Annotated in this window: 53 protein-coding genes, 1 pseudogene and 1 riboswitch (2 of these 55 cut by a window edge); of the genes and pseudogenes, 40 read left to right on the forward strand and 14 right to left on the reverse strand. The window is 72.7% G+C overall.

Annotated elements, in window-relative coordinates; genetic code table 11:
- On the forward strand, positions 1-969 hold the 3' portion of the coding sequence (gene ftsY, locus ITX44_RS05025) for a signal recognition particle-docking protein FtsY (RefSeq protein ID WP_205355744.1). 243 nt of this gene lie to the left of the window's left edge; the window shows 969 of its 1,212 coding nt (coding positions 244-1,212); its start codon lies off the left edge, out of view; its stop codon occupies positions 967-969.
- A gap of 376 nt (positions 970-1,345) precedes the next feature.
- Here ftsY and ITX44_RS05030 read toward each other — a convergent pair whose 3' ends face one another.
- Positions 1,346-2,071 (reverse strand): bifunctional DNA primase/polymerase, encoded by a 726-nt coding sequence (locus ITX44_RS05030; protein WP_205355745.1) that lies wholly within the window; start codon positions 2,069-2,071, stop codon positions 1,346-1,348.
- 350 nt (positions 2,072-2,421) lie between these two features.
- Between ITX44_RS05030 and nsdA the strand changes: the two genes are divergently transcribed.
- The 6 genes and pseudogenes from nsdA to ITX44_RS05060 all read left to right on the forward strand — a co-directional run bounded on the left by nsdA (position 2,422) and on the right by ITX44_RS05060 (position 10,537).
- Positions 2,422-3,879: a transcriptional repressor NsdA gene (gene nsdA / locus ITX44_RS05035; protein WP_205355746.1), complete on the forward strand. Its 1,458-nt coding sequence runs from the start codon at positions 2,422-2,424 to the stop codon at positions 3,877-3,879.
- A gap of 209 nt (positions 3,880-4,088) precedes the next feature.
- Positions 4,089-5,432: an ammonium transporter gene (locus tag ITX44_RS05040; protein WP_205355747.1), complete on the forward strand. Its 1,344-nt coding sequence runs from the start codon at positions 4,089-4,091 to the stop codon at positions 5,430-5,432.
- A complete protein-coding gene (locus tag ITX44_RS05045; protein ID WP_167985535.1) occupies positions 5,429-5,767 on the forward strand; it encodes a P-II family nitrogen regulator in 339 nt (112 codons plus the stop codon). The genes ITX44_RS05040 and ITX44_RS05045 overlap by 4 nt, the downstream gene beginning before the upstream one ends.
- A 9-nt stretch (positions 5,768-5,776) precedes the next feature.
- A pseudogene (locus ITX44_RS05050) lies at positions 5,777-8,275 on the forward strand ([protein-PII] uridylyltransferase); the annotation flags it as partial.
- Between the two features lie 150 nt (positions 8,276-8,425).
- Positions 8,426-9,967, forward strand: a complete 1,542-nt coding sequence (ffh, locus tag ITX44_RS05055; protein ID WP_205355748.1) for a signal recognition particle protein — start codon at positions 8,426-8,428, stop codon at positions 9,965-9,967.
- A gap of 48 nt (positions 9,968-10,015) precedes the next feature.
- Positions 10,016-10,537 carry a GNAT family N-acetyltransferase gene (locus tag ITX44_RS05060; protein WP_205355749.1) on the forward strand — a complete coding sequence of 174 codons (522 nt, stop codon included), beginning with the start codon at positions 10,016-10,018 and terminating at the stop codon, positions 10,535-10,537.
- Between the two features lie 52 nt (positions 10,538-10,589).
- On the opposite strand, the gene ITX44_RS05065 is transcribed toward ITX44_RS05060, so the two are convergent.
- On the reverse strand, positions 10,590-11,420 hold the full coding sequence (locus tag ITX44_RS05065) for a class I SAM-dependent methyltransferase (protein ID WP_205355750.1): 831 nt from the start codon (positions 11,418-11,420) through the stop codon (positions 10,590-10,592).
- 255 nt (positions 11,421-11,675) lie between these two features.
- Here ITX44_RS05065 and proS point away from each other — a divergent pair, with 255 nt between their 5' ends.
- The 18 genes from proS (at position 11,676) to ITX44_RS05155 (ending at position 27,396) form a co-directional block, all read left to right on the forward strand.
- Positions 11,676-13,088, forward strand: coding sequence for a proline--tRNA ligase (gene proS, locus ITX44_RS05070; protein WP_205355751.1), 1,413 nt, complete (start codon positions 11,676-11,678; stop codon positions 13,086-13,088).
- Positions 13,089-13,340: 252 nt separating this feature from the next.
- Complete coding sequence (locus ITX44_RS05075; RefSeq protein ID WP_205355752.1) at positions 13,341-13,931, forward strand: hypothetical protein; 591 nt, start codon at positions 13,341-13,343, stop codon at positions 13,929-13,931.
- 205 nt (positions 13,932-14,136) lie between these two features.
- Positions 14,137-14,577, forward strand: coding sequence for a 30S ribosomal protein S16 (rpsP, locus tag ITX44_RS05080; RefSeq protein ID WP_205355753.1), 441 nt, complete (start codon positions 14,137-14,139; stop codon positions 14,575-14,577).
- A 2-nt stretch (positions 14,578-14,579) separates the two neighbouring features.
- Entirely contained in the window at positions 14,580-14,819 is a 240-nt protein-coding gene (locus tag ITX44_RS05085; RefSeq protein ID WP_093716568.1) for an RNA-binding protein, read from the forward strand.
- 184 nt (positions 14,820-15,003) lie between these two features.
- Positions 15,004-15,600: a ribosome maturation factor RimM gene (gene rimM / locus ITX44_RS05090; protein ID WP_205355754.1), complete on the forward strand. Its 597-nt coding sequence runs from the start codon at positions 15,004-15,006 to the stop codon at positions 15,598-15,600.
- A gap of 1 nt (position 15,601) precedes the next feature.
- Positions 15,602-16,423 (forward strand): tRNA (guanosine(37)-N1)-methyltransferase TrmD, encoded by an 822-nt coding sequence (gene trmD / locus ITX44_RS05095; protein ID WP_205355755.1) that lies wholly within the window; start codon positions 15,602-15,604, stop codon positions 16,421-16,423.
- A 124-nt stretch (positions 16,424-16,547) separates the two neighbouring features.
- Positions 16,548-16,898: a 50S ribosomal protein L19 gene (rplS, locus tag ITX44_RS05100; protein ID WP_205355756.1), complete on the forward strand. Its 351-nt coding sequence runs from the start codon at positions 16,548-16,550 to the stop codon at positions 16,896-16,898.
- Positions 16,899-16,967: 69 nt separating this feature from the next.
- Positions 16,968-17,831 (forward strand): signal peptidase I, encoded by an 864-nt coding sequence (gene lepB, locus ITX44_RS05105; protein WP_205355757.1) that lies wholly within the window; start codon positions 16,968-16,970, stop codon positions 17,829-17,831.
- A 115-nt stretch (positions 17,832-17,946) separates the two neighbouring features.
- Positions 17,947-19,059: a signal peptidase I gene (gene lepB, locus ITX44_RS05110; protein ID WP_205355896.1), complete on the forward strand. Its 1,113-nt coding sequence runs from the start codon at positions 17,947-17,949 to the stop codon at positions 19,057-19,059.
- On the forward strand, positions 18,992-20,332 hold the full coding sequence (gene lepB, locus ITX44_RS05115; RefSeq protein ID WP_443609198.1) for a signal peptidase I: 1,341 nt from the start codon (positions 18,992-18,994) through the stop codon (positions 20,330-20,332). The genes lepB (ITX44_RS05110) and lepB (ITX44_RS05115) overlap by 68 nt, the downstream gene beginning before the upstream one ends.
- A 33-nt stretch (positions 20,333-20,365) precedes the next feature.
- Positions 20,366-21,130: a signal peptidase I gene (gene lepB / locus ITX44_RS05120; RefSeq protein WP_205355758.1), complete on the forward strand. Its 765-nt coding sequence runs from the start codon at positions 20,366-20,368 to the stop codon at positions 21,128-21,130.
- Between the two features lie 77 nt (positions 21,131-21,207).
- A complete protein-coding gene (locus ITX44_RS05125; RefSeq protein WP_205355759.1) occupies positions 21,208-21,708 on the forward strand; it encodes an NUDIX hydrolase in 501 nt (166 codons plus the stop codon).
- A 41-nt stretch (positions 21,709-21,749) separates the two neighbouring features.
- The gene (locus tag ITX44_RS05130; protein WP_205355760.1) at positions 21,750-22,076 is read left to right on the forward strand and encodes a DUF2469 domain-containing protein; all 327 of its coding nucleotides are present in this window, start codon (positions 21,750-21,752) and stop codon (positions 22,074-22,076) included.
- A gap of 187 nt (positions 22,077-22,263) precedes the next feature.
- Positions 22,264-22,626 (forward strand): YraN family protein, encoded by a 363-nt coding sequence (locus tag ITX44_RS05135; RefSeq protein ID WP_205355761.1) that lies wholly within the window; start codon positions 22,264-22,266, stop codon positions 22,624-22,626.
- A complete protein-coding gene (locus tag ITX44_RS05140) occupies positions 22,626-24,272 on the forward strand; it encodes a YifB family Mg chelatase-like AAA ATPase (RefSeq protein WP_205355762.1) in 1,647 nt (548 codons plus the stop codon). Before ITX44_RS05135 ends, ITX44_RS05140 begins: the two co-directional genes overlap by 1 nt.
- 164 nt (positions 24,273-24,436) lie before the next feature.
- A complete protein-coding gene (locus ITX44_RS05145) occupies positions 24,437-25,669 on the forward strand; it encodes a DNA-processing protein DprA (RefSeq protein ID WP_372440831.1) in 1,233 nt (410 codons plus the stop codon).
- Positions 25,670-25,947: 278 nt separating this feature from the next.
- The gene (gene whiG / locus ITX44_RS05150) at positions 25,948-26,784 is read left to right on the forward strand and encodes an RNA polymerase sigma factor WhiG (RefSeq protein WP_205355764.1); all 837 of its coding nucleotides are present in this window, start codon (positions 25,948-25,950) and stop codon (positions 26,782-26,784) included.
- Positions 26,785-26,814: 30 nt separating this feature from the next.
- On the forward strand, positions 26,815-27,396 hold the full coding sequence (locus ITX44_RS05155) for a TetR/AcrR family transcriptional regulator (RefSeq protein WP_205355765.1): 582 nt from the start codon (positions 26,815-26,817) through the stop codon (positions 27,394-27,396).
- Here ITX44_RS05155 and ITX44_RS40790 read toward each other — a convergent pair.
- Entirely contained in the window at positions 27,386-28,150 is a 765-nt protein-coding gene (locus ITX44_RS40790; RefSeq protein ID WP_236060021.1) for a peptidoglycan DD-metalloendopeptidase family protein, read from the reverse strand. The two genes, ITX44_RS05155 and ITX44_RS40790, sit on opposite strands and share 11 nt — an antisense overlap.
- A gap of 266 nt (positions 28,151-28,416) precedes the next feature.
- Here ITX44_RS40790 and rpsB point away from each other — a divergent pair, with 266 nt between their 5' ends.
- The 9 genes from rpsB (at position 28,417) to ITX44_RS05205 (ending at position 38,398) form a co-directional block, all read left to right on the forward strand.
- Complete coding sequence (gene rpsB / locus ITX44_RS05165) at positions 28,417-29,361, forward strand: 30S ribosomal protein S2 (RefSeq protein ID WP_205355766.1); 945 nt, start codon at positions 28,417-28,419, stop codon at positions 29,359-29,361.
- Between the two features lie 182 nt (positions 29,362-29,543).
- Positions 29,544-30,380: a translation elongation factor Ts gene (gene tsf / locus ITX44_RS05170; protein WP_205355767.1), complete on the forward strand. Its 837-nt coding sequence runs from the start codon at positions 29,544-29,546 to the stop codon at positions 30,378-30,380.
- Between the two features lie 148 nt (positions 30,381-30,528).
- Positions 30,529-31,308 carry a UMP kinase gene (pyrH, locus tag ITX44_RS05175; protein WP_236060022.1) on the forward strand — a complete coding sequence of 260 codons (780 nt, stop codon included), beginning with the start codon at positions 30,529-30,531 and terminating at the stop codon, positions 31,306-31,308.
- A 51-nt stretch (positions 31,309-31,359) separates the two neighbouring features.
- Positions 31,360-31,917: a ribosome recycling factor gene (frr, locus tag ITX44_RS05180; protein WP_205355898.1), complete on the forward strand. Its 558-nt coding sequence runs from the start codon at positions 31,360-31,362 to the stop codon at positions 31,915-31,917.
- 64 nt (positions 31,918-31,981) lie between these two features.
- The gene (locus ITX44_RS05185; protein WP_307795100.1) at positions 31,982-32,989 is read left to right on the forward strand and encodes a phosphatidate cytidylyltransferase; all 1,008 of its coding nucleotides are present in this window, start codon (positions 31,982-31,984) and stop codon (positions 32,987-32,989) included.
- A gap of 61 nt (positions 32,990-33,050) precedes the next feature.
- Positions 33,051-34,157 (forward strand): dual-specificity RNA methyltransferase RlmN, encoded by a 1,107-nt coding sequence (gene rlmN / locus ITX44_RS05190; protein ID WP_205355769.1) that lies wholly within the window; start codon positions 33,051-33,053, stop codon positions 34,155-34,157.
- Between the two features lie 85 nt (positions 34,158-34,242).
- Positions 34,243-34,386: riboswitch (TPP riboswitch) on the forward strand.
- Positions 34,378-35,499, forward strand: a complete 1,122-nt coding sequence (locus ITX44_RS05195) for a thiamine ABC transporter substrate-binding protein (protein ID WP_205355770.1) — start codon at positions 34,378-34,380, stop codon at positions 35,497-35,499. Its footprint overlaps the riboswitch before it by 9 nt.
- A 173-nt stretch (positions 35,500-35,672) precedes the next feature.
- Complete coding sequence (locus ITX44_RS05200; RefSeq protein ID WP_205355899.1) at positions 35,673-37,304, forward strand: ABC transporter permease; 1,632 nt, start codon at positions 35,673-35,675, stop codon at positions 37,302-37,304.
- A 20-nt stretch (positions 37,305-37,324) separates the two neighbouring features.
- Positions 37,325-38,398 (forward strand): ABC transporter ATP-binding protein, encoded by a 1,074-nt coding sequence (locus ITX44_RS05205; RefSeq protein WP_205355900.1) that lies wholly within the window; start codon positions 37,325-37,327, stop codon positions 38,396-38,398.
- Between the two features lie 333 nt (positions 38,399-38,731).
- Here the strand turns inward: ITX44_RS05205 and ITX44_RS05210 are convergent, their stop codons facing one another.
- The 5 genes from ITX44_RS05210 to ITX44_RS05230 all read right to left on the reverse strand — a co-directional run bounded on the left by ITX44_RS05210 (position 38,732) and on the right by ITX44_RS05230 (position 44,000).
- Positions 38,732-39,841 carry an LOG family protein gene (locus tag ITX44_RS05210; protein WP_205355901.1) on the reverse strand — a complete coding sequence of 370 codons (1,110 nt, stop codon included), beginning with the start codon at positions 39,839-39,841 and terminating at the stop codon, positions 38,732-38,734.
- A gap of 153 nt (positions 39,842-39,994) precedes the next feature.
- Complete coding sequence (locus ITX44_RS05215) at positions 39,995-41,110, reverse strand: hypothetical protein (RefSeq protein WP_205355771.1); 1,116 nt, start codon at positions 41,108-41,110, stop codon at positions 39,995-39,997.
- Complete coding sequence (locus ITX44_RS05220) at positions 41,107-41,835, reverse strand: ABC transporter ATP-binding protein (RefSeq protein ID WP_205355772.1); 729 nt, start codon at positions 41,833-41,835, stop codon at positions 41,107-41,109. Before ITX44_RS05220 ends, ITX44_RS05215 begins: the two co-directional genes overlap by 4 nt.
- Before the next feature lie 351 nt (positions 41,836-42,186).
- Positions 42,187-43,557 carry an aspartate aminotransferase family protein gene (locus ITX44_RS05225; protein WP_236060024.1) on the reverse strand — a complete coding sequence of 457 codons (1,371 nt, stop codon included), beginning with the start codon at positions 43,555-43,557 and terminating at the stop codon, positions 42,187-42,189.
- A gap of 2 nt (positions 43,558-43,559) precedes the next feature.
- Positions 43,560-44,000, reverse strand: coding sequence for an Lrp/AsnC family transcriptional regulator (locus ITX44_RS05230; RefSeq protein WP_236060127.1), 441 nt, complete (start codon positions 43,998-44,000; stop codon positions 43,560-43,562).
- A 237-nt stretch (positions 44,001-44,237) separates the two neighbouring features.
- Between ITX44_RS05230 and ITX44_RS05235 the strand changes: the two genes are divergently transcribed.
- Positions 44,238-45,674 (forward strand): gamma-aminobutyraldehyde dehydrogenase, encoded by a 1,437-nt coding sequence (locus tag ITX44_RS05235; RefSeq protein ID WP_205355774.1) that lies wholly within the window; start codon positions 44,238-44,240, stop codon positions 45,672-45,674.
- Between the two features lie 28 nt (positions 45,675-45,702).
- Here the strand turns inward: ITX44_RS05235 and ITX44_RS05240 are convergent, their stop codons facing one another.
- Both ITX44_RS05240 and ITX44_RS05245 read right to left on the reverse strand, forming a co-directional pair.
- Positions 45,703-46,539 (reverse strand): glycerophosphodiester phosphodiesterase, encoded by an 837-nt coding sequence (locus tag ITX44_RS05240; RefSeq protein WP_307795101.1) that lies wholly within the window; start codon positions 46,537-46,539, stop codon positions 45,703-45,705.
- Between the two features lie 94 nt (positions 46,540-46,633).
- A complete protein-coding gene (locus tag ITX44_RS05245; RefSeq protein ID WP_205355775.1) occupies positions 46,634-47,692 on the reverse strand; it encodes an adenosine deaminase in 1,059 nt (352 codons plus the stop codon).
- 204 nt (positions 47,693-47,896) lie between these two features.
- On the opposite strand from ITX44_RS05245, the gene ITX44_RS05250 reads away from it, so the two are divergent.
- Positions 47,897-48,595 (forward strand): hypothetical protein, encoded by a 699-nt coding sequence (locus ITX44_RS05250; protein ID WP_205355776.1) that lies wholly within the window; start codon positions 47,897-47,899, stop codon positions 48,593-48,595.
- 36 nt (positions 48,596-48,631) lie between these two features.
- Here ITX44_RS05250 and ITX44_RS05255 read toward each other — a convergent pair whose 3' ends face one another.
- The 4 genes from ITX44_RS05255 to ITX44_RS05270 form a co-directional block, all read right to left on the reverse strand.
- Positions 48,632-49,294, reverse strand: coding sequence for a hypothetical protein (locus tag ITX44_RS05255; RefSeq protein WP_205355777.1), 663 nt, complete (start codon positions 49,292-49,294; stop codon positions 48,632-48,634).
- Positions 49,295-49,427: 133 nt separating this feature from the next.
- Entirely contained in the window at positions 49,428-50,126 is a 699-nt protein-coding gene (locus ITX44_RS05260; protein ID WP_205355778.1) for a hypothetical protein, read from the reverse strand.
- Positions 50,116-50,481, reverse strand: coding sequence for a hypothetical protein (locus ITX44_RS05265; RefSeq protein ID WP_205355779.1), 366 nt, complete (start codon positions 50,479-50,481; stop codon positions 50,116-50,118). The genes ITX44_RS05260 and ITX44_RS05265 overlap by 11 nt, the downstream gene beginning before the upstream one ends.
- Before the next feature lie 21 nt (positions 50,482-50,502).
- Complete coding sequence (locus tag ITX44_RS05270) at positions 50,503-51,780, reverse strand: hypothetical protein (protein ID WP_205355780.1); 1,278 nt, start codon at positions 51,778-51,780, stop codon at positions 50,503-50,505.
- Positions 51,781-52,136: 356 nt separating this feature from the next.
- On the opposite strand from ITX44_RS05270, the gene ITX44_RS05275 reads away from it, so the two are divergent.
- From ITX44_RS05275 to ITX44_RS05290, 4 genes are all read left to right on the forward strand, one after another.
- Positions 52,137-53,642: a gamma-aminobutyraldehyde dehydrogenase gene (locus ITX44_RS05275; RefSeq protein WP_205355781.1), complete on the forward strand. Its 1,506-nt coding sequence runs from the start codon at positions 52,137-52,139 to the stop codon at positions 53,640-53,642.
- Positions 53,643-53,814: 172 nt separating this feature from the next.
- Positions 53,815-55,044, forward strand: a complete 1,230-nt coding sequence (locus ITX44_RS05280; protein ID WP_205355782.1) for a polyamine ABC transporter substrate-binding protein — start codon at positions 53,815-53,817, stop codon at positions 55,042-55,044.
- 59 nt (positions 55,045-55,103) lie between these two features.
- Positions 55,104-56,387 (forward strand): ABC transporter ATP-binding protein, encoded by a 1,284-nt coding sequence (locus ITX44_RS05285; RefSeq protein ID WP_205355783.1) that lies wholly within the window; start codon positions 55,104-55,106, stop codon positions 56,385-56,387.
- Between the two features lie 83 nt (positions 56,388-56,470).
- Positions 56,471-56,979: the 5' portion of an ABC transporter permease gene (locus ITX44_RS05290; protein WP_236060129.1), read on the forward strand. The gene runs 382 nt beyond the window's last position; only the first 509 of its 891 coding nucleotides appear in the window; its start codon is at positions 56,471-56,473; the stop codon falls past the right edge of the window.

The following is a 56,979-nucleotide window of genomic DNA, read 5'->3' on the forward strand; positions in this document are numbered from 1 at the left end:
GCGGTGGAGGAGGTGCAGGCGCCGCCCGTCGAGATCGAGCGGCCCGAGCCCACCGCCGGGCGCCTGATCCGGCTGCGCTCCCGGCTCTCGCGCTCGCAGAACTCCCTGGGCAAGGGCCTGCTCACGCTGCTCTCCCGGGAGCGGCTGGACGAGGAGACGTGGGAGGAGATCGAGGACACCCTCATCACCGCCGACGTCGGCGTCGTCCCCACCCAGGAACTGGTCGAGCGGCTGCGCACCCGGGTCCGCGTGCTCGGCACCCGCACCCCGGTGGAGCTGCGCGCCCTGCTGCGCGAAGAACTGGTCGCCCTGGTGGACCCCACCCTCGACCGCACGCTGAGCACCGACAGCCACGAGGACTCGCCGGCCGTCGTGCTCGTCGTCGGCGTCAACGGCACGGGCAAGACCACCACCACCGGCAAGCTCGCCCGGGTCCTGGTCGCCGACGGCCACAGCGTGGTCCTCGGCGCCGCCGACACCTTCCGCGCCGCCGCCGCCGACCAGCTCCAGACCTGGGGCGAACGGGTGGGCGCGCGCACCGTCCGCGGCCCCGAGGGCGGCGACCCCGCCTCGATCGCCTTCGACGCGGTCAAGGAGGGCGTCGCCGAAGGCGCCGACGCCGTCCTCATCGACACCGCCGGCCGGCTGCACACCAAGACCGGCCTCATGGACGAGCTCGGCAAGGTCAAGCGCGTCGTCGAGAAGCACGGCCCGGTCGACGAGGTGCTGCTCGTCCTCGACGCCACCACCGGCCAGAACGGCCTGGTCCAGGCCCGCGTCTTCGCCGAGGTGGTCGACATCACCGGCATCGTCCTCACCAAGCTCGACGGCACCGCCAAGGGCGGCATCGTCGTCGCCGTCCAGCGCGAGCTCGGCGTCCCCGTCAAGCTCATCGGCCTGGGCGAGGGCGCGGACGACCTCGCCCCCTTCGAACCCGGAGCATTCGTGGACGCGCTCATCGGGGAGTAGCCGTACGTCGTATGCCCCCACTTCCGGGGCGCGGGTCGTCACCGACCCGAAGGGGCGGTTGCTGCCGCCTCCGGACCACCGGTGTGTGGGTGGTTGCTCGCGCACACGGGGCGCCAGCCGCATATCAGCTACAGCCCCGCGCCCCTTGACGTGCGGGCACTCCGCATCCGTATACGAAAGGCCGGCCGGGCCCGCGGGCCCGGCCGGCCTTTCGCAGGCCCGCCCGGTGGTGGGCGGTTCGCCGGGAAAACCAAGGGGCGCGGGGTCCCCCAGAGCTTCGCCTGGGAGGTACCCCCAGCGCGACCAGCCACGACGGTCCGCACCCGGGAACGTACGGAACCCCCCCGAGCCGGAGGCCGAGGTGGCGTCCACCACCTCAGACGTGAACCCTCGCGCGATGCGAAACGTAAGCCAGCGTGCCCAGGAGCAGCCGCGCCTCCGGAGGCTGCGGCACGCCCTCGCGGGGCTCGCGCAGCCAGCGGACCGGGCCGAGGCCGGCGAGGTCGGACGGGGGAGCGGTGACGTGATCGCCCGGGCCGAGGCAGGCCAGGTCCAGGGAGGCGTCGTCCCAGCCCATCCGGTAGAGCAGGTGCGGCAGCTCGGCGGCGGCGCCGGGGGCCACGAAGAACTGGGCCCGCCCGGTGGGGGTGAGCAGCACCGGCCCGAGGCGCAGCCCCATGCGCTCCAGGCGGACCAGGGCCCGCCGGCCCGGGGCCTCGGCGACCTCCAGCACGTCGAAGGACCGCCCGGCGGGCAGGAGCACCGAGGCGCCGGGCATCCGGGCCCACGCCTCGACCGCCTGCTCGGCGCCCGCGCCGGCCGGCACCTCGTCGGCGAAGGGCAGCGGATGGGCCCCCGGCGCCGTACAGGCCGCGTCGCCGCACGAGCAGGCGCCGCCACGGGCCGCGCGGGCACCGGGCACGACCGCCCACCCGTACCGCCCGGTGTAGCGGGCGATGCTGCCGCACACCGCGGCCCACTCCTTGCGGCGCCCGGCGGTCCGTACCCCGGGCAGCGCCGCCACCCGGGCGGCGTTCAGCACCCCGGTCCGCTGCTGCCGCATCTCCCGCATGCCGCCGCTCGTGAAGACCGTGAAAACCATGACCCCTCCAACGCCGTGCCGTCGCCGATGGTTACGCACTCGCACGGCCTGCCCCTGCCGGCCTGTGTCAAGTGAATCGCCTGTGGGCCGGGCGGGGTTCATCCGAAGGGGTGGCGAATGGTGGCGTTTCCGTAACATCAGTCGCCGCATGGGTGACCACGGGACTACTTTCGGTGCGTGAGTCCACAGCGGTGTCCGGCCTGCCCTCCAGAGGCGCCGCGGGCGATTCCCCGCCGCGGGCGCCCGGCTGTCGCCGATCCCGTGCCCGGGCCGCCGCCGCGCTCGACGCGACGACGCCCGGCGATCCCTGATGCCCGAGCAGCCGGACCGAGCGGGACGGGGGCCCGACCGTGAGCGCCACAGCGGAGAAGCAGCCCAACGAGCAGCTCGGTTCGTGGTTCGTGCGCAGCGGCTGGTCCAAGGGCGAGCTGGCCCGCCAGGTCAACCGCCGCGCCCGCCAGATGGGCGCCCACCACATCAGCACCGACACCTCCCGGGTGCGCCGCTGGCTGGACGGCGAACAGCCCCGCGAGCCGATCCCGCGCATCCTGTCCGAGCTGTTCTCCGAGCGCTTCGGCTGCGTGGTGCCCGTGGAGGACCTGGGCCTGCGCCCGGCCCACCAGCCCCCGGCCGGCGCCGGCGTCGACCTGCCCTGGGCCGGCCCGCAGACCGTCCAGCTCATCAACGAGTTCTCCCGCAGCGACCTGATGCTCGGCCGCCGCGGCTTCCTCGGCACCTCCCTGGCGCTGTCGGCCGGCCCCGCCCTGGTCGAGCCCATGCAGCGCTGGCTGGTGCCCACCGCCTCCGCCGCGATCCCGGCGCAGCCCGGCCCGGAACGCGACCTGCCGGCCCGCCCCTCCCGGCTGTCCGAACAGGAACTCGCGCTCCTGGAGGAGACCGCGGCGATGTTCCGCGTGTGGGACAACCAGTGCGGCGGGGGCCTGCGGCGCAAAGCCGTCGTCGGCCAGCTCCACGAGGTCACCGACCTGCTCCAGGACTCCCACCCGGAGCGCGTCGCCCGGCGGCTGTACCGGATCACCGCGGACCTGGCCGCGCTCGCCGGCTGGATGAGCTACGACGTGGGCATGCAGCCCATCGCCCAGAAGTACCTGGTCCTGGCCCTGCACGCGGCAAAGGAGGCCGGCGACCGGCCGCTGGGCGCCTTCGTGCTGTCCTCCATGAGCCGCCAGATGATCCACCTCGACCGGCCCGACGACGCCCTGGAACTGATCCACCTGGCCCAGTACGGCAGCCGCGATTCCGCCGGCGCCACCCTTCAGGCCATGCTCCACGGGCTGGAGGCCCGCGCGTACGCCGGCATGGGCCAGGTCAACAAGTGCCACCGCGCGGTCCGAATGGCCGAGGACGCCTTCGCCGAGTCCCGCCCCGCCGAGGACCCGCCCTGGATCAGCTTCTTCACCGAGGCCGAGCTGCACGCCGAGAACGCCCACTCCTACCGCGACCTCGCCTATGTGGCCGGCCGCAGCCGCAACTACGCCTCCCTCGCCCGGCCCGAGATGGAAGCCGCCGTCGACGGCTTCGCCGGCGACGAAATCCACCAGCGCGCCTACGCGCTGAATCTGGTCGGCCTGGGCACTGTCCACCTGCTGATGCGGGAGCCGGAACAGGCCGCCGAAGCGACCGCACGGGCGATCACCGCCGCCAAACGGCTCCGGTCCGAGCGCGTCAACACCCGAATTCGTACAACCACCCACGCGGCCTTACGCGACTTCGCCGATGTGCCCGAAGTCGCGGCCCTGGCCGAGCGCCTGTCCCAACAGCTCCCGGAGGCCGCCGCCTCCGCTTGATACCCGGGAAATCGACCCTCACCCCACCCGTATACAGCCTTCACCGAACGAGGGGGGAGTTCATCCCGGTGTAACATCCGCGACTTCTTCGTCACGCCCGCGAAACACCGTGCGGCATCGACCGAAACCAGGCTGAGCCAACCTCGTGGCGAAAACCGGCCCACAGCTATCCGCCCGCACGGGCCGTCCGGATGACAGAGGAGACGCCGATGGCACCAGCCATCATCACGCTGGCCGCGGATGCGCCCAAGCTCGACAGTGGAAATACGGCGTTCTTGCTGCTCAGTGCCGCCCTGGTGATGGTGATGACCCCTGGTCTCGCCTTCTTCTACGGCGGCATGGTGCGCGTCAAGAGCGCTTTGAACATGCTGATGATGAGTTTCATCAGCCTGGGCATCATCACCATCCTGTGGACGCTCTACGGATTCAGCTTCGCCTTCCACAGCGGCAATGGATTCATGGGCAGCGGAGGCTGGGCCGGGCTGCGCAACATAGGGATGGGCGAGCCCTGGCTCAGCACCGGAGTTCCCATCCTCGCGTTCGCGATGTTCCAGCTGATGTTCGCGGTGATCACCCCCGCGCTGATCAGCGGCGCACTCGCCGACCGCGTCAAGTTCACCGCGTGGACGCTGTTCATCGCGCTGTGGGCCACGATCGTGTACTTCCCGGTGGCGCACTGGGTGTGGGCCCCCGACGGCTGGCTGGCCAAGAGGCACGTCCTCGACTTCGCCGGCGGTACCGCGGTCCACATCAACGCCGGTGCCGCGGCCCTGGGCGTGATCCTCGTCATCGGCAAGCGCAAGGGCTTCAAGAAGGACCCGATGCGCCCGCACAGCCTGCCGCTGGTCATGCTCGGCGCCGGCCTGCTGTGGTTCGGCTGGTTCGGCTTCAACGCCGGCTCCGAGCTCACCGCCGACAAGGTCGCCTCGGTCGCCTTCACCAACACCCAGGTCGCCACGGCCGCCGCGATGCTCGGCTGGCTGATCTACGAGCGCCTGCGGCACGGCTCCTTCACCACCCTGGGCGCCGCCTCCGGCGCGGTGGCCGGCCTGGTCGCCATCACCCCCGCCTGTGGCTCGATCTCCCCGCTCGGCTCCATCCTGCTCGGCCTGGTCGCCGGCGTCGGCTGCGCCGCCGCGGTGGGCCTGAAGTACCGCTTCAACTACGACGACTCCCTCGACGTCGTCGGCGTCCACATGGTCGGCGGCATCATCGGCTCCCTCGCCATCGGCTTCCTGTCCACCGGCACCGTCTACCCGGGCCAGGCGGGCGTCTTCTACGGCGGCGGCTGGACCCAGTTCGGCCGCCAGTGCCTCGGCGTCGGCGCGGTGCTCGGCTACTCCCTGGTCTGCGCGGCGATCCTCGCCAAGCTGATCGACCTGGTGATGGGCTTCCGGGTCACCGAGGACGAGGAGGTCACCGGCATCGACCAGGTCCTGCACGCCGAGACCGCCTACGACTTCACCGGCGTCGGCGGCCGCAGCGCGGCCCTGGCCGGCGACGGCAGCATCAGCGAGGCGGACGCCTCCTCCAGCAAGAAGGTGGACGCGTGAAGCTCATCACCGCCGTCGTCAAGCCGCACCGGCTCGACGAGATCAAGGAAGCCCTCCAGGCGTTCGGCGTGCACGGCCTGACCGTCACCGAGGCCAGCGGCTACGGCCGGCAGCGCGGCCACACCGAGGTCTACCGGGGCGCGGAGTACACCGTCGACCTGGTGCCGAAGATCCGCATCGAGGTGCTGGTCGAGGACGCGGACGCGGACCAGCTCATCGAGGTCGTCGTGAAGGCCGCCCGAACAGGCAAGATCGGTGACGGAAAGGTGTGGAGCCTGCCGGTCGACACGGCCGTGCGGGTGCGCACCGGAGAGCGCGGACCGGACGCGCTCTGACCTCCGCCAGGTCCGGCCCCGACGTCCCACAACCGCTGGAGAACGAGTGACCGACAGCGTCGAAGCGCCGGACGGCGGTTACGCGGCGCACTGGCCGGCCTCACCGACCGGTGGCTGGCCTCCCTCGCCGAGCACGCCGCCGAAGCCACCGGCACCGGGGGCACTTCCCACGCCGCAGGCCGTGGTGGGGGTACCTCCCACGCCGCAGGCCGTGGGGGAGGCTTCGCCCTGATCGCCGTCGGCGGCTACGGCCGCGGCGAACTGTCCCCCCGCAGCGACCTCGACCTGCTGCTGCTGCACGAGCCCGGCGGCTCGGTCGCCGCCCTGGCCGACCGCATCTGGTACCCCGTGTGGGACCTCGGGGTCGCCCTGGACCACTCGGTACGCACCCCCGCCGAGGCCCGCCGGACCGCCGCCGAGGACCTGAAGGTCCAGCTCGGCCTCCTCGACGCCCGGCACATCGCCGGCGACCCCGCCCTCACCTCCGGCCTGCGCAGCGCGATCCTGGCCGACTGGCGCAACCAGGCCCCCCAGCGGCTGCCCGCCCTGCACGAGATGTGCGCCGAGCGCGCCGAACGCCAGGGCGAGCTGTCCTACCTGCTCGAACCCGACCTCAAGGAGGCCCGCGGCGGACTGCGCGACGCCACCGCGCTGCGAGCGGTCGCCGCCTCCTGGCTGGCCGACGCCCCCCGCGAAGGGCTCGACGAGGCCCGCGGCCGCCTGCTGGACGCCCGCGACGCCCTCCACCTGGTCACCGGCCGCGCCACCGACCGCCTTGCCCTCCAGGAACAGGACCAGGTCGCCGACCGGCTCGGCCTGCTCGACGCCGACGCCCTGCTGCGCCAGGTGTACGAGGCCGCCCGCCGGATCGCCTACGCCTCCGACGTCACCTGGCGCGAGGTCTTCCGGGTGCTGCGCGCCCGCGAGGCCCGGCCCCGACGCCGCGGCCTGCTGGGCCTGGGCCGCACCTCCTCCAGGGCCGCCGGTCCGTCCGGCGCCCCCGCCCAGACCCCGGAACGCGTCCCGCTCGCCGAGGGCGTCGTCGAGCAGGAGGGCGAGGCCGTACTGGCGCTGGCCGCCAAGCCCGAGCGCGACCCGGTGCTGCCGCTGCGGGCCGCCGCTGCCGCCGCCCAGGCCGGCCTGCCGCTGTCCATCCACGCCGTGCGCCGGCTGGCCGCCGCCGCCCGCCCGCTGCCCGTGCCCTGGCCCGCCGAGGCCCGCGAACAACTGCTCACCCTGCTCGGCGCGGGCGAGCCGACCGTGGCGGTCTGGGAGGCACTGGAGGCCGAGGGGCTGATCACCCGGCTGATCCCGGACTGGGAACGGGTCCGCTGCCGGCCGCAGCGCAACGCCGTGCACCGCTTCACCGTCGACCGCCATCTGGTGGAGACCGCCGTACGCGCCGCCGGCCTCACCCGCCGGGTCGGCCGCCCCGACCTGCTGCTGACCGCCGCCCTGCTGCACGACATGGGCAAGGGCTGGCCCGGCGACCACAGCGAGGCCGGCGAGGTCATCGCCCGCGACCTGGCCGCCCGGCTCGGCTTCGGCCCCGCCGACGTCGACACCCTCGCCCTGCTGGTCCGCCACCACCTGCTGCTGATCGACACCGCCACCCGGCGCGACCTGGACGACCCGGAGACCGTACGGACGGTCGCCGAGACCGTACGCGACACCTCCACGCTGGAACTGCTGGCCGCCCTCACCGAGGCCGACGCCCTGGCCACCGGGCCCGCCGCGTGGAGCACCTGGCGCGCCTCCCTCCTGGCCGACCTGGTCGAACGCGTCACCGGCGCGCTGGACACCGGCGCGGTGCCGGCCACCGCCGACCGCGAGCCCACCGCCGAGGAGGAACGGCTGGCCATCGAGGCGGCCCGGACCGGCGGCCCGGTGCTGGCCCTGCACGCCCGCGCCGAACCGGAGGCCGAGGGCGAGGCACAGGACGAGGCGGTGGGCGTGGAACTGCTGGTCGCGGTGCCCGACCGGCCCGGCCTGGTGGCCCAGGCGGCCGGCGTCCTCGCGCTGCACCGGCTCACCGTGCGCGCCGCCGACCTGCGCTCCGTCGACCCCGTCGGCGAAGGCCAGGTCGCCCTGCTGAGCTGGCGGGTCTCCGCGGAGTACGGCGCGCTGCCCGAGGCCGCCCGGCTGCGCTCCGACCTCGCCCGCGCGTTCGAGGGCACCCTCGACATCGAGACCCGGCTCGCCGAGCGCGAGGCCGCCTACCCCCGGCGGCGCGGCATCACCCCGGCGCCGCCCCGCGTCACCGTGGCCCCCAGCGGCACCTCCCAGACCGCCACCGTCCTGGAGGTCCGCGCCCACGACGCCCCTGGCCTGCTGCACCGCATCGGCCTGGCCCTGGCCGCGACCTCCGTCACGGTCCGCTCGGCCCGCATCTCCACCCTGGGCGGCAACGCCGTCGACGCCTTCTACGTCGTCGGCAAGGACGGCAAGCCGCTGCCCGAGCCCCGCGCCCGCGAGGTGGCCGGTCAGGTGGAGACGGCGCTGAGGTAGCCCGCGACCGCGCCCGTACCACCGGATCTGCGCCCGGCAAGGGGTACCGGACCGGATACGGCGCCGACATCCGGGGACGGTTCGGCGGCGGGTCCGGATACCCTGGAAGGCGATTGTCTCCGCCCCCGACCACAAGGATCTGCGACCGACGTGTTCGACACCCTCTCCGACCGCCTCGCGAACACCTTCAAGAACCTCCGGGGCAAAGGGCGCCTCAGCGAAGCGGACATCGACGCCACCGCACGCGAGATCCGTATCGCCCTGCTCGAAGCGGATGTCGCGCTCCCCGTGGTGCGGGCCTTCATCGCCAACGTCAAGCAGCGTTCGCTGGGCGCGGAGGTCTCCAAGGCGCTGAATCCTGCGCAAATGGTGATCAAAATCGTCAACCAGGAGCTGGTGGGGATCCTGGGCGGCGAGACCCGCCGCCTGCGCTTCGCCAAGCAGCCCCCGACCGTGATCATGCTGGCCGGTCTGCAGGGCGCGGGCAAGACGACGCTGGCGGGCAAGCTGGGGCACTGGCTGAAGCAGCAGGGTCACACTCCGCTGCTGGTCGCGGCCGACCTCCAGCGGCCGAACGCGGTCAACCAGCTCAGCGTGGTCGCCGAGCGGGCCGGTGTGGCGGTGTTCGCGCCCGAGCCGGGCAACGGGGTGGGCGACCCGGTGAAGGTGGCGCAGGACTCGATCACGTACGCCAAGACGCAGCAGTACGACGTGGTGGTGATCGACACCGCGGGCCGGCTGGGTGTCGACCAGGAGATGATGCAGCAGGCCGCGGACATCCGGGACGTGACGCACCCGGACGAGATCCTGTTCGTGGTCGACGCGATGATCGGCCAGGACGCGGTGAACACCGCGGAGGCGTTCCGGGACGGCGTGGGCTTCGACGGCGTGGTGCTGTCCAAGCTGGACGGCGACGCCCGCGGTGGCGCGGCGCTGTCGATCGCGCACGTGACCGGCAAGCAGATCATGTTCGCGTCGAACGGCGAGAAGCTGGACGACTTCGACGCGTTCCACCCGGACCGGATGGCGTCCCGGATCCTCGGGATGGGCGACATGCTGTCGCTCATCGAGCGGGCCGAGCAGACCTTCACGCAGGCCGAGGCCGAGAAGATGGCGGCCAAGCTCGCCAAGGGCCCCAAGGAGTTCACGCTCGACGACTTCCTGGCGCAGATGGAGCAGGTCCGCAAGATGGGCTCGCTGTCCAAGCTGCTGGGGATGCTGCCGGGCATGGGCCAGATCAAGGACCAGATCAACAACCTCGACGAGCGGGACGTGGACCGTACCGCGGCGATCATCAAGTCGATGACGCCGGCCGAGCGGACCGACCCGCACATCATCAACGGCTCGCGCCGGGCCCGTATCGCCCGCGGTTCCGGGGTCGAGGTCAGCGCGGTGAAGTCGCTGGTGGAGCGGTTCTTCGAGGCCCGCAAGATGATGTCGCGGATGGCGCAGGGCGGAATGCCGGGAGTGCCGGGCATCCCGGGGATGGGCGGCGGGCCCGGCCGGCAGAAGAAGCAGCAGAAGAAGGGCAAGGGCTCGCGCCGTTCGGGCAACCCGATGAAGCGGCTCCAGGAGGAGCAGGAGGCCGCGGCGCGTCGCGAGGCGCGGGCGGGCAGTGCCTTCGGGGCGGACGCGCCGCCGGAGGACTTCGAGCTGCCCGCGGAGTTCAAGGACTTCCTGCCGCCGAAGTAGGCCGGGACCGGCGGGAACTGGTGCCGGGTGCTGAACGACAATGGGGCCATGCGAGTTACGATCCGGGAACCCCGACCCAGTGACGCCGAAGCCCACCGGGCCGCGGTGCTCAGGTCCGTCGCACTCCTCAGCCCGTGGAATCCGGTGGACCCCGACGGTTTCCACGAGCTGCTGCGCCAGCAGGGACCGTCGCTGCGCACGTACTTGATCATCAATGACGAGGACGGCGGCATCGTCGGCAAGTGCAACGTCGCCAACATCGTCCGGGCCCGGTTCCGCAACGCGACGCTGGGCTACGACAGTTACCTGCCCTACACGGGGACCGGGCGGATGAGCGAGGGCATGCGGCTGATCGTGGACCGCTGCTTCGCGCCGTACCCGGACGGTCTGGGGCTGCACCGGCTGGAGATCAACGTCCAGCCGGACAACAGCCGTTCGATCGCGATGGCCAAGCGGCTGGGGTTCCGCCACGAGGGTTTCTCGCCGCGCATGCTCTGGATCAACGACGCCTGGCGCGACCACGAGCGGTTCGCGCTGACCGCGGAGGAGTGGCCGGGCCTGGAGTCGTGAGGGTTGGGGGGCATGGAGCCGTGAGCATACGGCGCCGGGTCCGCGGGGGGTGTCAGGCGCGGGCGATCATGTAGCGGAACACGTTGTCCATGCGGACCGTGCCGTCGGGGCGGCGGTAGGGGTGCAGGGCCTCGGTGATCTCCTTCTCGACCTGCTGCTGGTCGGTGGCCTCCACGGCGGCGTCGAACAGGCCGGTGGAGAGCAGGCCGCGCACGGCGCTGGGCGCGTCGGCGTAGCCGAAGGGGCAGGAGACCCGGCCCGAGCCGTCCGGGCGCAGGCCGGCGTGGCGGGCCAGGTCCTCCAGGTCGTCGCGGCCGCTGAGGCGCGGTGCGCGGGTGGCGGCGGCGCGGGGTTCGGCGAGCCGGGTGGCGACGGCCAGCAGGCGGGAGGTCGCGCAGCGCTCGGGCGGGCCCCAGCCGGCCAGTACCACCGCGCTGCCGCGCGGCGCCGAGCGGGCCACCGCGGCCAGGGCGGGGCGCAGCCGGGACGCGGGCGCCGCGGGGTCGAAGGCGGTGATCAGGTCGTAGTCGCCGAACCTGATGTGGTCCTCCAGGACGTCGGCGGTGCCGGTGAGCAGCCGGGTGCGGGCCAGCCCTGCGGGTCCGATGCCCCAGGTGGGCTCGGGCATCAGCCGCTGCCGGGCCAGGTCGAGCAGGGATTCGTCGGTGTCGCAGCCGGTGACCGCGGCGCCTCGGGCGCCGGCCAGCAGCATCGCCAGTCCCGAGCCGCAGCCCAGGGCCAGCATCCGGGTGTCCGCGCCGACTTCCAGCCGGTCGTAGACGGTCTCGTAGAGCGGGACGAGCATCCGTTCCTGGATTTCCGCCCAGTCCCGTGCCCTGTCCTGCGCGCCGGGCCTGTGTCCGCGATAGAGCGTAGGTGCCATGGAAGCCCCAATCAGCCGCGTCTCGCCGGTCGTTCCCCCCGCATCCCCCCGGGTCGCCACCTGTCTGCCAGCCAACTGCTGAATTCCCGCCCCGTCCAGGGTCCGGAGGCAGCGTTCTGGTTAACTCTGGTCACTTCTTGTCCGGGTCCGGTCCGGGTGCCGGCCCCGTCGCCGTCGGGCCGCTGCCCCCGCTGCCTGCCCGTCGCGAGGCGGCCGATTCACGTTCCGGACGCGCCGGGCCGTACCATCGCCTCCATGGCTAAGGCTCCCGTTCTCACCCCCCAGGCGGACGATTTCCCGCGCTGGTACCAGGACCTGATCAACAAGGCCGAGCTGGCGGACAACGGGCCGGTGCGCGGCACCATGGTCATCCGACCGTACGGCTACGGCCTGTGGGAGCGGATGCAGGCGGACATGGACGCGCGGATCAAGGGGGTCGGCGCGCAGAACGCGTACTTCCCGCTGTTCATCCCGCAGTCCTACCTGACCCGGGAAGCCGAGCACGTGGAGGGCTTCGCGCCGGAGCTGGCCGTGGTCACGCACGGCGGCGGCAAGGAGCTGGAGGAGCCGGTGGTGGTCCGGCCCACCTCCGAGACGATCATCAACGAGTACTTCTCGAAGTGGGTGCAGAGCTACCGCGACCTGCCGCTGCTGATCAACCAGTGGGCGAACGTGGTCCGCTGGGAGCTGCGGCCGCGGCTGTTCCTGCGCACCAGCGAGTTCCTGTGGCAGGAGGGCCACACCGCGCACGCCACGCAGGACGACGCGCGTGAGTTCGCCGCGCGCATCCAGCGGGACGTGTACGGCGACTTCATGGAGAACGTCCTGGCGATGGACGTGGTGCTGGGCCGCAAGACCGTCAAGGAGCGGTTCGCCGGCGCCATCAACACCCTCACCCTGGAAGGGATGATGGGGGACGGCAAGGCGCTGCAGATGGGTACCAGCCACGAGCTGGGCCAGAACTTCGCCAAGGCGTTCAGCACCTCCTACCTGTCGAAGGACGGCGCCCAGGAGTTCGTCTGGCAGACGTCCTGGGGCAGCACCACGCGGATGATCGGCGCGCTGGTGATGATGCACGGCGACGACAACGGGCTGCGGGTGCCGCCGCGGCTGGCCCACGTCCAGGTGGTCGTGCTCGCGATCAAGGACGACGAGGCCGTGGTGGCCAAGGTGCGCGAGATCGGCGACCGGCTGCGCGAGGCGGGTCTGCGGGTGGTCGTGGACGACCGTACCGACACCCCGTTCGGCCGGCGCGCGGTGGACTGGGAGCTCAAGGGCGTGCCGCTGCGGGTCGAGGTGGGCCCGCGCGACCTGGAGGCGGGTACCGCGATGCTGGCCCGGCGCATTCCGGGCGGCAAGGAGCCGGTCGCGCTCGACGCCCTGGACGCGCTGCTGCCCAAGGCCCTGGAGGAGGACCAGGCGCGGCTGCTCCAGGAGTCCCGGGAACGTCGGCTGTCCCGCACTGTGGACGTCGCCTCGATCGAGGAGGCCGCCGAGGCCGCGGCCACCGGCTGGGCCCGTATCCCGTGGTCGGTGCTCGGTCCCGAGGGCGAGGCGCAGCTCGCCGAACAGGGCGTTTCGGTACGCTGTCTGGTGGCCGAGGACGGTTCGGTCCCGACTGCCGACGACGCGCCGGGTACGCTGGCGATCGTGGCGCGGGCCTACTGATCCGGCCAGACGTCCGATGACCGGACTGTAGGGTGCGAAAGACGTACGGATTTCGCCCCAACAGTCCGGGCTTGGGGTTTCCTGTGAGCGGGTGCGGGAGTTCGCGGTGGTCCTTCCCGTCTACCGGTGTCCTCCGCACCCGCCCGGGTCTACGCGCATCATCCGGCATCACCCGGAACTGACCGATGAGTGCAAATTAATTGGGCTAGCCCTAAATCGGAACACTGGGCGCGCCCTGCTCGTTGTTACGGCGTGAGCACGACACCACCTGTTCTCGCCGCCGAGCTGGCAGTCGCCTGGGCCGATATTCAACGGCACCATCCCGAGCTGCCCGATCTGGCCGCGCCCGAGTCCCTCATCGGAGAGTCCTCGTCCGCCTGTGGCACCGAGCTCTCCTTCGACCGGCTGCTGCACGAGGCCGTGCACGGAATCGCCGCCGCCCGCGGCATCCGTGACACCTCCCGTGCCGGCCGCTACCACAACCGCAGGTTCCTGGCGATCGCCGACGAGCTGGGCCTCGACCACGCCGAGGAGCCCCATCCCAGCAGCGGCTTCTCGCTGGTCGTCATGCGGCCGGACACGCGCAAGCGTTACCGGGCCACCATCGAGCGATTGCAGCGGGCCCTGAAGGCGCACACCGTGGCCACCGCCGCGGACACCGCCCGCACCTTCCGCGGACCGGCCGCCCGGCACGGCTCCTCGGGCGGCGGCGTCCGGGTCAAGGCCGTGTGCGACTGCGGGCGCAATGTCCGGGTCGTCCCGTCGGTGCTGGCCCAAGCGCCGATCATGTGCGGGGCGTGCGGCCAGCCGTTCCGCATTCCGGAGGTCGTGGGGGTGGGCTGATCGCCACGGGGAGTGCCGCGGGACAGGTCCGGGGGCCGGCCGGGGGCGTGCCCCGGAGTGTGGCACAATTATTGGCTGAGAACTCGACAGCCGTGCAGGAACCCTCTCTCCTTCGGCTGACGCGTCCGTCGGGCACCCGACTCCACAACCCCACGTGGCAGTTCCGCCGTGCCCAACCACGTCGACACCAGGAGAATCCACTCCCGTGGCAGTCAAGATCAAACTGAAGCGTCTGGGCAAGATCCGTTCGCCGCACTACCGCATCGTCGTCGCCGACTCCCGGACCCGCCGTGACGGCCGGGCCATCGAGGAGATCGGCCTGTACCACCCGGTGCAGAACCCGTCGCGGATCGAGGTCGACTCGGACCGCGCGCAGTACTGGCTGTCCGTCGGCGCCCAGCCGACCGAGCCGGTGCTGGCCATCCTCAAGCTGACCGGCGACTGGCAGAAGTACAAGGGCGAGCCCGCCCCCGCGCCTCTGCTGCAGCCGGAGCCCAAGGCCGACAAGCGCGCCCTGTTCGAGGCCGCGGCCAAGGACACCGCGGGCGAGCCGAAGGGTGAGGCCATCACCCCGAAGGCGAAGAAGGCCGACAAGAAGGCCGACGACGCCGAGGCCGCCGCCCCGGCCGAGTCCACCGAGGGCTGAGCATGCTGGAGGAGGCCCTTGAGCACCTGGTGAAGGGCATCGTCGACAACCCCGACGACGTACAGGTCGGTATGCGGACCCTGCGCCGGGGCAGCGTGCTGGAGGTCCGGGTGCATCCCGACGACCTCGGCAAGGTCATCGGCCGCAACGGCCGTACGGCGCGCGCGCTGCGTACCGTCGTGGGTGCGCTCGGCGGCCGAGGCGTCCGCGTCGACCTCGTGGACGTCGACCAGGTGCGCTGAGGCACCACAGCAGAACACCGGCGCGGGCCGGGAGCGGGCTGACCTCCGCTCCCGGCCCGCGCCGTATCGTCGGCGGCCGGCTCGTGCCGCCGGCACCAAGGCGCCATGGGCGGCGCGGCCGCGGACCGGCCGTCAGGTCGCGTCAGGTCGCGGACACTGGTGAAGATCGGAGCAGGAGCGTCCCGTGCAACTGGTAGTGGGCAGGATCGGCCGCGCCCATGGGATCAAGGGCGAGGTCAGCGTCGAGGTGCGCACCGACGAGCCGGAACTGCGGCTCGCGCCCGGGGCCGTACTGGCCACCGACCCCGCGTCGGCCGGCCCGCTGACGATCGCCGCCGGCCGGGTGCACAGCGGCCGGCTCATGCTGCGCTTCGAGGGCGTCGCGGACCGCAACGGCGCGGAGGCGCTGCGCAACACCCTGCTGATCGCGGAGGTCGACCCGGACGAGACCCCGGAGGACCCCGAGGAGTTCTACGACCACCAACTCGTCGACCTGGACGTGGTGACCCTCGACGGCCGCCACATCGGCCGCATCACCGAGATCAGCCACCTGCCGTACCAGGACCTGCTGGTGGTCGAGCGGACCGGCGGCGGCGAGGTGCTGATCCCGTTCGTCACCGAGATCGTGCCCGAGATCGACCTCGACGAGCAGCGCGCGGTGATCGACCCGCCGCCGGGGCTGCTGGACGAGGCGGAGGTCGTCACGGACGCAGGCACGGACACCGATGCCGGCGCCGTTGCCGGCAAGGAGACGCGCGGCACGGACGGGACCGGCGACTGAGATGCGGATCGACGTCGTCACGATCTTCCCGGAGTACCTGGAACCGCTGAACGTCTCGCTGGTCGGCAAGGCCCGCGCGGCCGGACGCCTGGATGTGCGGGTGCGCGACCTGCGGCAGTCCACGTACGACCGGCACAACACGGTGGACGACACGCCGTACGGCGGTGGCCCCGGCATGGTCATGATGACCGGGCCGTGGGGCGAGGCGCTGGACCAGACGCTCGCGGACGGGTACGAGGCCGGCGCGCACCACCCCGTCCTCGTCGTCCCGACCCCGAGCGGGCGGCCGTTCACCCAGGCGCTGGCCGTGGACCTGGCCGAGCGGCCCTGGCTGGTGTTCACCCCGGCCCGCTACGAGGGCATCGACAGCCGGGTCACCGCCGAGTACGCCACCCGCCTGCCGGTCCTGGAGGTGTCCATCGGCGACTACGTGCTGGCCGGCGGGGAGGCCGCGGTCCTGGTGATCACCGAGGCCGTCGCCCGGCTGCTGCCCGGAGTGCTCGGCAACGCACAGTCGCACGCCGACGACTCCTTCGCGCCCGGCGCGATGGCCGACCTGCTGGAGGGCCCGGTGTACACCAAGCCGCCCACCTGGCGCGGCCGCGGCATCCCGGACGTGCTGCTCAGCGGCCATCACGGCCGGATCGCGCGCTGGCGGCGGGACGAGGCGCTGCGCCGTACGGTCGCCAACCGGCCCGACCTCATCGAGCGGGCCGACCCCGCGGCCTTCGGCAAGAAGGACCGGGAAATGCTCAGCATCCTGGGCTGGCAGCCCGGCCCGGACGGCCGATTTGGGCCGAACCCGGACGCCGTGGAAGAATGAGCGGCTGTTGCCCGTCCGGCGCGCGCCCCTGCCACAGGGGGACACGACGCCACCGGCCACCGGCATCTCCCATTGACGACGGTCCGCGGATGACCTGTGGCATCGGCGAGGAAGCAGACACACCATGACCAACCTGATCGAGAGCGTCAACCGCGCGTCCGTGCGCGACGACATCCCGGCGTTCCGCCCCGGCGACACCGTCAACGTGCACGTGCGCGTCATCGAGGGCAACCGCTCGCGTGTGCAGCAGTTCAAGGGCGTCGTCATCCGCCGCCAGGGCGCCGGCATCAGCGAGACCTTCACCGTCCGCAAGGTCAGCTTCTCGGTCGGCGTCGAGCGCACCTTCCCGGTGCACACCCCGATCGTGGAGAAGATCGAGGTCGTCACCCGCGGTGACGTGCGCCGCGCGAAGCTGTACTACCTGCGCGAGCTGCGCGGCAAGGCGGCGAAGATCAAGGAGAAGCGGGAGAGCTGAGCCCCGCTCCGGCACCGCGGCCGGGCTGAGCCGTTCGGGCCCGGCCGGGCCGGATAGGCTCGGCCCCCGATGGACAGCGAAGCAGTCGTTCCGGAACGCGATCGTTCCCCCTCCGCCGCTCAGGCGGACCCGGGGGAGCGGTCGCGTTCCGGCGTATCGGCGGGTTCGGCCGCCGCGGCCGATACGGCGGAGGCGGTCGATCCGGCGAAGGCCGTCGACCCGGCGGGCATTCTCGATCCGGCGGGGGTGTTCGATCCGCCCGGTCCGGCCGATCCGGCGGAGCCCGACGCGGGTGAGCGGCCGGGGCGGATTCCGCCGGCGCTGGTGCGCTGGTGGGGCGAGTGGCGGCGTACGGTGCTGCTCGCGCTCGGCTGCGTCGCCGTGCTGCTGCTGGTCAGCCAGTACGTGGTGGAGCCCTTCCAGGTGCCCAGCGGGTCCATGGAGAACACGTTGCGGGTCGGCGACCGCGTGCTGGTCGACAAATTGGCGTACCGTTTCGGCGGCACACCGCGGCGGGGGGACGTGATCGTGTTCGACGGCGAGGGCTCGTTCACCCAGAACGGTGGCACCGACTATGTCAAGCGGGTCATCGGCGTCGGTGGCGATCGTGTCACCTGCTGCGACGCCCAGGGCCGGCTGCTGGTCAACGGCCACCCGCTCGACGAGACCTACCTCCATCCGGGGGACAGCCCCTCCCGGGAGCGGTTCGACATCGCGGTACCGGAGGGAAGGTTGTGGGTGATGGGCGACCACCGCGACGACTCCCGTGACTCCCGCGACCACCTCGGCGACCCCGGCGGCGGCACCGTACCCGTGGGCAAGGTGATCGGCCGGGCCGACTGGATCGCCTGGCCGCCCGGTCACTGGACCCGGCTGCGCCGCCCCGCGACCTTCGCCGACGTGCCCGCGCCCGCGGCCGGTGCCCATGGCTAGCCGGGGCAAGCGGCGCCGCGGCTTCCACAAGGCCGGCGGCCCGTCCGGACCGGCGAATCACGCCGCAATTGGCGCGGATTTCGTCCGGCCGGACCCGGACACCGAGACCGACGCCATGGACGCGGGCGACACCCTTGCCGCGGACGGCAGCGGCACTGTCGCCGCACCCGCACTGACCGGGGCGTCGCGGATAGAGCGCCGGCAACTGGCCCGCCGGGTCCAGCGCAAGCGCCGCCGCTCCCTGGTCAAGGAAGTGCCGCTGCTGGTCGGCGTGGCCCTGCTGATCGCCCTGGTGCTCAAGACCTTCCTGCTCCAGGCGTTCGTCATCCCGTCCGGCTCCATGGAGCAGACCATCCAGATCGGCGACCGGGTACTGGTCGACAAACTCACACCGTGGTTCGGCGCACATCCGCACCGCGGCGACGTGGTGGTCTTCAAGGACCCCGGCGGCTGGCTGGCGGGCGAGCCCGCGCACAAGTCGGACCCGCCGGTGATCAAGCAGGTCAAGCAGTTCTTCACCTTCATCGGGCTGCTGCCCGCCACGGGTGAGCAGGATCTCATCAAGCGGGTCATCGGGGTCGGCGGCGACACCGTCGCCTGCTGCGACGCCCAGGGGCGCATCACCGTCAACGGCGCGCCGCTGACCGAGCCCTACCTCTACACCGGCAACCCGCCCTCGCAGATGAAGTTCACCGTCCAGGTACCCCCGGGACGCCTGTGGGTGATGGGCGACCACCGCTCGGACTCCGCCGACTCGCGCTACCACACCAACATGCCCGGTGGCGGCACCATCCCGGAGAATTTGGTGGTCGGCCGGGCCTTCGTCATCGCCTGGCCGCTCGGCCACTGGCGCAGACTGAATGAGCCCGGCACGTACGCCTCGGTGCCTGGCCCCGGCAAGGACCAGCAGCAGAATCCGCCGCCTGATTCGCAGCAGGCGGGGACGACGGTCACAGGTGCGGCCACTAGGGTGGGCCAGGCCAAAAACGGTCAAAGAACGAACCGACTTCCGACCCCTGCGGAACTTCCACTCGTTATGGGTGTGGTGGGCCTGCGCCGGGAACGGGGTAGGCGGCAGTCCGGAGTAAGGAGTGGAAGTGGGGGACCTCGTGGTCGGCGCACGTTCGGGATCCGGCGAGCCCGAGAAAGGGGATGTCGAGGTGCCCCAGGTACCCCCTGCCGACGGTGCGGCGGGTCCGGCCGGACCCGGGTACGTACCGAACGGTGAGCAGCCGCCGTACCCCCAGGGCGGCGACCCCGCGGCATATCCGCAGCCGAACGGCGAGCAGTCGTCGTACGGACCGAACGGAGACCAGTCCGCCTACGGGCAGAACGGTGGACCTTCCGGGTATCCGCGGCCTCCGGCGTACGCGCCGGGCGACGCGGCCGGGTACGGTCCCGCCGCCGACCAGGCGTATCCGGAGCACGGCGGACAGCCGGTGAACGGGACGCCGGGTGCCTCCGGCGTGCCCGGCCCGTCCGGTACGGCGGCCATGCCCCTGGTGCCCGGGGCGACGGCCCAGGACGGCACCCTGCCGGACGACGCCGGCCCGGTGGGTCCCGCGGGTTCCGGCGGGAGCGGTGACGGGAAGACGGGCGAGGACGAGTCCTCCGGCTCCTCGTCGGGCGCCAAGCAGCAGCGTGCCTTCTGGAAGGAGCTGCCGCTGCTCGTCGTCATCGCCCTGGTGCTGGCGCTGCTGATCAAGACGTTCCTGGTGCAGGCGTTCTCCATCCCCTCCGACTCGATGCAGAACACCCTCCAGAAGGGTGACCGCGTGCTGGTGGACAAGCTCACCCCGTGGTTCGGCTCCAACCCCAGCCGTGGCGAAGTGGTCGTCTTCCACGACCCGGGCGGCTGGCTGCCGGAGAACCCGCCGCCGAGTAGCAACCCGCTGGTGCGCGGCATCCAGAAGGGCCTCAGCTTCATCGGCCTGATGCCGTCCGCCGACGAGAAGGACCTGATCAAGCGGGTCATCGGGGTCGGCGGCGACACCGTGCAGTGCAACGGCACCGGCCCGGTGGTCGTCAACGGCAAGCCGCTGAACGAGCCCTACGTCTTCCCGGGCAACACCCCCTGCTCCAAGGACGCGCCCTTCAAGGTCACCGTGCCCAAGGGCCGGATCTGGGTGATGGGTGACCACCGTCAGGACTCGCTGGACTCGCGCTACCACATGACGCTGCCCGGTGGCGGCACCGTCGCCGACAGCGACGTGGTCGGCCGCGCGATCGTGGTCGCCTGGCCCATCAACCGCTGGACCGCGCTGTCTATCCCGGGCACCTTCTCCCAGCCGGGCATCAACGCGGCGGGCACCGCGGCCCCGGCGGCGGTCGGCCTGGCCGGCGCCGTGCCGCTGGTGCTCATCCGCCGGCGGCGGCTGCTCAAGCGGCTGGACGCGGGCGCGCTGCAGTCGGCGGTTCCGGCCGAGCCCGCCACCAAGGCCGCGGCGAAGACGCCCGCGGCCTCTGCGTCCGGTGACGAGCGGCCGGGCGACGAGGGCTGACCCGGGGCGTAACCCCCGGTAGGGTTCCGGTCCATGAGTGCCACGAGCAGCAGCACCGGCGCGATACGCGGTGTGACGGGCAAGGACGGCGGCGCGGGTGGCGGCGGCCGGCTGGGACATACGCTCTCGGGGGTGGCCGTGGCGCTGGGCTGCGTGCTGTTCCTGGGCGGCTTCGGCTGGGCGGCCCTGACGTACCGGCCCTACACCGTGCCGACCGACTCCATGCGGCCCACCGTGCAGCCCGGCAGCAAGGTGCTCGCCCGGCACGTGTCGGGGTCGGCGGTGCACCGCGGCGACGTGGTGGTGTTCAAGGACCCGCAGTGGGGCGACCTGCCCGAGGTCAAGCGGGTGGTCGCGGTCGGCGGCGACAAGGTGGCGTGCTGCGACAAGCAGGGGCGCCTGACGGTCGACGGCACCTCGGTCACCGAGCCCTACCTCAACAAGGGCGGCGGCCCCGCCTCCATGGACGCGTTCCACACCACCGTGCCCAAGGGCTCGCTGTTCCTGCTCGGCGACAACCGGATCGTCTCGCAGGACTCCCGGATCCGGCTGGACGACGGCGCGGGCGGCTCGGTGCCGGCGAAAGACGTCAAGGGCCGGGTCGAGGCGACGGCATGGCCGCTGGGCCGGATGGGCATGATCAGCCGTACCGGGGCGTTCGACGCGCTGACCGGCGGCGGGGCGTCCGGAGCCGGTCCGCTGCCGTGGCAGGTGATCATGGTCATCGCCGGCGCGGTGCTGATCTTCGGCGGGGCGGCGTACGGCCCGGTGGCGAGGCTGGTCGGGAGGCGGCGATGAGCGGGGGAGCGGACGTGAGCGGGGCACGGGCGTGACCGGGGAGCCGCGATGACCGCGCGGACGGCGGGGGAGCGGGTATGACCGGGCGGACGACGCAGGCCCGGCGGCGGGCGTCCCGGGTGGTGCTGCTCGACCCGGCCGACCGGATACTGCTGCTGCACGGCTTCGAGCCGGCCGATCCCTCGGTGACCTGGTGGTTCACCCCGGGCGGCGGGGTCGAGGCGGGGGAGAGCCTGGAGGCGGCGGCGCGGCGCGAGGTGGCCGAGGAGACGGGCATCACCGATGTCGACCTCGGGCCGGTGCTGTGGGAGCGCACCTGCTCCTTCATGTTCGACGGCCGGCGCTGGGAGCAGGACGAGTGGTACTACCTGGGACGCACCGATACGGTCGGCGTGGACACCAGCGGGCAGACGGACCTGGAACGCCGCAGTGTGACCTCGGCCCGTTGGTGGACCTGCGGGGAACTCCTCCGCACTCGTGAGACGGTGTATCCCATCAGGCTCGCCGGGCTGCTGCGTACGCTGCTCGACGAAGGGCCCCCACAATCCCCGATCCCCCTGGGGACGGAACGCGACTGACGCACAATGGGGGAGCACGTACGGCTGAAGGGGAACATGCCATGAGCGCCGAGGACCTCGAAAAGTACGAGACCGAGATGGAGCTGAAGCTCTACCGGGAGTACCGCGACGTGGTTGGCCTGTTCAAGTACGTGATCGAGACGGAGCGGCGTTTCTACCTCACCAACGACTACGAGATGCAGGTGCACTCCGTCCAGGGCGAGGTGTTCTTCGAGGTCTCGATGGCGGACGCCTGGGTGTGGGACATGTACCGGCCGGCCCGTTTCGTCAAGCAGGTGCGCGTCCTGACGTTCAAGGACGTGAACATCGAGGAGCTGAACAAGGCGGATCTGGATCTGCCGTCGGACGACTCGGGCTTCAGCGGCTGAGCGAGCCGAGCGGGGCCGGTTGAGTCGGTCGGGGTCGGCGGAGCTGGTCAGGGCGGGACCGCCGAGGCCAGCTGGACCGGATCAGGGCAGGTCGGCGGGGGTCCGGAAGAAGTTATCCACAGGCCGGGATATCGGGCCGACGAGCGCGGTGCGCACTCTGTCACAGTGAGTGACGGAGGTGGTACGCATGAACGCGCGAGGTGCGCTGGGGCGGTACGGCGAGGACGTGGCGGCCCGCACGCTGCGGGAGGCCGGCCTGACCGTGCTCGACCGGAACTGGCGGAGCGGCCGGCGGGGCGAGATCGACATTCTGGCGTCCGAAGGGGACGCCCTCGTGGTGTGCGAGGTCAAGACCCGGCGTGAGGGGGACTTCCAGCACCCGATGGCGGCGCTGACCGCGGGCAAGGTGGCCCGGCTGCGCTCGCTGGCCGAGCAATGGACCGCCGAGCACGGTGGTGCGCCGCCGGGCGGAGTGCGGATCGACCTGGTCGGCGTGGTCCTCCCGGCGCGCGGCGCGGCCCGCGTCGAGCACGTGCGGGGGGTGGCGTGATGGGTTTCGCCCGTACGTGCTCGGTGGCGCTGGTGGGTGTCGAGGGGGTGGTGGTCGAGGTCCAGGCCGATCTGGAACCGGGGGTGGCCGCCTTCGCCCTGGTCGGGCTGCCCGACAAGAGCCTGGTGGAGAGCCGGGACCGGGTCCGGGCCGCGATCGTCAACAGCGGTGAGACCTGGCCGTCGAAGAAGCTCACGGTGGGGCTGAGCCCGGCCTCGGTGCCCAAGGGCGGCTCCGGTTTCGACCTGGCCGTGGCCTGCGCTGTGCTGGCGGCCAACGAACGGATCGCCCCGCCGTCGATCGCCGACCTGATGATGATCGGTGAGCTGGGCCTGGACGGCCGGGTGCGCCCGGTGCGCGGGGTGCTGCCCGCGGTGCTGGCCGCCGCCGACGCCGGATACCGGCAGGTCGTGGTGCCCGAGCAGAACACCGCCGAGGCGTCGCTGGTGCCCGATGTCGCGGTGCTGGGCGTGCGCAGCCTGCGCCAGCTCGTCGCGGTGCTCAACGACGAGCCGGTGCCGATGGAGGAGCCGGACGGCGCGGATGCCGCCCGGGGGCCCGATCCGATGCTGGCCGGACTCAAGGTGCCCGGCGGTGGCATGGGCACCGGGCTGACCCCGCTGCTGGGCGCCGGCCCCGCCCCCGCAGCCGGCGCCCCGGGGACGCCGGACCTGGCCGACGTGGCGGGCCAGCAGGTCGCCCGGCTCGCCCTGGAGGTCGCCGCGGCCGGCGGACACCACCTGTATTTGAAAGGCCCGCCGGGTGCGGGCAAGACCATGCTGGCCGAGCGGCTGCCGGGCATCCTGCCGCGGCTGACCCGGCAGGAGTCCCTGGAGGTCACCGCGGTCCACTCGGTGGCCGGGATCCTGCCGCCGGGCCGGCCGCTGGTCGACACCCCGCCCTACTGCGCGCCGCACCACTCGGCGACCATGCCCTCCCTGGTCGGCGGCGGCAGCGGACTGCCCCGGCCCGGCGCGGTCTCGCTGGCCCACCATGGGGTGCTTTTCCTGGACGAGGCCCCGGAGTTCAGCGGCCAGGTCCTGGACGCGCTGCGCCAGCCCTTGGAGTCGGGGTACGTGGTGGTGGCCCGCGCGGCCGGGGTGATGCGGCTGCCGGCCCGCTTCATGCTGGTGCTCGCGGCGAACCCGTGCCCCTGCGGCCGGTGGTCCACCCTGGCCGGCGGCTGCGACTGCTCCCCGACGGCAGTGCGCCGCTACCAGGCCCGGCTGTCCGGCCCGCTGCTGGACCGGATCGACCTGCGGGTGGACGTGGCCGCGGTCACCCGGTCCGACCTGATCGGCCACGGCGGCGGCGAGTCCAGCGCCGTGGTGGCCGCCCGCGTCGCCGAGGCCCGGGCCCGCGCCGCCGCCCGATATGCGGGCACCCCCTGGCGCGCCAACAGCGACGTCCCCGGCCACGAGATGCGCACCCGCTGGCACGTGGCCCCCGGCGCCCTGCACGCCGCCGAACGCGACATGGAACGCGGCCTGCTCACCGCCCGCGGCCTGGACCGAGTCCTCCGCGTCGCCTGGACCCTGGCCGACCTCGCCGGCCACGACCGCCCCACCACCTCGGACATCGCCCAAGCCCTCCAATGGCGCACCGGCGTCCCCCGCGGCGCCACGGCCCTGGCGGCCCTCCCATGAGCCCCGCGGGTTGGCCCCGCCGGGAGCGGGTGAGCGGGGACAAGCGGGGCGGAGTGTCGAGCGAGGAGGAGGTGGCGGACCCCGACAACAGAGGGGATGCAGAACGCCGAGCGGGCTCGAATGGCCGTGGTGGCGGAGGGAGGCGCGCGGGCCAGGAGAAGGCGGTGGACCGGGATGCCGTTGAGGAGTGGTTGCGGGCCGCTTATGCGGGCGGGCGGTTGACCGGGATCGCGGGGGGCGTGGAGCCCGGGGAGTGCGCGGCGTGGGAGGAGCGGTTGGCGCGGGTGGCGTTGACGCGGGTGGCCGATCCGGGGGACGAGGTGATGGGCCGGGCGGTGCGGGAGCGTGGGGCGCGGGAGGCGTTATGGGCGGCGCGGGCGGGGGAGCCGTTGCCGGGGGCGAGCCCGCGGCGGACGGAGAGCTACGCGATCAAGGGGGCTCGCGCCGATCCGTTGGCCGACCTGGCCGCGGTGCACCGGGTGGGCGGGCGCTTCTTGTGTCCGGGCGAGGGCGACTGGCCGGGGCAACTGGCAGACCTGGGCGACCAGCAGCCGGTCGGGCTGTGGGTGCGCGGCCGGCCGAGCCTGCGGTTGTGGGCGCTGCGGTCGGTGGCCGTGGTCGGCGCGCGGGCCTGTACCGACTACGGGGCCCACATGGCGGCCCGGCTCGGCGCGGGGCTCGCCGAGGCGGGCTGGGTGGTGGTCTCGGGCGCGGCCTACGGGGTGGACCGGGCGACGCACCGCGGCACCCTCGCGGCCGGCGGAGCCACGATCGGGGTGGTCGCCTGCGGGGTGGACGTCCCGTACCCGCCGGGCAACGCCGACCTGATCGGGGACATCGCGCGGCGCGGCTTGCTGATCGGGGAGCTGCCGCCGGGCGACCATCCGACCCGGGCGCGGTTCGTGCTGCGGAACCGGGTGATCGCCGCGCTGACCCGCGGCACCGTGGTGGTCGAGGCCCGCTACCGCAGCGGTTCGCTGATCACCGCGCGCCGGGCGGTGAAGCTGGGCCGGGTCACGATGGGGGTGCCGGGGCCGTGCACCAGCGGCCTGTCGGAAGGGGTGCACGAACTGCTGCGGGCGGAGGCGGTGATGGTCACCGACGCCGCAGAGGTGGTGGAGCTGGTCGGCAGCATCGGCGCCGACCTGGCTCCGGCCCGCCGCGGTCCGGTGCTGCCGCGGGACCTGCTCGACCCGCGGACGACGCGGGTGCTGGAGGCCGTGCCGGGCCGGGGTGACGCGGGGGAGGAGGAGATCGCGCTGGCCGCGGGCGCCGGGACCGCCGACACGCTCGGGCGGCTGCACGAATTGCAGGCGCTGGGGTTCGTCGAGCGGAAAGCGGGCCGGTGGGCGTTGGTCCGTACCGGGCGGGACGGGCCGCCGGGCCGGGACCGTTGACACGACGGACACACCATCAGGTGACAGGAAAAGGCGCTGACCTGCGGCGTTGCCAGGACCGGCCGTGCACGGCCGGTCCGGTCCGCATCATTGCCCCTTGGGTCCGGCCGCCCACCGTGCGCCGGTCCCCGCCCGGTCGGGCGACCCTGGCCCGGACAGGAACGTATCTGCGCATGTCCCACACGGATGCCGTAGCAATCAGCGACACTATGGTCACGCTACGCTCGCGGAGGTTCGATTTCCCGCCCACTTCACGGCAGAACGGCTCACAACGACGCATGCCCCAGCACACCCCCGGGCCCGAAAGGGCGACGGCAGCGACCGCCGCCGGCACCACCGCGCGGCCCGCCGCCCCCACGTCGTTGGACGCGCTGTGGCGGGCCTACAAGGAAACGGGGGACGCCCGGCTGCGGGAACAGCTCATCCTGCACTACTCGCCGCTGGTCAAGTACGTGGCCGGCCGGGTCAGCGTGGGGCTGCCGGCCAATGTGGAGCAGGCGGACTTCGTCTCCTCGGGGGTGTTCGGGCTGATCGACGCGATCGAGAAGTTCGACCCGAACCGGGCGATCAAATTCGAGACCTATGCGATCACCCGGATCCGCGGAGCGATGATCGACGAACTGCGGGCGCTGGACTGGATCCCGCGCTCGGTGCGGCAGAAGGCCCGCGCGGTCGAACGCGCCTACGCCACCCTGGAGGCCAGGCTGCGCCGCACCCCCAGCGAGCAGGAGGTCGCCGCCGAGCTGGGGGTGGGCCTGGAGGAGCTGCACGGCGTGTTCAGCGCACTGTCGCTGGCCAACGTCGTCGCGCTGGAGGAGTTGCTGCACGTCGGCGCCGACGGCGGTGACCGGATCAGCCTGGTCGACACCCTGGAGGACACCGGCGCCGACGACCCCGTGGAGGTCGCCGAGGACCGTGAGCTGCGCCGGCTGTTGGCCCGCGCCGTCAACACGCTGCCCGAACGCGAGAAGACCGTGGTCACCCTCTACTACTACGAGGGCCTCACCCTCGCCGAGATCGGCCAGGTACTGGGCGTGACCGAGAGCCGGGTCAGCCAGATCCACACCAAGTCGGTTCTCCAACTGCGGGCAAAGCTGGCCGACGTGGGTCGGTGACGGCACAGGGCCACCTTCTACAGTGGGGGAATGCCCAGGATTCGAGCGGCCTCGGTGGCCGAACACCGGACCATGCAGCGCCAGGCCCTGCTGGACGCCGCGCGTTCGCTGCTGTCCGACGGCGGCACCGAAGCCCTCACCTTCCCCGCGCTGGCCGAGCGCACCGGATTGGCGCGCTCCTCGGTCTACGAGTACTTCCGCTCCCGCGCGGCGGTGGTCGAGGCGCTGTGCGCCACCGACTTCCCGGTCTGGGCCGCCGAGGTGGAAGCGGCCATGGAGGCCGCCGAGACCCCGCGCGACAAGATCGAGGCGTATGTGCGCACCCAGCTCACCCTGGTCGGCGACCGCCGCCACCGCGCGGTGGTCGCGATCTCCGCAGGTGAACTCGACGCCGGCGCCCGGGAGAAGATCCGCGCCGCCCACGGCGGCCTGGTCGCCATGGTGGTCGCCGCACTGTCCGGCCTCGGCCACCCCGAGCCGCGGCTGACCGCGATGCTGCTCCAGGGCATCGTGGACGCCGCGGTCCGCCGTATCGACCTCGGCGCCGCCGAGGCCCCCGCCGAGATCGTCACCGCGGCGGTGGACATGGCCCTGCACGGCGTCAGCCGCTGACCGCCGAGTACACCGGCAGCAGCCTGACCGGTCCGGCGCGGCGCAGCGCGGCCGGCAGCAGGGACAGCGGGTCGGCGTAGCCCGTGGGGGTGATCAGTCCCCAGTGCAGGCACGGCCCCGCCCGGCAGTGCGCGGGCACGCCTCCCGCGGCCGGGCCGAGCGTGCCGACCACCTGCCCCGCGGCCACCACCGTCCCGGCCGGCACCGTCGCCCGTACCGGCTCGTACGTGATCCGCCGCCCGTCCGCCAGGCCGATCGCGACCACCGGGGTGCCCGCGACCGCCCCCGCGAACAGGACCCGGCCGGCCACGGCGGCCCGTACCGCTGCGGCGGGCCCTGCCCGCAGGTCCACCCCGCGATGTCCCGCCGCCCAGGGCGCCGCCGGCGGCTCGAACCCGCGCAGCACCTCCGGCCGACCGCCGGGCCCCGCCCCCGTCACCGGCCAGCACCGCCCGTCCATGCACACCGCGGGAGCCGCGCGCGCGGCCGCACCCCCGGCCGGTACGGGTCCCGCCCGCGAGTCCCCGGTCAGGATCCCGTGCTTCGGCAAGCCGCTCGCCACCGCGGCCCGTACCCCCGTATCCCGCGCGGCCGCCACCGGACCGTCCCCCGCGAGCGCCGCCGGCCCCACCACCGACCGCACCGGAAGAACCGCCGCCAGCACCGCGAGCACACCGGCCAGCGCCGCCACCGCCCACCGCACACCTGTCAGAGCCCTCGTCACGCCCCGCGTGACCCTCGTCGTGATCGTCATGCCCTCACGATCCCGCACCCGGCCCCCGCCGCGATGATCATGGTCCTGGCCTGTGGACAACTCGGGTGTCGCCCCGCAGTCCAGGGGTCCCGTACACTTTGTCTGGCGATCCGGGTCACCGGGTCGACTTCGCACGCCCCGCCACCTACCCCGCCAAGCGGGCGGTGGCCGCGCCTCTCGGTCCCTTGTGGAACGGCGCGCCGGGACGTCAGGCGCGACCGCCGTCCGGTGGTCGCCACAACCGAGCACCCAAGAGGAGTACGGCCATGGCCGTCGTCACGATGCGGGAGCTGCTGGAAAGCGGCGTCCACTTCGGGCACCAGACCCGCCGCTGGAACCCGAAGATGAAGCGCTTCATCTTCACCGAGCGCAACGGCATCTACATCATCGACCTGCTCCAGTCGCTGTCGTACATCGACCGCGCCTACGAGTTCGTCAAGGAGACCGTCGCGCACGGCGGCTCCATCATGTTCGTCGGCACCAAGAAGCAGGCGCAGGAGGCCATCGCCGAGCAGGCGTCCCGCGTCGGCATGCCGTACGTCAACCAGCGCTGGCTGGGCGGCATGCTCACCAACTTCTCCACCGTCTACAAGCGCCTGCAGCGCCTGAAGGAGCTGGAGGAGATCGACTTCGACGACGTGGCGTCCTCGGGTCTGACCAAGAAGGAACTCCTGGTGCTCTCCCGTGAGAAGGAGAAGCTGGAGAAGACCCTCGGCGGCATCCGCGAGATGCAGAAGGTGCCCAGCGCCGTCTGGATCGTCGACACCAAGAAGGAGCACATCGCGGTCGGCGAGGCCCGCAAGCTCCGCATCCCGGTCGTCGCGATCCTGGACACCAACTGCGACCCCGACGAGGTCGACTACAAGATCCCGGGCAACGACGACGCGATCCGTTCCGTCACGCTGCTCACCCGTGTGATCGCCGACGCCGTGGCTGAGGGCCTCATCGCCCGCTCCGGTGCCGCGCTGAGCGACAAGAAGGCCGAAGGCACGGGCGGCGAGCCCCTCGCCGAGTGGGAGCGGGACCTCCTGGAGGGCGAGAAGAAGGCCGAGGGCGACGCCCCCGCCGCCGAGACGCCCGCCGCCGAGACGCCTGCCGCCGAGACCCCTGCTGCCGAGGCCCCTGCCGCGGAGACCCCGGCCGCCGAGACTCCGGCTGAGGCCCCCGCCGACGCCGCTCCGTCCACCGAGGGCGGCACCGAGCAGGCCTGAACCAGGCCCGCGCCGCCCCGCGGCAGCGCGCAGCGCAGCAGCACGGCAGCACGAACGGTTCGCGGCGCACACCGCACCGACAGCACGCAGCACGACGAGAACCACGTGTGACGACGGCGGGGGCCCCGGCCCCCGCCGTTCACCCGTAGATCCACCGACCTTCCGGGAAGAGACTTACACCCATGGCGAACTTCACCGCCGCCGACGTCAAGAAGCTCCGCGAGCTCACCGCCGCGGGCATGCTGGACTGCAAGAACGCCCTGACCGAGGCCGACGGCGACCTGGAAAAGGCCGTCGAGATCCTCCGCGTCAAGGGCCAGAAGGGCGTCACCAAGCGCGAGGGCCGCTCGGCCTCCAACGGCGCTGTCGTCTCCCTGATCGCCGCCGACAACTCCGAGGGCGTCCTGGTCGAGCTCAAGTGCGAGACCGACTTCGTCGCCAAGGGTGACAAGTTCGTCGCGGTGGCCGACGCCATCGCCGCGCACGTCGCCGCCAGCAAGCCGGCCGACATCGAGGCGCTGCTCGGCTCCGAGATCAAGGACGGCCAGACCGTCCAGGCGTACGTCGACGAGGCCAACGCCACCCTCGGCGAGAAGATCGTGCTGGACCGCTTCGCGCAGTTCACCGACGGCTACGTGGCCTCCTACCTGCACCGCACCAGCCCCGACCTGCCCCCGCAGGTCGGCGTCCTGGTCGAGCTGGACAAGGCCGACGCCCAGACCGCCAAGGACGTCGCCCAGCACATCGCCGCCTTCGCTCCCACGTTCCTCAGCCGCGACGACATCGACCCGGCTACCGTGGACAACGAGCGTCGGCTCGCCGAGGCCACCGCCCGCGAGGAGGGCAAGCCCGAGGCGGCCCTGCCGAAGATCGTCGAGGGCCGGGTCAACGGCTTCTTCAAGGAGAACGTCGTCCTGGAGCAGGCGTTCGCCAAGGACCCGAAGAAGACCGTGCAGAAGGTGCTCGACGAGGCCGGTGTCACGCTCAAGCGGTTCGCCCGCTTCCGCGTCGGCGTCTGACCACCCACCGACCCGGCGGCCCGCTAGGGTCGTGACCGGCCGACGATCCACCGGCCGGCCGAAGAAGTGACGAGGAGGCCATTGCCGCTAGGGAACCCACGAGGACCCCACGGCAATGGCCTCCTTTGTACGTGCACGAGGAGAACCCATGGACGAAGGCGCCCCCAAAGCCACAGCCACTCACGCGGTCGCTCGCAGCGATGTCGCGCCCCGGCGCTACCTGCTCAAGCTGTCCGGTGAGGCATTCGCCGGCGGCGGCGGACTCGGCGTCGATCCCGACGTGGTGCACGCCATTGCCCGGGAGATCGCCGCCGTCGTCCGGGACGGATACGAAATCGCGCTGGTCGTCGGCGGCGGCAACTTCTTCCGCGGCGCCGAACTCCAGCAGCGCGGCATGGACCGCGCCCGCTCGGACTACATGGGCATGCTCGGCACCGTGATGAACTGCCTGGCCCTCCAGGACTTCCTGGAGAAGGAAGGCATCGAGACCCGGGTGCAGACCGCGATCACCATGGGCCAGGTGGCCGAGCCGTACATCCCGCTGCGGGCCGTACGGCACCTGGAGAAGGGCCGTGTGGTCATCTTCGGCGCCGGCATGGGCATGCCGTACTTCTCCACCGACACCACCGCCGCCCAGCGCGCCCTGGAGATCGACGCCGCGGCCATGCTGATGGGCAAGAACGGCGTCGACGGGGTCTACGACTCCGACCCGAAGCACAACCCGGACGCGGTACGGTTCGACGCGCTGGAGTACAGCGAGGTCATCGCCCGTGACCTGCGGGTCGCGGACCTGACGGCGATCACGCTCTGCCAGGACAACAAGCTGCCCATCCTGGTCTTCGAGCTGCTCGCCGAGGGCAACATCGCACGGGCCGTCAAGGGTGAGAAGATCGGCACGCTGGTCAACGACCAGGGCACCCGGGCGTGATGACGTCCGCCTTCACAATGACGTCCGCCTTCTGAAGACCAGGAGCACATGGTGATTGAAGAAACCCTCCTCGAGGCCGAGGAGAAGATGGAGAAGGCCGTCGCCGTGGCCAAGGACGACTTCGCGGCGATCCGTACCGGCCGTGCGCACCCGGCGATGTTCAACAAGATCGTGGCCGAGTACTACGGCACGGTGACTCCGATCAACCAGCTCGCCTCCTTCGCGGTGCCCGAGCCGCGGATGGCCGTGATCACCCCCTTCGACAGCTCCAGCCTGCGCAACATCGAAGAGGCGATCCGCAACTCCGATCTGGGCGTCAACCCCAGCAACGACGGCCGTATCATCCGGGTGGTCTTCCCGCAGCTCACCGAGGAACGCCGGCGCGAGTACATCAAGGTCGCCAAGACCAAGGGCGAGGACGCCAAGATCTCCATCCGCAGCGTCCGCCGCAAGGCCAAGGAGACCCTGGACAAGCTCGTCAAGGACGGCGAGACCGGTGAGGACGAGGTGCGCCGCGCGGAGAAGGAGCTCGACGACACCACCGCCAAGTACGTGGCGCAGGTCGACGAGCTGCTCAAGCACAAGGAATCGGAGCTGCTGGAGGTCTGACCTCCTGCCTGTTCCCCGCATGCGACGACCTACGACCACCGACACCGACGCGAGGCGAAGCTCCGTGAACGACTCTTCCTGGGGCGCTTCGCCACGCGCCGGCCATGCCACGGCGGGTTCCGCCATGGAAGGTGCCGTTACGCGGAACACTCCTGTCATGCCATCGCCGCCCGCCGCCCCGCCGCCGCCCTCCGAGCCCGGGCCCCCGCCCGCGCCGCAGCCGGGTCCGGCCGCCCAGCCCGCCCCGCCCGCCAAGAAGTCCGCGGGCCGTAACCTGCGGGCCGCGATAGGGGTCGGTGTCGGGCTCGGCGTGGTCATCGTGGCCTCGTTGTTCATCGTCAAGGCGGTCTTCGTCGGGGTCGTCGTGGTCGCGGTCACCGTGGGCCTGTGGGAGCTCACCTCACGGCTGGCCGAACGCAAGGACATCCACGCCCCGCTGATCCCGCTGGCCGCGGGCGGCATCGCCATGGTGATCGCCGGCTACCTGCGCGGCGCCGACGGGGCCTGGGTGGCCATGGCCCTGACCGCGCTGGCCGTCCTCGTCTGGCGGATGACGCAGCCGCCGGACAACTACCTGCGGGACGTCACCGCGGGCATCTTCGCGGCCTTCTACGTGCCCTTCCTGGCCACCTTCGTGTCGATGATGCTCGCCGCCGAGGACGGTCCGCGCCGGGTGCTGACCTTCCTGCTGCTCACCATCGTCAGCGACACCGGCGCCTACGCCATCGGCTGGCGGTTCGGCCGGCACCGCCTCGCCCCCCGGATCAGCCCCGGCAAGACCCGCGAGGGCCTGCTCGGCGCGATCGCCTTCGCCATGCTGGCCGGCGCCCTGCTCATGCAGTACGTCATCGACGGCGGCCACTGGTGGCAAGGCCTGCTGCTGGGCCTGGCGGCCGCCACCAGCGCCACCCTGGGCGACCTCGGCGAGTCCATGATCAAGCGCGACCTGGGCATCAAGGACATGGGCACCCTCCTCCCGGGCCACGGCGGCATCATGGACCGCCTCGACTCCCTCCTCCCCACCGCCCCGGTCGTCTGGCTCCTCCTGGTCGTCTTCGTCGGTCAGGGCTGAGCCCCGCGCCCCGTCCGCGGCGCCAAGGACTCCTCGCGGATCTGCGACACTGGAACGCACTATGCCTGTACCCGGAGAGCTCACCTTTGCCGTGCCCCGCGGGGCCAAGACGCCGCCGCGGCACCTTGCCGACCTCACGCCCGTGGAGCGGAAGGAGGCAGTGGCGGCGCTGGGCGAGAAGCCGTTCCGGGCCAGGCAGTTGTCGCAGCACTACTTCGCCCGGTACGCCGACGATCCGGCCGCCTGGACGGACATACCGGCCGGTGCGCGCGGGAAGCTGGCCGAGGAGCTGCTGCCGGAGCTGATGACGGTGGTGCGGCACCAGGCGTGCGACGACGGTGACACCCGCAAGACACTGTGGCGGCTGTTCGACGGGACCCTGGTGGAGTCCGTGCTCATGCGGTACCCGGACCGGGTCACCATGTGCATCTCCTCACAGGCCGGCTGCGGCATGAACTGCCCGTTCTGCGCCACCGGGCAGGCCGGCCTGGACCGCAACCTGTCCACCGCCGAGATCGTGCACCAGATCGTCGCCGGCATGCGCGCCCTGCGGGACGGCGAGATGCCCGGAGCGGCATCACGGCTGTCCAACATCGTCTTCATGGGCATGGGCGAGCCGCTGGCCAACTACAAGCGGGTGATCGGCGCCATCCGCCGGCTCACCGACCCCGAGCCGGACGGCCTCGGCCTGTCGCAGCGCGGCATCACCGTCTCCACCGTCGGCCTGGTGCCCGCCATCCACCGGTTCGCCGACGAGGGCTTCAAGTGCCGCCTCGCGGTGTCCCTGCACGCGCCCGACGACGAACTGCGCGACACCCTGGTGCCGGTCAACACCCGCTGGAAGGTCCGCGAGGTCCTCGACGCGGCCTGGCACTACGCCGACGTCTCCGGCCGCCGCGTCTCCATCGAGTACGCGCTCATCCGTGACATCAACGACCAGGCGTGGCGCGCCGATCGGCTGGGCCGGCTGCTGCGCAACCGCCGGGCGCACGTCAACCTGATCCCGCTCAACCCGACGCCCGGCTCGAAGTGGACGGCCTCCCGTCCCGAGGACGAGCGGGCGTTCGTGGCCGCGCTGGAGTCCCACGGCGTGCCCGTCACCGTACGCGACACCCGCGGCCAGGAGATCGACGGCGCCTGCGGTCAGCTCGCCGCCAGCGAGCGCTGATCCGCCTGCTGCTAGGGTGCACAGGCACCTCGTACGGGCCCAGCGCCACGTCAACGGCGGTGCACATCGCAACGCACGACAAGTGAACATCCGACAGGGGAGCGCCTGAGACGGCGCTGAGAGTGCGGCCGACCGCCCCCGCCGTAATGGCGGCGGGAAACCGGCCAGGCCGCAGACCCTCGGACCTGATCCGGGTCATACCGGCGTAGGGAGTCAGCAGATGAAGAACAAGCGACGTATCCATGGGCGCGCCCTCGGCGCGCTGGTCCTGGGCACCATAGCCGCCACCACTCTCGCGGCCTGCGGGGGCGGTGGCGGTTCGTCCGCGGCGGGCGGCACCGGCGGCACCAACGGCGGCTCCGGCAGCAAGACCGTCACCCTGGTCAGCCACGACTCCTTCGCCGCGTCCAAGCAGGTGCTCGCGGAGTTCACCAAGGAGAGCGGCTACACCGTCAAGGTGCTGCGCGGCGGTGACGCCGGAGCGGCCGTCAACCAGGCGATCCTCACCAAGGACCACCCCCGCGGCGACGCCTTCTTCGGCGTGGACAACACACTGCTCTCCCGCGCCCTGGACAACGGCCTGTTCGACCCGTACACCGCGAAGGGCCTGGACCAGATACCCGCCGACGTGCAGCTCGACGCCGCCGCGCACCGGGTCACCCCGATCGACTCCGGCGACGTGTGCGTCAACTACGACCGCGCGTACTTCACCGCCCACAAGCTCGCCCCGCCGCAGACCTTCGCCGACCTGACCAAGCCGCAGTACAAGAACCTGCTGGTCACCGAGAACGTCGCCACCTCCTCCCCGGGCCTGGCCTTCATGCTCGGCAGCGTCGACACCTTTGGCGACCAGGGCTGGCCGGACTACTGGAAGAAGCTCAAGGACAACGGCGTGCAGGTGGTGGACAGCTGGGAGCAGGCGTACAACGAGCGCTTCTCCGGCTCCGCCGCCGGCAAGCAGGCCAAGGGCGACCGGCCCCTGGTCGTCTCCTACGCCTCCAGCCCGCCCGCCGAGGTCGTCGGCGTCACCCCCCAGCCCGCGCAGTCCCCGGTCGGCGTGTCCACCGGCACCTGCTTCCGCCAGATCGAGTTCGCCGGACTGCTGCACGGCGCGAAGAACCCGGCCGGCGCCAAGGCGCTGATCGACTTCATGATCAGCAAGACCTTCCAGCAGGACATGCCGCTCCAGATGTACGTCGACCCGGTCCGCCGCAACACCCCCGAGCCGCCGGTCTTCACCAAGTACGGCGCCAAGGTCGACCACCCGGCCACGCTCCCGCCCGCCACCATCGCCGCCCACCGGGACGACTGGGTGAAGACGTGGACCTCGACGGTCCTGTGACCGGCTCCGGCCCGCATCTGCGCGCCGGCTCCGAGCCGCACCTCCCGGCCGGCTCGGGGCCGGACCCCACGACCGGAGCCACGGCGGAGGCCGCAGGCGGGTCCGTACGGGCGCAGGTGCCCGTCCGACGGCCGTCCGGGACCGCCCGCGCCGCCGCGCTCCGGCTCGCCCTGATGGCGCTCCCGGTGGCCTTCTTCGCCGCCTTCTTCGCCTACCCGGTCGCCGCGATCGTCGGCCGCGGACTGCGCGAGGGCGGCCACTGGCACCTCGGCCGGATCGGGGACGTCCTCGGCGACCCCGGCATCCGGCACGTGCTGTGGTTCACCTGCTGGCAGGCCGCCGCCTCCACCGCGCTCACCCTCGCCGTCGCACTGCCCGGCGCGTACGTCTTCGCCCGGCTGGACTTCCCCGGCAAGCGGCTGCTGCGGGCGGTGGTCACCGTCCCGTTCGTCCTGCCCACCGTCGTCGCCGGATCGGCCTTCCTCGCCCTGCTCGGCCAGAACGGCCTCACCGACGACCTGTTCGGGCTGCGCCTGGGCACCAGCGTGTGGGCGATCCTGGCAGCGCACGTCTTCTTCAACTACGCGGTGGTGGTACGGACCGTCGGCGGGCTGTGGGCGCAGCTCGACCCGCGCCAGGAGGAGGCTGCCCGGATGCTGGGCGCGGGCCGGCTCGAGGCCTGGCGGCGGGTGACGCTGCCCGCGCTCGGCCCGTCCGTGGCCGCCGCCGCCCTGATGGTGTTCCTGTTCACCTTCACCTCCTTCGGCGTCGTGCAGATCCTCGGCGGCCCCACCTACTCCACCCTGGAAGTGGAGATCTACCGGCAGACCGCCGAACTCCTCGACCTGCCCACCGCCGCCGTGCTGACCCTGGTGCAGCTCGCCGCGGTGGGCGCGATCCTGGCCGTGCACGGCTGGACCGTGCGGCGCGGGGAGGCATCCCTGCGGCTGGTGGACGGGGCCACCACCGCGCACCGGCCGCGCGGCGGCGAGAGGGCGCTGCTCGCCGCGGTCCTGGCGGTGATCGCGCTGCTGATCCTGCTGCCGCTGGGCGTGCTGGCCGCCCGCTCGCTGGACGCGCCCGGCGGCTACGGCTTCGGCTACTACCGCGCCCTCGGCGCCCAGGACAGCAGCGGCACCTTCCTGGTGCCCCCGCTGGAGACGATCTGGAACTCCCTGCGCTACGCCGCCGTCGCCACCGTGATCGCGCTGGCCATCGGCGGCCTGGCGGCGGCCGCGCTGGTACGCCGGGCCGGGCGCCTGATGCGCGGCTTCGACGCGCTGCTCATGCTGCCGCTGGGCACCTCGGCGGTCACCGTCGGCTTCGGCTTCCTGATCACCCTGGACAAGCCGCCGCTGGACCTGCGCGACTCCTGGCTGCTGGTGCCGCTCGCCCAGGCGCTGGTGGGCGTGCCGTTCGTGGTCCGCGTCATGCTGCCGGTGCTGCGGGCCGTCGACCACCGGCTGCGGGAGGCCGCCGCGGTGCTCGGCGCCTCCCCGGCGCGGGTGTGGCGGGAGGTGGACCTGCCCTTCGTCGGCCGGGCCCTCGGCATCGCCGCCGGCTTCGCCTTCGCCGTCTCGCTCGGCGAGTTCGGCGCGACCGTGTTCATCGCCCGCCCGGACAGCCCCACGCTGCCGGTCGCCGTCGCCCGCCTGCTCGGCCGGGCCGGCGGCGTCAACTACGGCCAGGCGATGGCCCTGAGCACCATCCTCATGCTGGTGTGCGCCGCCAGCCTGCTGGTCCTGGAGGCCCCGGCGCTGCGCCGCGGTACGCACCGCGGCGCCGACCTCACGGGGGAACTGTGACGGCCGTGACCGGGACCGAGCTGCTGCGCCTGGAGGGCGCGGCCGTACGGTTCGGGGCCCGGACCGCCCTGGACGCGGTGGACCTGACGGTCGCCGCGCACGAGATCGTGTGCGTGCTCGGGCCGAGCGGCAGCGGCAAGTCGACGCTGCTGCGCGCCGTGGCCGGCCTCCAGCCGCTCGACGCCGGCCGGGTGCTCCTTGACGGCGCCGACCAGGCGGGCGTGCCCGCACACCGGCGCGGGGTCGGGCTGATGTTCCAGGACCACCAGCTCTTCCCGCAGCGGGACGTGGGCGGGAACGTGGCCTTCGGGCTGCGCATGCACAAGGTGCCGCGCGACCGGCGCGAACCCGCGGTCGCCGCGCTGCTGGACCTGGTCGGCCTGCCCGGCGCCCAGCGGCGCGCGGTGGCCGAGCTGTCCGGCGGCGAGCAGCAGCGGGTGGCGCTGGCCCGCGCCCTCGCCCCCGAGCCACGCCTGGTCATGCTGGACGAGCCGCTGGGCCAGCTCGACCGCTCGCTGCGCGACCGCCTGGTGGTGGAACTGCGGCGGCTCTTCGGGCAGTTGGGCACCACGGTGCTCGCCGTCACCCACGACCAGGCCGAGGCGTTCGCGCTCGCCGACCGGGTGGTGGTGATGCGCGAGGGCCGCATCGCCCAGTCCGGACCGCCGCTCGACGTGTGGCAGCGGCCCGCCTCGGAGTTCGTCGCCCGATTCCTGGGCTTCGACAACATCACCGAGGCCACGGTCGCCGCGGGCCACGCCGTCACCGCCTGGGGCAGCCTCCCTGTGCCCGACGGCACCCCGGAAGGCCCCTGCCACATCCTGGTCCGCCCGGCCGGCGTCCTCCTCCGCCCGCCCGGCGACGGCCTGCCCTGCGAAGTCACCGGCCGCACCTTCCGCGGCGGCCGTGTCGCCCTGCTCCTGCACCCCGACCGCGGCCCCGCCCTGGAAGCGGAATGCGCCCTGCGCGACGCCCCGGCCGAAGGCGCCCGTGTGACGGTGGCTTTCGCCGCCGAGGACGTGGTGGTGCTGCCCGGCGAGCCTGCCGGGAGCGCGGAGCCCGACGCCATGGAGGCGCCGACGGCGGGTCGGTGATCCGGCGCCATGGCGGTGGCCTAGATGCCCGCGTACGGCGCGAGCGGCCAGTCGGCCGAGGGCTGCCCGGCCCGGATGCGCGCGCTCGTCGGCTCACCGTGGTGCCCATCCGGCGGCGGCCTTGGCGGCCGAGGACGTGGTGGTGCTGCCCGGCGAGCCTGCCGGGAGCGCGGAGCCCGACGCCATGGAGGCGCCGACGGCGGGGCGGTGATCCGGCGCCATGGTGACGGCCGGCTGCCCGGCGCACGGTCGACCGGACGCTCCCCGCACCGGTGGAGCGCAGCCCGCACCCGTAACGCCGCGCCCCCGAACCGCCGCCTGCGAGGCTCCGCGTCAGGCGCTCAGTTTCGCCAGCATCGCCGGGACCTCGGTGACGGAGTCCACCAGGGCGATGCGGCGGGACATCGGGCGGTCGGCGGAGAGTGCCTCGAGCAGGGGCCACACCGGGAGGTGGGTGGTCCAGTGGGCGTGGTCGACGAGGATCAGGGGTACGGGTTCGCCGCGGGACTCGTAGTAGTTCGGGGTGGCCGCGTCGAAGACCTCCTGGACTGTGCCGGCCGCGCCGGGCAGGAAGACCACGCCTGCGGTGCAGCGGGAGAGCAGGCCGTCCTCGCGGGTGGCGTTGGCGAAGAACTTGGCGATGTGCGCGGCGAAGGCGTTGGGTGGCTCGTGGCCGTAGAACCAGGTCGGCAGGCCCACCGAGGGCCCGCCGTCCGGCCAGCGCTCGCGCACCGTCAGGGCCGCCGACGCCCAGGCGCCCACCGAGGGGCGGAAGTCCGGGGCGGCGGCCAGCGTCGTCAGCGCCTCGCCCAGCATCGCGTCGTCGAAAGGCGCCGCATAGGCGCCCAGGTTCGCCGCTTCCATGGCGCCGGGTCCGCCGCCGGTGGCCACCGTGAGGCCCGCCCGCGTCAGGTCCCGGCCCAGCCGCGCGGCGCCGTCGTACGCGGCGTCGCCGCGGGCCAGCGCGTGGCCGCCCATCACGCCCACCACGCCCTTGCCGGCCAGGAGTTCGTCCAGCGCGTCGGAGACCGCGTCGTCGTGGATGGACCGCAGCATCGAGGACAGCACGTCGCCGTCGCCCGACGTCTCCTGGAACCACCGGTACGTCAGCGCGTCCGGGGTCGCCGCGTAGCCGTCGACGGCCAGGCGTGCGTACAGCTCCTCCGGGGCGTAGAGCCGGCCCCGGTACGGGTCGAAGGGCAGCCCCGGGACCGGCGGGAACACCAGCGCGCCGTTGGCCCGTACATGGGCCAGCGCCTGGGGCTCCATCAGGCAGCCGAGGAAGACCGCCTCCCTGGTGTCGGCCACCAGCAGGGTGAAGGTGTGCTCGGTCAGGTCCAGCCCCTGCACCCTGCATCCGGCGAAGGAACCGCCGAGCGCGACCTCCTCGAACTCCGCCAGGCTCTCGATCTCCCGTACCCGGCCCTGCCGGGGGCGCGGCATGTCCCGCGACGCATCCTGTTCGACCACGCCCAGCACCCTAGTGGCTGACCGGGCGAGTGCCGACCCGCGAGCCCCACCGGTCCCGGGTGCGCCGTGCAGGCCGCTACGGCCCGCCGCCCGCGTCTGGTGCCCGAGCGGCCTTCCGGCCACCCGTCAGCGGTGCGGCGTGGGGATCGTGGCCAGGTAGGCGACGAGCGCGGTCAGGGGGGCGAAGACGGTCAGCAGGGCGGCGGCGCGCAGGGCCAGGGCGGCCCACAGCAGGGGTGCCGGGCCGCCGAGGGCGCGTACGGCCAGGGCGGTGCCCGCCCGGTCGCGGGCGGTCTCGGCGAACGCCAGGGCGGCCACCGCGAGGACGCACACCGCGATCAGGCAGGCGGCGAAGGTGGTGACCGGGCCGACCGGGCGGTGGGTGTCGTAGACGGCCAGGCAGGCCGAGGCGGTGGCGGCCAGCAGGCCCAGCGGGCGGCCGATGCGCGGCGCCTCGGTCTGCAGGGCCCGCCCGGCCAGCAGCCGGCCCGCGCCGGGCCGGTGGAGGGCCAGGGCCCGGCCGCAGCCGTGCACCAGGCCCGGCCCGGCGAGCATCAGCCCGGCGGTGGTGACGGCCCAGCCGAGTGCCGCCAGCGGCGCGATGGTCCCGAACCCGCTGGGCAGCGGCACCTCGTGGCCCTTGGGCGCGGTGACCTCGACGGCCAGGCCCACCGCGGTCAGCGCCACGCCCCACGGCAGGTGACCGGCGGTGCCGGACGCGCGGACCGGGAAGGGCCGCAGCCCCGCCGCTCCGGTGGCCGCGGCCGCCACCGGCACCAGGGCGAGCAGGGTGGCCGCCCCGGCCAGCGGCAGCGATGTGCCGGCCGCCAGCAGCCCGGAACCGGCGCCGTGGAAGGCCGGGCCCAGCACGTCGCCGCGGAGCTGGAGGAAGACCAGCAGCGCCAGTACCGACCCGAGCGCACACGCCACCGCGGAGTTCACCGCGCCGAGCAGCACGGTCGCGGTGCGGCCCAGGCCCACCGCGGCCAGCCCCGGGCGCGGCCAGGCGGCGGACTGCGCCCGGCCGACGGCCGCGGCCAGCTGTGCGGTCACCACGACCGGCACCGCGCACCAGCCGAGCCGGACCGCCGCGTCCCAGGAGCCGCGCTGCGGATGGGCCAGCGCCCAGCCCAGGCAGGACAGCAGCAGCAGGCCGGTGCCGGCCGAGGCGACGGCCACCAGCACCCATCGGGCCAGCACCGCGCCGGCCGCACCGCGCAGAACCCGCAGTCCGAGTGTCATACCGAGGCCGGCCAGGAACTCGCGGGGCCGCCGGCCTGGGCGGGCATGGGCGCGCCCGGCCGGCCGTCGATCAGTCCCATGACCCGGTCGGCGTGCGCGGTGACCTCCGGGTCGCCGGTGGCCAGCACCACGGTGATGCCGTGCGAGCGGGCCGCGCTGGCCAGGGTGCGCAGCACCAGTGCCTGATCGGCGCGGTGCAGCGGGGCGGTCGGCTCGTCGGCGAACACCACGTCGGGCCGGCCGGCCAGCGCCCTGGCGACCGCGACGCGCTGCCGCTGGGCCTGGAGCAGGTCGCCCGGGCGCTTGCCGGCCTCCGCCCCGATGTCCAGCCGGTCCAGCCATTCCTGGGCGGCGGTCCGCGCCGCCCGGTGGCTCTCGCCGCGCAACAGCAGGGGCAGCGCCGCGTTCTCCCACGCCGTCAGCTCCGGCACGAGTTGCGCGTCGCCGCCGACCCAGCCGAACCGCTCGCGCCGTACCTGGTCCCGGGCGGCTTCCGGCAGGGTGTGCAGCGGCGCGCTGTTGAACCACACCTCGCCGTCGTCGGCGACGATCCGGCCGGACAGGCACCGCAGCAGCGTGGACTTGCCCGCGCCGCGCGGGCCGAGCACCGCGAGGATCTCCCCTGCGCGCACGTTGACCGAAACGCCGAGCAGGGCCGGCGAGCCCTGATGGGAGTGGCGCAGGGCGCGGGCCCAGAGCACGTCGTTGTCGGGCGGGGCCTCCATGCCGTCGTACCTCCGCGAGTCGTTCTCCCCGGGCGGGCTGACACACCGTCAAACGAGCCGGGCAGTGGGCGGGTCACTCCCGGGCACCGTAGGGGGCGTGCCGCGCCGCCGCCCCGCAGGCGCGTCGGCCCCGGCCGCGGTCTCCTCCGTACGGAGGAGGGCTCGGTGGTGCGCCGCCGGACGGGCGACGGCGGCGTACCACCGCCGCGGGCCGGACGCGTATCGGCGGGGGAGCGGCCCCGCCGGCACCGGGAACCGGGACCGGGGGCGGGGCCGAGGTCCGGGACCGCACGGCTCAGGCGGCGGCTCAGGCGGCGGCCCAGGGGTCGACTCAAGGGGCGGCTCACGCGGTCACAGCTTGGTCCAGGCCTCCGTCAGCACCGAGCGCAGGATGCCCTCGATCTCGTCGAACAGGTCCTGACCGGAGGTCAGCGGCGGGGCGAGCTGGACGACCGGGTCGCCGCGGTCGTCGGCCCGGCAGTACAGGCCGCGCTCGAACAACTCCTTGGACAGGAAGCCGTACAGGATCCGTTCGGTCTCCTCCTCGGTGAACGTCTCCTTGGTCGCCTTGTCCTTGACCAGCTCGATCCCGTAGAAGAAGCCGTTGCCGCGCACGTCGCCGACGATCGGCAGGTCATGAAGCCGCCGCAAGGTGTCGAAGAACGCGCCCTCGGTGTCCAGCACGTGCTGGTTCAGGCCCTCGCGCTCGAAGATGTCGAGGTTGGCCAGGCCCACCGCGGCCGACACCGGGTGGCCGCCGAAGGTGTAGCCGTGCAGGAAGACGTTGTCGCCGCGGTAGAAGGGCTCGGCGAGCCGGTCGGAGACGATGCAGGCGCCTATCGGGGAGTAGCCGGAGGTCATGCCCTTGGCGCAGGTGATCATGTCGGGCACGTAGTCGAACTTGTCGCAGGCGAACATGGTGCCCAGCCGGCCGAAGGCGCAGATCACCTCGTCCGAGACGAGCAGCACCCCGTACTGGTCGCAGATCTCGCGCACCCGCTGGAAGTAGCCGGGCGGCGGCGGGAAGCAGCCGCCGGCGTTCTGCACCGGCTCCAGGAAGACCGCGGCCACCGTCTCGGGACCCTCGAAGAGGATCTGCTGCTCGATCTGGTCGGCGGCCCAGCGGCCGAACGCCACCGGGTCGTCGCCGTGCAGCGGCGCCCGGTAGATGTTGGTGTTGGGCACCTTGTGCGCGCCGGGCACCAGCGGCTCGAACGGCGCCTTGAGCGCGGGCAGGCCGGTGATGGACAGCGCGCCCTGCGGTGTGCCGTGGTAGGCCACCGCCCGGGAGATCACCTTGTACTTGCCCGGGTTCCCGGTCAGCTTGTGGTACTGCTTGGCGAGCTTCCAGGCGGTCTCGACCGCCTCGCCGCCGCCGGTGGTGAAGAACACCTTGTTCAGGTCGCCCGGCGCATAGTGCGCCAGCCGCTCCGCCAGCTCCACCGCCTTGGGGTGCGCGTAGCTCCACACCGGGAAGAAGGCCAGCTCCTGGGCCTGCTTGTAGGCGGTCTCGGCCAACTCGTGCCGCCCGTGCCCGGCGTTGACCACGAACAGGCCGGACAGCCCGTCCACGTACCGCTTCCCGCGGTCGTCGTAGATGTACGAGCCCTCGCCGCGCACAATGGTGGGCACCGGGGCGTTCTCGTACGACGACATGCGGGTGAAGTGCATCCACAGGTGGTCGTACGCAGTCCTCGACAGATCTGCGCTGTTACGGTCCATGGCTATCTGGTTCCCCAGGTGTAGGTCTGCTTGCGGAGCTTGAGGTAGACGAAGCTTTCGGTGGACCGCACGCCCGGCAGCGCGCGGATCCGCTTGTTGATCAGCTCCAGCAGGTGGTCGTCGTCCTCGCAGACGATCTCCACCAGCAGGTCGAAGGAGCCCGCGGTGATGACCACGTACTCCACCTCGTCCAGCGCGGCCAGTGCCTCGGCCACCGGGTCGATGTCGCCCTCGACGCTGATGCCGACCATCGCCTGACGCCGGAATCCGACGGTGAGCGGGTCGGTGACGGCGACGATCTGCATGACGCCCTGGTCGAGCAGCTTCTGCACCCGCTGCCGCACGGCGGCCTCGGACAGGCCCACCGCCTTGCCGATCGCGGCATAGGGGCGGCGCCCGTCCTCCTGGAGCTGTTCGATGATCGCTTTGGACACCGCGTCCATGGCGCCGGGCGCGGTGTTGTCACGTGTGGCCACGACCCCACTGTGCAGGACAGGTCGTTTGTCCCGCAAGCCCTGGACGATGAAATTCGTCGCTTCCGGCCGCTGTCGACACCGAATCGGTTGTCCGCGCGGGTCGGGTATGTCGAATACGGCAGTCCTGGGGTTAAGCTGAGCAGTGTCTCAGTACGTGGACACCGACTCGCAGGACCCGACTCGTAGGACCAGGGAGTAAGCGCCGTGACCGAACTCCGTACTCTGCGCAATTACATCGACGGCGAATTCCGCGACGCCGCCGACGGGCGCACCACCGAGGTGGTCAATCCGGTCACCGGGCAGGCGTACGCCCAGGCGCCGCTGTCCGGGCAGGCCGATGTGGACGCCGCCATGGCGGCGGCCGAGGCCGCGTTCCCCGCCTGGCGCGACACCACGCCCTCCGAGCGGCAGAAGGCGCTGCTGAGGATCGCCGACGCGGTGGAGGCGCGGGCGGACGAACTCGTCGCCGTGGAGAGCGAGAACACCGGCAAGCCGATCGGGCTGACCGCGAGCGAGGAGATCCCGCCGATGGTCGACCAGATCCGCTTCTTCGCCGGCGCCGCCCGGCTGCTGGAGGGCCGCTCGGCGGGCGAGTACATGGAGGGCATGACCTCCTTCGTCCGGCGCGAGCCGGTCGGGGTGTGCGCCCAGGTCGCGCCCTGGAACTACCCGATGATGATGGCCGTCTGGAAGTTCGCCCCCGCGCTCGCGGCCGGCAACACCGTGGTGCTCAAGCCCTCCGACACCACCCCCGCCTCCACTGTGCTGCTCGCCGAGATCATCGGCGCGGTGCTGCCCAAGGGCGTGTTCAACGTGATCTGCGGCGACCGCGACACCGGCCGCATGATGGTCGAGCACCCGGTGCCCGCCATGGCGTCGATCACCGGCTCGGTCCGGGCCGGCAAGGAGGTAGCCGGGGCCGCCGCCAAGGACGTCAAGCGGGTGCACCTGGAACTCGGCGGCAAGGCGCCGGTCGTGGTCTTCGGCGACGTCGACATCCCCAAGGCGGTGGAGGACATCACGGTCGCCGGGTTCTTCAACGCCGGCCAGGACTGCACCGCCGCCACCCGCGTCCTGGTGCACGAGTCGATCCGCGAGGAGTTCACCGCCGCCCTGACCAAGGCCGCCGCCGCCACCCGCACCGGCCTGCCCGACGACGAGGACGTGCTGTACGGCCCGCTCAACAACGCCAACCAGCTCGCCCAGGTCACCGGCTTCATCGAGCGGCTGCCGGCGCACGCCAAGGTCGAGACCGGCGGCCACCGCATCGGCGAGGCGGGCTTCTTCTACGCGCCCACGGTCGTCTCCGGGCTGCTCCAGGACGACGAGATCATCCAGCGCGAGGTGTTCGGCCCGGTCATCACCGTGCAGACGTTCACCGACGAGGACCAGGCCGTGGAGTGGGCCAACGGCGTCGAGTACGGGCTCGCGTCCTCGGTGTGGACCAAGGACCACGCCCGCGCCATGCGGATGTCGAAGCGGCTGGACTTCGGCTGCGTGTGGATCAACACGCACATCCCGCTGGTCGCCGAGATGCCGCACGGCGGCTTCAAGGAGTCCGGCTACGGCAAGGACCTCTCCGCGTACGGGCTGGAGGACTACACCCGGATCAAGCACGTGATGACGTCGCTGGACGGGTGAGCCCGGGCCGGCCGGCCGCCGGAAGCTGTCAGGGGGTGCCCGCGACCGGGGGCGCCCCCTGCGCCGCGCCGTCCGGCGCCGTGCCCGTCGAACCCGCCGTACCGGTGCCGGACGGCGCCGCGGCCGCCTGCCCCGGGGTCGTCTGGTGCGGGCGCCCCGCCTTCCTGGCCCGTACTCGCTGGAACGTCTCCAGGCGGTTGGTGGTCACCGCGTCCGCGCCCAGCGCCAGCAGCTTCCCCATCGAGCGCTGCCAGTCCGCGGTCCACGCCGCGACCAGCAGGCCGCGCTCCCGGGCGAAGGCCACGGTGGCCCGGTCGACCAGCCCGAAGCGCAGGTTCAGCCAGCGCGGCGCCAAGGCGTCGAGCAGCCCGGCCGCAGGACGCCGGGAGGTCTTCCAGGTCAGCGCGATCTCGGCGGCCGGGTCGAGTTCGCGTACGGTCGTGAGCGCCGGCAACTCGCCGCAGTAGTACACGCGCTCGCCGAGCCCCGCCTCCCGCACGGCCGCAACCGTGGGCGCCGCCTGGTCCTCCTCGGTCAGGTCCAGCAGCATCCGCGGGCCCGGGTGCTCGCGCAGCGTCTCCAGCGCCTCGGCGAACGACGGCACCCCGCCGCCGGTCAGCTCCTCCACCTCCCGGGCGGTGAGCGAACCCACCGGCACCGGCAGCCCCCACAGCCGTTCCAGCGTCGGGTCGTGCAGCAGCACCGGCACCCCGTCGCGGGTCAGCCGCACGTCCACCTCCACCGCGTCCGCGCCCTTGCGCAGCGCCGACCGCACCGAGGGCAGAGTGTTCTCGCGGACGTGGTACGGGTCGCCCCGGTGGGCGACGGCGAGCGCCATCCCGGTCGGCTCCTCGGTCGGATTCACATCGGCTTCCTGGTTGCGGCTTCTGGCTCACGGCCCTTGGTGTGCGGCGTGCGGCCGGCTGAGGCGTGCGGCCGGGCCCTTTGTGCGCCCCGGTTCAGCCCCGGGCCGCGGTGTACGCGTCGATCTCCGCGCCCAGCCGCGCCTTGCCGGCCGCGTCCAGGAAGGACGCCTCGACCGCGGTGCGGGCCAGCGCGGCCACCCCGGCCGGGTCCAGCCCCAGCAGGCGGGCGGCGACCGCGTACTCCGTGTTCAGGTCGGTGCCGAACATCGGCGGGTCGTCGCTGTTGACGGTGACCAGCACCCCGGCGTCCACCATCCGCCGGATCGGGTGCTCCTCCAGCGAGGCCACCGCCCGGGTGGCGATGTTGGAGGTGGGGCACACCTCCAGCGGGATCCGGTGCTCGGCGAGGTGGGCCAGCAGCGCCGGGTCCTGCGCCGCGCTGGTGCCGTGCCCGATCCGCTCGGCGCCCAGTGCGGTCAGGGCGTCCCATATGGTTTGCGGCCCGGTGGTCTCGCCCGCGTGCGGCACGCTGTGCAGGCCCGCGGCGCGCGCCCGGTCGAAGTACGGCTTGAACTGCGGCCGCGGCACGCCGATCTCCGGCCCGCCGAGGCCGAAGGACACCAGTCCCTCCGGCCGCAGGTCCAGCGCCAGCCGGGTGGTCTCCTCGGCCGCCTCCAGCCCCGCCTCGCCCGGGATGTCGAAGCACCACCGCAGCGTGACCCCGAGCTCGGCCTCGGCCGCCTTGCGGGCGTCCTCTATCGCCTCCATGAAGGCCTCGGCGGGGATGCCGCGCCGGGTCGAGCTGTACGGGGTCACGGTCAGCTCGGCGTACCTGACGTTCTGCCGGGCCAGGTCGCGGGCCACCTCGTAGGTGAGCAGCCGTACGTCCTCGGCGTCGCGGATCAGGTCCACCACCGACAGGTACAGCTCGATGAAGTGCGCGAAGTCCCGGAAGGTGAAGTAGGCCGCGAGCGCCGCCGGGTCGGCCGGCACCTTGGAGTCCGGGTGGCGGGCGGCGAGTTCGGCCACGATCCGCGGCGAGGCCGAACCCACGTGGTGCACGTGCAGTTCGGCCTTGGGCAGGCCCGCGATGAAGTCGTCGAGCCCGCCGGTCGCTGCGGGTTCCCTGCCGGGGGCGGCGGTGTCGGGCATGCGCGGTCCTTCCAGTCCTTCCGCTGCGGGCGCGGGGCGCGTACGGTCCCGTGCGCGCCCGCGGTTTCGTCCGCACCCCGCGCCGGGACTTCCGGCGGGGCGGGCGCGGGCGGAATCATCGTAGACGCCGGGGGCAGACGCCCGTCGCCGGCCGACACCGGGGCCGCAGTACACCGGACAGCACGACGCGGAAGGACCAGATCCATGTCCGACACGCCGGCGCCCCCGCGGGGTGCCGCCGCGCAGTCCCCGCCCCCGCCGCACCGCCCCGAGCGGGGCCCGGAGCATGGCTCTGGGCAGGGCCCCGGGGAGGTGCCCCCGCCGCCGCTCGCACCCGGCCTCACGCAGCCCCTGCCGCTGCCGCAGGCGTACGTACCGCTGCCCGCCGTGGCCCGCCCGCGCCGGCTGCGGCCGCTCGCCGTGGCCGGGCTGGTCGCGGCCGCGATCGCGTTGGCCGCCGGGGCGGTGATCGCGGGCGCGCTGCTCGTCCCCCACGGGCACGGGTCCGCCCTGCCGCGCGAGCCGGACCACGGTACGTACAGCACTCCGCTGCCCGGCGGCCGCACCGCCGACTACCCGGACGGCGTACGCGTCACCGTCGGCGACGCCCGCGTGGCCGCCACCGGCGCGCACAGCGCGGACACCGGCGCGCCCGTGGAGTTCACCGTGACCGTCACCAACGGCAGTTCGCACCGCGTCAGCCTCGCCCAGGGCAACGTCTCCGCCTTCACCGAGGGCGACGACGCCGGCCCCGCCTACGACCGCCTCACCGGCACCCTCGCCCCCGGCACGGCCAGCTCCGCCCGCTTCACCGTCCTGGTCCCCGCCGAGGAAACGCTCGAGGTCGACGTCTCCCCGGACCGTACGTACCACCGTGCGGTGTGGCAATTGGACGTGCCGTAGGGGGTACGGCGCCCTGCGGAACCCTCGGCTTGGTGGTCAGGAGAGCAGGTCAACCGCTTCCCCGCGCGCGGTCTGCAGCACCTTGAGCGTGAGGGCCGCCAGGCAGGCCAGGACCAGCCGGTTGTCGACCCGCGGGTCGTGGACGGTGACGTCGAGGCGGGCGGCGCGGGAGACCACGGCGACGTTGAAGCCCGCGCAGTCCGGCGCGGCGAACCGAAAGGTCATCAGCCCCGCGTAGTCGAGCCGGAATCCGAAGCCGATCCGGTCCATCGCCCCGGACACCCGGTTGAAGTTGAGCTTCGCCACCCGGTCCACGGCGTGGCCGGTGAGCGGCGGCAGCCCGGGCTGCACCACCCGCCAGCGGGTGGGGTCGGCCACGGTGGTGGTCCGCAGCCCGCCGTGCAGGGGGTGGACGTCGGCGTCGGCGACCTTGCCCCCGGTGAGGTTGACGATCCCGAACGGCGTGCCGGTGCCGTCCAGGCCCCCGGACTCCGACAGCGTGCCGACGACCGCCGTCAGGCCCGGGCCGGCGAACAGCTCATAGGCCGCGCGCTTGCGCAGCGGTCCCACCTTGCTGAGCCGGGCCATTGCCGGGGCGTTCGGCGACGGGCGGACCTCCAGGACGGTCCGGTTGCGGTGCAGGCCGACCGCCGCACCGAACGAGGTGAGCGCGCGGAGTTCGGCGTCCGCACCGGGCATGGGCTTCTCCTATCCGGTTTCCGGGAGGTGCCGGTGGCCACTGCCGCGTACCGGGCACGCGCAGGTGCCGTACGGGACGCCGGCCCGGTGGTGCGGGCGGCCGGGACGTACCCGGCCGGCCGCACCGGTGGGGTCAGGACTTGCGGTTGCGGCCCGGGCGCCACAAGGGGAGGCCGTCGAGGATGTCCCGGCGGGGGTGGCGCATGACGCGCAGGGTGAGGGCGGCCAGGCAGGCCAGGATCAGGCGGCGGTCGACGCGGGGGTCGTGGACGGTGACGTCGAGGCGTGACTTGCGGGACGTCAGGACGACAGTGAAGCCCTCGCAGCCCGGGGCGCTGAACTTGAAGGTCAGCGTCACGAAGTAGTCGGGGGCCCAGATGTCGATGCCGATCTTGTCGGTCGCGTCCGTCACCGCGTTGTGGAACAGCTTCGTCGGCCCGTCCATGGCCCGGCCGGTCAGCGCGGGCAGCCCGGGCTGGACCACCCGCCAGTGGCTGGGGTTGTCCACCACGTAGTCGCGCAGCCCGCCGCTGAGCGGATGGATGTCCGCGTCGGGGACCTTGCCGTTGCTGAGGTTGACGATGCCCACCGGTGTTCCGGCCGAGTCCAGGATGCCGCTCGCCGAGAGCTGCCCGGCGGGCGTCTTCAACCCCGGCCCGGTGAACAGCTCGTAGGCCGCGCGCTTGCGCAGCGGCCCGACCTTGGTGAGCCGGGCCACCGCCGGGACGCCGTCCGCCGGATGGATGTCCAGCGTGGTGCGGTCCCGGTGCAGCCCGATCAGCGCGCTGAACGAACCGAGCGCCTGGAGTTCCGCGGCCTCTTCACCGGCCACGGCGGTCCTCCTCCGGCCGTGCGCCCAGGCCGCTGCCGGGGCCGTCGCCCCAGGCGTCGTGCCGCCGGGCCGGGCCGCCCACGACACCCGTGGGACCGGCCTGCTCCGCCGACCGGGGCGCGGGCACCGGGCGGCCGTTGCGCTGGGCGACGACCACCCGCATCTGTTCCTCGATCAGCGGCTTGATGTCGTCGACCTCGGCGCCCTCCTCCAGACGCCGGTAGATCTCCCGCGCGATGGCCTGCTGCTCGGGTGTCTGCGCCAGCGCCATGCCGGCCAGGAACTTCGGGCTCGGCCCGGGCAGGTCGTCGTCGGCCGGCGGGCCGTCCGGGCCGCCGGGGTAGTCAAAGCTCACGGTTGATCGTCCTCCCCGCTGTCACGGCGTCGGCAGAATAGCAATGCGGGCGGCCCCCAGCGTGGGATCCCAGCCGCCTGTCTTCTCGAACGCGAAGCCCTTCTGCCGCTCCTGGTCCACCAGGCTGTTGATCTCACCGGACACGTCCCAGGGCTGCGAGAACGCCTTGATCGCCGCCTGCACGTCCGAGACGATCTTCGAGACGGCCGCCTTGATCTTGTCGTAGATCGCGTGGATCGCCTTGATCGCGGAGATCACGCCCTTGATGATCCGGTAGATCTTGTACAGCGTCCACAGGCCCGCGACGATGTCCGCCACCGGGTCCTCGGGGCCGCCGCCGACCGCCTCGATGGCCGCGTCGCCCTCCGCCGTCTCGACGAGCTGCTTAAGTTCGTCGTTGATGAGCCGGGTGATGGCCTGAAGGGCCGCCTGGACCAGGGCGGTGACCGCGTAGTAGCCGTCGCGGAACACGTTGGCCACGACCTTCGCCGCGTCCCCGATGCCGCCCGAGCCCATCGTCCAGCGGAACAGCAGGGAGTCGAAGGCGGTCGCCGCGTCGCCGGTCCACTCGCCGCCGAGCCGGACCGAGCCCTTCCGGCAGGTGCCGGAGACCGTGTATATGCCGTCGCCGAGCTGGTCGTACGCCTCCTGGAGGTACTTCAGCCGCCCGTAGTTGCCGGTGATCGGCTGGAAGATCAGCTCCACCAGGCTCTGGCCCGTGAAGTGCTTGAAGATGCCGTCGGCCATGCTCAGGATGTGGCCGCTCAGGTTGCCGGAGCCCTTCAGGCCCTGGTCCTTCCAGAACTCCTTCGAGCCGGGGTTGTTGCCGACGCCGAGGGCGGTGAGCTGGTGCTCGATGTTCTTCGCCGTGACGTCCCCGGCCTCGTCCAGGTCCCCCGCCTTCAGGCCCGGGTCCTCGTCGGTGAAATCGCCGAGGTGCTCCATGCCCGGGACGACGCCGATGTCGGGGAAGCCGGGGAGGGGCTTGCCGTAGATGCCGGCGAAGCTCTGGGCGGTGATGTGTTCGTGCGTGGAGTAATCGGTGCCGGTTTCGCGGGCCTTGCCCGCGACGCCCGTCATGCCCGCCGAGCACTGGGACAGCTTGCCGCTGAAGGCGTCGGCTATTTTCGGGGCGAGTTCCTGGATGGGCAGCACCAGCAGACCGTTGAGGTCCGAGGCGTCGTGGCAGTGGGCGCTGACCCAGTTGTCCAGTTCCTTGAAATGTCCCGACTGCTTGTCCATCAGTCCGGCATAACTGTCGAAATCTCCTTTTGGCGGCACCTTCAGCTTGTCCGTCATACCTCTTCTTCCTTGTCCGTCCGGTCGGCGGCGCCCGGAGCGGATCCCCCGCTCAGCATTCCCGCCGTGCACAAGTCACCCTGCCATTCGTTGGATTGACGCAACCACACCCTTGGCCGGTTTCTGTGCCTTTCTTCGCCGGACGTCCCCGCTGTGACGGCCGGCGATCACCGACGTGACCGGGCCGTGACCGCGCCTCGACCGCGCGGGAGGGTGCGTACGGACGTGGCCTCAGGACCGCATGGGGCACAGATTTCGTCGCGTAACCAAAAGGCAACAACGGAATCCCTTGTTGGAGGCGACTGCCTCTGCCAGGATCGGCCACCAATCCAGGGTTTGGCCACGGGAGGCACCACGTGACGGACGTGGCGGAGGAGTTCGCCGGCGGCGCCCAGTTCGTGGCGGGCGAACGGCGTGCCGGGACCGGCGGGGACGCGTGTTCCGTGGTGGACCCGGCGACCGGCCGGACCCTGTGGACATATGCGGCCGCGGGCCCGCAGGACGTGGACGACGCGGTGGCGGCGGCCCGGGCGGCGCTGCCGGGGTGGGCCGGGACGAGCCCGGGGGAGCGCGGCGAGGTGCTGCGCGCCCTCGCGGACCTGTTGCGCGACCGAGCGGGGGAGTTCGCCGCGGCCGAGACCGCGCAGTGCGGCAAGCCGATCCGGCTGAGCACCGGGTTCGACGTGCCCGGCACGGTCGACAACACGGCCTTCTTCGCCGGCGCCGCCCGCATGCTCGAGGGCAGGGCGGCGGCCGAGTACAGCCCCGACCACACCTCGTACGTGCGGCGCGAACCGGTCGGCGTGGTCGGCTCGATCGCGCCCTGGAACTACCCGCTGCAGATGGCGGCCTGGAAGATCCTGCCGGCCGTGGCCGCGGGCAACACGATCGTCCTCAAGCCGTCCGAACTCACCCCGCTGACCAGCCTGATGTTCGCCCGGGCGGCGACGGACGCGGGCCTGCCGCCGGGCGTGGTGAACATCGTCAGCGGCACGGGACCGGCGGCCGGCGAGCACCTGGTGACGCACCCGGACGTCACCATGACCTCCTTCACCGGCTCCACCGCGGTCGGCCGGCGGGTCGCCGAACTCGCCGCCCGCACGGTCAAGCGGGTCCACCTCGAACTCGGTGGCAAGGCGCCCTTCGTGGTGTTCGACGACGCCGACCTCGAGGCCGCCGTGCACGGCGCGGTGGCCGGCGCGCTCGTCAACGGCGGCCAGGACTGCACCGCCGCCACCCGCGCGTACGTGCAGCGCCCGCTGTACGACGCCTTCGTCGCGGGCGTCGCCGACCTGATGGCGACCGTGCGCATCGGTGACCCGCGCGATCCGGACACCGACCTCGGGCCGCTGATCACCACCGCGCACCGCGACCGGGTCGCGGCATTCGTCGAGCGGGCCCGCGGGTACGCCACCGTCGTCACCGGGGGAGCGGTGCCGGACGGCACACCGGCGGCCGCGGCGTACTACCGGCCGACCCTGATCACCGGGGCCGCGCAGGACAGCGAGGTGGTCCAGCGGGAGATCTTCGGGCCGGTGCTGGTGGCGCTGCCGTTCGACTCCGACGACGAGGGGCTCGCGTCGGCCAATGACTCCGGTTACGGGCTGGCCGCGTCCGCCTGGACCCGGGACGTCTACCGCGCGGGCCGGGCGAGCCGGGAGATCGCCGCCGGATGCGTCTGGATCAACGACCACATCCCCATCGTCAGCGAGATGCCGCACGGCGGCTGGAAGTCCTCCGGCTACGGCAAGGACATGTCCGTGTACTCCTTCGAGGAGTACACCCAGGTGAAGCACGTGATGTCCGACAACACCGCGGTGGCCCGCAAGAGCTGGCACCGCACGGTCTTCGCCGGCCGCTGACCCCTACGGCCGCGCCCGCCCGCCCGTACGCCGCAGGCCGGACCGTCCCCCGTACCACCGCACCCGCACCACCGTCCCCGTACCACCGGCCCCCGCACCACCGCCCCGCGACCGCCAACCCGCCGACCGCCCACCCCGGCCCCCGGCCGGACACCCGGAAGGGCAGCAACCGATGGACCCGTACGAGACCCTGTCACCGCCGCAGCGCGCGGCCATGGTCCGCAGCATGACCAGCGGCCGGGGCGCGCTGACCCGGCGAAGTCTGCTGCGTGCCGCGGGGCTGGGCGCGATCGCCACGGCGGGCCTGACCGCCTGCGGCATACCCGCGGCCGGCAAGCAGGGCGCCATCGCCTCGACCGACCACTCGGCGCAGGAGAAGGTGATCGACTTCTCCAACTGGCCCGAGTACATCGACGTCACCGACGACGGCAAGCACCGGCCGACGCTGGACGCGTTCACCAAGCGCACCGGCATCAAGATTGTCTACACCGAGGACATCAACGACAACGTCGAGTTCTTCGGCAAGATCAAGCCGCAGCTCGCCGCCGGGCAGGACACCGGGCGCGACCTGATGGTGCTCACCGACTGGCTGGCCGCCCGGATGATCCGGCTCGGCTGGGTGCAGGAGCTCAACCCGGCGAACCTCCCGCACGCCTTCGCCAACCTCGCCCAGCGCTTCCGCACCCCGGACTGGGACCCGGGCCGCGCCTACTCCTATCCCTGGCAGGGCATCGCGACCTGCATCGCCTACAACAAGAAGGTCACCAAGGGGCGGACGGTCGACTCGGTGTCCCAACTGCTGGACGACCCCTCCCTGAAGGGCAAGGTCGCCATGCTCTCCGAGATGCGCGACACCGTCGGGATGACCCTGCTCGACATGGGAAAGCAGCCGGAGGACGTGGACGACACCACCTTCGGCGAAGCCGTCGGCCGGGTGCAGAAGGCGGTCGACAAGGGCCAGATCCGCAAGTTCACCGGCAACGAGTACACCGACGGCCTGAGCAAGGGCGACATCGGCGCGTGCCTGGCCTGGGCCGGCGACCTGGTGCAGCTCCGGCTGGACAACCCGGACATCGAGTACGTCTTCCCCGACGCCGGGTTCATGTTCTCCTCCGACAACCTGATGGTCCCCAACAAGGCGCGGCACAAGACCAACGCCGAGCGGCTCATCGACTACTACTACGAACCGCCGGTCGCGGCGCAGTTGTCGGCGTACATCAACTATGTGTGCCCGGTGGCCGGCGTGGAGCCGTATCTCGCCAGGATCGACAAGTCGCTGGCGACCAATCCGCTGATCGTCCCGGACGCCGCCATGGACGCCAAGGGGCACGCCTTCCGCTCGCTGAGCGAGACCGAGGACTCGCGGTACGAGGAGAGGTTCTCCAAACTCATCGGCGCCTGACGGCCGCCGTCCCCGTACCCCCCGCGTACTCCCGAGAGCATCCCCACGAGGACACCCCCATGACGACTCCCCGCACCACCCCCGGATCCACCCCCGACCCGGCCCCCGGATCCGCGCCCGGCGCCACACCCGAGACCGTCCCCGCCGCCGCCTCCGGAACCGCCCCGGCCCCCGGCACCGACTCCGCGGCCGCGCCCACTCCCGACGCGCCCCCCGACGCCGTCCTGCTCGGCGGCCTCGGCAAGCGCTACGGCTCCTTCACCGCCGTCCACCCGCTGGACCTCGCGGTGCCCAAGGGCTCCTTCTTCGCCCTGCTCGGCGCCTCCGGCTGCGGCAAGACCACCACACTGCGGATGATCGCCGGCCTGGAACCGCCCACCTCCGGCTCGGTACGCCTGGGCGGCAAGGACGTCACCGCGCTGCCCGCGTACAAGCGCCCGGTCAACACCGTCTTCCAGAACTACGCGCTCTTCCCGCACCTGGACATCTTCGAGAACGTCGCCTTCGGGCTCCGCCGACGCGGCATCAAGTCGGTGAAGAAGCAGGTCGGCGAGATGCTCGACCTGGTGCAGCTCGGCCCGCTGGCCCGCCGCAAGCCGCACCAGCTCTCCGGCGGCCAGCAGCAGCGGGTCGCGGTCGCCCGGGCGCTGATCAACCAGCCCGAGGTGCTGCTGCTCGACGAGCCGCTGGGCGCGCTGGACCTGAAGCTGCGCCGCCAGATGCAACTGGAGCTCAAGCGGATCCAGACCGAGGTCGGCATCACCTTCATCCACGTCACCCACGACCAGGAGGAGGCCATGACCATGGCCGACACCGTCGCGGTGATGAACGCCGGCCGGGTGGAGCAGATGGGCGCGCCCGCCGACCTGTACGAGAACCCGGCCTCCACCTTCGTCGCCAACTTCCTGGGCACCTCCAACCTGATCGAGGCCGAGGTCGCCTCGGTCGCCGGCGGCGTGCTGCACCTGACCACGGCCGGCGGCCCGCTCACCCTGCCCGCCGCCCGGTGCGCGGTCCCGGCCGCGGTCGGGGGAAAGGTGCTCGCCGGGGTCCGCCCGGAGAAGATCACCCTGGCGCACCGGGACGACGAGCAGCGCATACCCGCCGGCCGCAACCGCGTGACGGGCCGGATCGCCGACTCCAGCTTCATCGGGGTCTCCACCCAGTTCGTGGTGGACAGCCCGGTCGGCGCCGCCCTGGAGGTCTTCGTGCCCAACGTCGACCGCGACCAGCGGCTCGTACCCGGCGCCGAGGTGGTCCTGCACTGGAACCCCGAGCACACCTTCGGCCTCGACGCGGCCCAGGACATCGACGCCGGCACCGACGAGGAGGAGGCAGCGTGAGCGGCACCGCCACCGCATCGGTCAACCGGCCGCCCGGATCGCCCGGGTCCCCGAACGGCTCGGGCGCAGCCGCCTCCGCGTCCCTGCCGCCCGAACTCGCCCGCGCCGCCCGCCGCCGGCGCCTGGTGCCGTATCTGCTGCTGCTCGCGGGCGTCGCCTGGCTGCTGGTGTTCTTCGTGGCGCCGATGGTGTACCAGGCGTCCACCTCGGTGCAGACCGGCTCCCTGGAGGCCGGTTTCAAGGTCACCTGGCACTTCGCCACCTACTGGGACGCGCTGCACGCGTACTGGCCGCAGTTCGTGCGCTCGCTGGCCTACTCCGCCATCGCCACCGTGCTGTGCCTGGCCATCGGCTACCCGCTGGCGTACACCATCGCCTTCCGGGCCGGCCGCTGGCGCAACGTGGTGATGATGCTGGTCATCGCGCCCTTCTTCACCAGCTTCCTGATCCGCACGCTGGCCTGGGAGACCATCCTGGCCGACCAGGGCCCGGTGGTGTCCTTCCTCAACCACGTCCATGTGCTGGACGTGACCTCCTGGCTCGGCGTCACCTCCGGCGACCGGGTGATGGCCACGCCGCTGGCGGTGGTGTG

This window comes from Actinacidiphila acididurans, assembly GCF_016918855.1.
Lineage (GTDB): Bacteria > Actinomycetota > Actinomycetes > Streptomycetales > Streptomycetaceae > Actinacidiphila > Actinacidiphila acididurans.

Excerpts from the sequence above, each read along its gene's own strand:
- ITX44_RS05200 (WP_205355899.1), top strand. The coding sequence starts at position 35,673 with ATGGCGCTCCCGGTGGCCTTCTTCGCCGCCTTCTTCGCCTACCCGGTC.
- ITX44_RS05285 (WP_205355783.1), top strand. The coding sequence starts at position 55,104 with ATGACGACTCCCCGCACCACCCCCGGATCCACCCCCGACCCGGCCCCC.
- ITX44_RS05085 (WP_093716568.1), top strand. The coding sequence starts at position 14,580 with ATGCTGGAGGAGGCCCTTGAGCACCTGGTGAAGGGCATCGTCGACAAC.
- ITX44_RS05225 (WP_236060024.1), bottom strand. The coding sequence starts at position 43,557 with ATGGACCGTAACAGCGCAGATCTGTCGAGGACTGCGTACGACCACCTG.
- ITX44_RS05210 (WP_205355901.1), bottom strand. The coding sequence starts at position 39,841 with ATGCCGCGCCCCCGGCAGGGCCGGGTACGGGAGATCGAGAGCCTGGCG.
- ITX44_RS05255 (WP_205355777.1), bottom strand. The coding sequence starts at position 49,294 with ATGCCCGGTGCGGACGCCGAACTCCGCGCGCTCACCTCGTTCGGTGCG.
- ITX44_RS40790 (WP_236060021.1), bottom strand. The coding sequence starts at position 28,150 with ATGACGATCACGACGAGGGTCACGCGGGGCGTGACGAGGGCTCTGACA.
- ITX44_RS05065 (WP_205355750.1), bottom strand. The coding sequence starts at position 11,420 with ATGGCACCTACGCTCTATCGCGGACACAGGCCCGGCGCGCAGGACAGG.
- ITX44_RS05135 (WP_205355761.1), top strand. The coding sequence starts at position 22,264 with ATGAACGCGCGAGGTGCGCTGGGGCGGTACGGCGAGGACGTGGCGGCC.
- tsf (WP_205355767.1), top strand. The coding sequence starts at position 29,544 with ATGGCGAACTTCACCGCCGCCGACGTCAAGAAGCTCCGCGAGCTCACC.
- ITX44_RS05250 (WP_205355776.1), top strand. The coding sequence starts at position 47,897 with ATGTCCGACACGCCGGCGCCCCCGCGGGGTGCCGCCGCGCAGTCCCCG.
- ITX44_RS05060 (WP_205355749.1), top strand. The coding sequence starts at position 10,016 with ATGCGAGTTACGATCCGGGAACCCCGACCCAGTGACGCCGAAGCCCAC.
- rplS (WP_205355756.1), top strand. The coding sequence starts at position 16,548 with ATGACCAACCTGATCGAGAGCGTCAACCGCGCGTCCGTGCGCGACGAC.
- lepB (WP_205355758.1), top strand. The coding sequence starts at position 20,366 with ATGAGTGCCACGAGCAGCAGCACCGGCGCGATACGCGGTGTGACGGGC.
- lepB (WP_205355896.1), top strand. The coding sequence starts at position 17,947 with ATGGACGCGGGCGACACCCTTGCCGCGGACGGCAGCGGCACTGTCGCC.
- ITX44_RS05215 (WP_205355771.1), bottom strand. The coding sequence starts at position 41,110 with ATGACACTCGGACTGCGGGTTCTGCGCGGTGCGGCCGGCGCGGTGCTG.
- ITX44_RS05040 (WP_205355747.1), top strand. The coding sequence starts at position 4,089 with ATGGCACCAGCCATCATCACGCTGGCCGCGGATGCGCCCAAGCTCGAC.
- ITX44_RS05140 (WP_205355762.1), top strand. The coding sequence starts at position 22,626 with ATGGGTTTCGCCCGTACGTGCTCGGTGGCGCTGGTGGGTGTCGAGGGG.
- rlmN (WP_205355769.1), top strand. The coding sequence starts at position 33,051 with ATGCCTGTACCCGGAGAGCTCACCTTTGCCGTGCCCCGCGGGGCCAAG.
- pyrH (WP_236060022.1), top strand. The coding sequence starts at position 30,529 with ATGGACGAAGGCGCCCCCAAAGCCACAGCCACTCACGCGGTCGCTCGC.
- ITX44_RS05195 (WP_205355770.1), top strand. The coding sequence starts at position 34,378 with ATGAAGAACAAGCGACGTATCCATGGGCGCGCCCTCGGCGCGCTGGTC.
- ITX44_RS05280 (WP_205355782.1), top strand. The coding sequence starts at position 53,815 with ATGGACCCGTACGAGACCCTGTCACCGCCGCAGCGCGCGGCCATGGTC.
- proS (WP_205355751.1), top strand. The coding sequence starts at position 11,676 with ATGGCTAAGGCTCCCGTTCTCACCCCCCAGGCGGACGATTTCCCGCGC.
- ITX44_RS05270 (WP_205355780.1), bottom strand. The coding sequence starts at position 51,780 with ATGACGGACAAGCTGAAGGTGCCGCCAAAAGGAGATTTCGACAGTTAT.
- ITX44_RS05125 (WP_205355759.1), top strand. The coding sequence starts at position 21,208 with ATGACCGGGCGGACGACGCAGGCCCGGCGGCGGGCGTCCCGGGTGGTG.
- ITX44_RS05220 (WP_205355772.1), bottom strand. The coding sequence starts at position 41,835 with ATGGAGGCCCCGCCCGACAACGACGTGCTCTGGGCCCGCGCCCTGCGC.
- lepB (WP_205355757.1), top strand. The coding sequence starts at position 16,968 with ATGGACAGCGAAGCAGTCGTTCCGGAACGCGATCGTTCCCCCTCCGCC.
- whiG (WP_205355764.1), top strand. The coding sequence starts at position 25,948 with ATGCCCCAGCACACCCCCGGGCCCGAAAGGGCGACGGCAGCGACCGCC.
- trmD (WP_205355755.1), top strand. The coding sequence starts at position 15,602 with ATGCGGATCGACGTCGTCACGATCTTCCCGGAGTACCTGGAACCGCTG.
- rpsB (WP_205355766.1), top strand. The coding sequence starts at position 28,417 with ATGGCCGTCGTCACGATGCGGGAGCTGCTGGAAAGCGGCGTCCACTTC.
- ITX44_RS05155 (WP_205355765.1), top strand. The coding sequence starts at position 26,815 with ATGCCCAGGATTCGAGCGGCCTCGGTGGCCGAACACCGGACCATGCAG.
- ITX44_RS05030 (WP_205355745.1), bottom strand. The coding sequence starts at position 2,071 with ATGGTTTTCACGGTCTTCACGAGCGGCGGCATGCGGGAGATGCGGCAG.
- ITX44_RS05130 (WP_205355760.1), top strand. The coding sequence starts at position 21,750 with ATGAGCGCCGAGGACCTCGAAAAGTACGAGACCGAGATGGAGCTGAAG.
- ITX44_RS05245 (WP_205355775.1), bottom strand. The coding sequence starts at position 47,692 with ATGCCCGACACCGCCGCCCCCGGCAGGGAACCCGCAGCGACCGGCGGG.
- ITX44_RS05230 (WP_236060127.1), bottom strand. The coding sequence starts at position 44,000 with ATGGACGCGGTGTCCAAAGCGATCATCGAACAGCTCCAGGAGGACGGG.